Source organism: Blastococcus sp. SYSU DS0616 (genome assembly GCF_054051015.1).
Genome location: NZ_JBJHAJ010000027.1, coordinates 1 through 57,671, shown reverse-complemented (window position 1 = coordinate 57,671; position 57,671 = coordinate 1). Strand labels below are relative to the sequence as shown.

The 57,671-nt window shown below is 74.3% G+C and carries 49 protein-coding genes; 35 read left to right on the top strand and 14 right to left on the bottom strand.

All coding sequences use genetic code 11. From position 1 onward, the window contains the following. Positions 1–76: 76 nt before the first annotated feature. Genes purN through ACI79K_RS17370 form a run of 3 tightly spaced genes read left to right on the top strand, consistent with a single transcriptional unit; the run spans position 77 to position 2,732 of the window. A complete protein-coding gene (purN, locus tag ACI79K_RS17380) occupies positions 77–550 on the top strand; it encodes a phosphoribosylglycinamide formyltransferase (protein ID WP_456600315.1) in 474 nt (157 codons plus the stop codon). After that, on the top strand, positions 547–2,097 hold the full coding sequence (gene purH / locus ACI79K_RS17375; RefSeq protein ID WP_456600313.1) for a bifunctional phosphoribosylaminoimidazolecarboxamide formyltransferase/IMP cyclohydrolase: 1,551 nt from the start codon (positions 547–549) through the stop codon (positions 2,095–2,097). Before purN ends, purH begins: the two co-directional genes overlap by 4 nt. Continuing rightward, the gene (locus ACI79K_RS17370; RefSeq protein ID WP_456590684.1) at positions 2,097–2,732 is read left to right on the top strand and encodes a pentapeptide repeat-containing protein; all 636 of its coding nucleotides are present in this window, start codon (positions 2,097–2,099) and stop codon (positions 2,730–2,732) included. The genes purH and ACI79K_RS17370 overlap by 1 nt, the downstream gene beginning before the upstream one ends. 3 nt (positions 2,733–2,735) lie before the next feature. Here the strand turns inward: ACI79K_RS17370 and ACI79K_RS17365 are convergent, their stop codons facing one another. Then, positions 2,736–3,263, bottom strand: coding sequence for a hypothetical protein (locus ACI79K_RS17365; protein ID WP_456590683.1), 528 nt, complete (start codon positions 3,261–3,263; stop codon positions 2,736–2,738). Between the two features lie 98 nt (positions 3,264–3,361). Between ACI79K_RS17365 and ACI79K_RS17360 the strand changes: the two genes are divergently transcribed. The 4 genes from ACI79K_RS17360 to ACI79K_RS17345 all read left to right on the top strand — a co-directional run bounded on the left by ACI79K_RS17360 (position 3,362) and on the right by ACI79K_RS17345 (position 6,836). Continuing rightward, on the top strand, positions 3,362–4,231 hold the full coding sequence (locus tag ACI79K_RS17360; protein WP_456600312.1) for a bifunctional methylenetetrahydrofolate dehydrogenase/methenyltetrahydrofolate cyclohydrolase: 870 nt from the start codon (positions 3,362–3,364) through the stop codon (positions 4,229–4,231). Between the two features lie 3 nt (positions 4,232–4,234). Continuing rightward, positions 4,235–4,534, top strand: a complete 300-nt coding sequence (locus tag ACI79K_RS17355) for a DUF3017 domain-containing protein (RefSeq protein WP_456590681.1) — start codon at positions 4,235–4,237, stop codon at positions 4,532–4,534. A 48-nt stretch (positions 4,535–4,582) separates the two neighbouring features. Next, positions 4,583–5,536 carry a malate dehydrogenase gene (gene mdh / locus ACI79K_RS17350; RefSeq protein ID WP_456600311.1) on the top strand — a complete coding sequence of 318 codons (954 nt, stop codon included), beginning with the start codon at positions 4,583–4,585 and terminating at the stop codon, positions 5,534–5,536. An 85-nt stretch (positions 5,537–5,621) separates the two neighbouring features. Further along, entirely contained in the window at positions 5,622–6,836 is a 1,215-nt protein-coding gene (locus tag ACI79K_RS17345) for an NADP-dependent isocitrate dehydrogenase (RefSeq protein WP_456590679.1), read from the top strand. Between the two features lie 206 nt (positions 6,837–7,042). On the opposite strand, the gene ACI79K_RS17340 is transcribed toward ACI79K_RS17345, so the two are convergent. Further along, complete coding sequence (locus tag ACI79K_RS17340; protein WP_456600310.1) at positions 7,043–7,795, bottom strand: CAP domain-containing protein; 753 nt, start codon at positions 7,793–7,795, stop codon at positions 7,043–7,045. Positions 7,796–8,044: 249 nt separating this feature from the next. Between ACI79K_RS17340 and ACI79K_RS17335 the strand changes: the two genes are divergently transcribed. Further along, positions 8,045–9,379, top strand: coding sequence for a hemolysin family protein (locus ACI79K_RS17335; protein WP_456590677.1), 1,335 nt, complete (start codon positions 8,045–8,047; stop codon positions 9,377–9,379). 22 nt (positions 9,380–9,401) lie between these two features. On the opposite strand, the gene galE is transcribed toward ACI79K_RS17335, so the two are convergent. Continuing rightward, entirely contained in the window at positions 9,402–10,355 is a 954-nt protein-coding gene (gene galE / locus ACI79K_RS17330) for a UDP-glucose 4-epimerase GalE (RefSeq protein WP_456590676.1), read from the bottom strand. Positions 10,356–10,398: 43 nt separating this feature from the next. Here galE and hisC point away from each other — a divergent pair, with 43 nt between their 5' ends. The 4 genes from hisC to ACI79K_RS17310 all read left to right on the top strand — a co-directional run bounded on the left by hisC (position 10,399) and on the right by ACI79K_RS17310 (position 14,198). After that, positions 10,399–11,508, top strand: coding sequence for a histidinol-phosphate transaminase (hisC, locus tag ACI79K_RS17325; protein WP_456600309.1), 1,110 nt, complete (start codon positions 10,399–10,401; stop codon positions 11,506–11,508). An 83-nt stretch (positions 11,509–11,591) separates the two neighbouring features. Continuing rightward, positions 11,592–12,617, top strand: coding sequence for a tryptophan--tRNA ligase (gene trpS / locus ACI79K_RS17320; RefSeq protein WP_456600308.1), 1,026 nt, complete (start codon positions 11,592–11,594; stop codon positions 12,615–12,617). Then, positions 12,614–13,180 (top strand): 2'-5' RNA ligase family protein, encoded by a 567-nt coding sequence (locus ACI79K_RS17315; protein WP_456600307.1) that lies wholly within the window; start codon positions 12,614–12,616, stop codon positions 13,178–13,180. Before trpS ends, ACI79K_RS17315 begins: the two co-directional genes overlap by 4 nt. Before the next feature lie 37 nt (positions 13,181–13,217). Continuing rightward, on the top strand, positions 13,218–14,198 hold the full coding sequence (locus tag ACI79K_RS17310) for a YihY/virulence factor BrkB family protein (RefSeq protein WP_456600306.1): 981 nt from the start codon (positions 13,218–13,220) through the stop codon (positions 14,196–14,198). On the opposite strand, the gene ACI79K_RS17305 is transcribed toward ACI79K_RS17310, so the two are convergent. Continuing rightward, positions 14,101–15,408: a D-alanyl-D-alanine carboxypeptidase family protein gene (locus ACI79K_RS17305; RefSeq protein WP_456600305.1), complete on the bottom strand. Its 1,308-nt coding sequence runs from the start codon at positions 15,406–15,408 to the stop codon at positions 14,101–14,103. The genes ACI79K_RS17310 and ACI79K_RS17305 overlap by 98 nt on opposite strands. 247 nt (positions 15,409–15,655) lie before the next feature. Here ACI79K_RS17305 and ACI79K_RS17300 point away from each other — a divergent pair, with 247 nt between their 5' ends. The 11 genes from ACI79K_RS17300 (at position 15,656) to ACI79K_RS17250 (ending at position 28,097) form a co-directional block, all read left to right on the top strand. Next, positions 15,656–16,720 carry a BMP family lipoprotein gene (locus ACI79K_RS17300; protein ID WP_456590670.1) on the top strand — a complete coding sequence of 355 codons (1,065 nt, stop codon included), beginning with the start codon at positions 15,656–15,658 and terminating at the stop codon, positions 16,718–16,720. 296 nt (positions 16,721–17,016) lie between these two features. Further along, on the top strand, positions 17,017–18,591 hold the full coding sequence (locus ACI79K_RS17295) for an ABC transporter ATP-binding protein (protein WP_456600304.1): 1,575 nt from the start codon (positions 17,017–17,019) through the stop codon (positions 18,589–18,591). Then, positions 18,588–19,808, top strand: a complete 1,221-nt coding sequence (locus tag ACI79K_RS17290; protein WP_456590668.1) for an ABC transporter permease — start codon at positions 18,588–18,590, stop codon at positions 19,806–19,808. Before ACI79K_RS17295 ends, ACI79K_RS17290 begins: the two co-directional genes overlap by 4 nt. After that, positions 19,805–21,091 carry an ABC transporter permease gene (locus ACI79K_RS17285; protein ID WP_456598292.1) on the top strand — a complete coding sequence of 429 codons (1,287 nt, stop codon included), beginning with the start codon at positions 19,805–19,807 and terminating at the stop codon, positions 21,089–21,091. Before ACI79K_RS17290 ends, ACI79K_RS17285 begins: the two co-directional genes overlap by 4 nt. Continuing rightward, a complete protein-coding gene (locus ACI79K_RS17280) occupies positions 21,091–21,516 on the top strand; it encodes a cytidine deaminase (RefSeq protein ID WP_456590666.1) in 426 nt (141 codons plus the stop codon). The genes ACI79K_RS17285 and ACI79K_RS17280 overlap by 1 nt, the downstream gene beginning before the upstream one ends. Next, positions 21,516–22,802 carry a thymidine phosphorylase gene (locus ACI79K_RS17275; RefSeq protein WP_456600303.1) on the top strand — a complete coding sequence of 429 codons (1,287 nt, stop codon included), beginning with the start codon at positions 21,516–21,518 and terminating at the stop codon, positions 22,800–22,802. The genes ACI79K_RS17280 and ACI79K_RS17275 overlap by 1 nt, the downstream gene beginning before the upstream one ends. 16 nt (positions 22,803–22,818) lie before the next feature. Further along, positions 22,819–23,730 carry an ABC transporter ATP-binding protein gene (locus ACI79K_RS17270; RefSeq protein WP_456590664.1) on the top strand — a complete coding sequence of 304 codons (912 nt, stop codon included), beginning with the start codon at positions 22,819–22,821 and terminating at the stop codon, positions 23,728–23,730. Further along, positions 23,727–24,548, top strand: coding sequence for an ABC transporter permease (locus ACI79K_RS17265; RefSeq protein ID WP_456590663.1), 822 nt, complete (start codon positions 23,727–23,729; stop codon positions 24,546–24,548). Before ACI79K_RS17270 ends, ACI79K_RS17265 begins: the two co-directional genes overlap by 4 nt. 13 nt (positions 24,549–24,561) lie before the next feature. Continuing rightward, complete coding sequence (locus ACI79K_RS17260) at positions 24,562–25,635, top strand: adenosine deaminase (RefSeq protein ID WP_456600302.1); 1,074 nt, start codon at positions 24,562–24,564, stop codon at positions 25,633–25,635. Positions 25,636–25,640: 5 nt separating this feature from the next. Then, complete coding sequence (locus ACI79K_RS17255) at positions 25,641–26,336, top strand: MgtC/SapB family protein (RefSeq protein WP_456590661.1); 696 nt, start codon at positions 25,641–25,643, stop codon at positions 26,334–26,336. 264 nt (positions 26,337–26,600) lie between these two features. After that, the gene (locus ACI79K_RS17250) at positions 26,601–28,097 is read left to right on the top strand and encodes a DEAD/DEAH box helicase (protein ID WP_456590660.1); all 1,497 of its coding nucleotides are present in this window, start codon (positions 26,601–26,603) and stop codon (positions 28,095–28,097) included. A 96-nt stretch (positions 28,098–28,193) separates the two neighbouring features. On the opposite strand, the gene ACI79K_RS17245 is transcribed toward ACI79K_RS17250, so the two are convergent. From ACI79K_RS17245 to deoC, 4 genes are all read right to left on the bottom strand, one after another. Continuing rightward, positions 28,194–29,558, bottom strand: coding sequence for a hypothetical protein (locus tag ACI79K_RS17245; protein WP_456600301.1), 1,365 nt, complete (start codon positions 29,556–29,558; stop codon positions 28,194–28,196). A 108-nt stretch (positions 29,559–29,666) separates the two neighbouring features. Further along, complete coding sequence (locus tag ACI79K_RS17240) at positions 29,667–30,536, bottom strand: aldehyde dehydrogenase family protein (RefSeq protein ID WP_456600300.1); 870 nt, start codon at positions 30,534–30,536, stop codon at positions 29,667–29,669. Next, a complete protein-coding gene (locus tag ACI79K_RS17235; protein WP_456600299.1) occupies positions 30,533–31,978 on the bottom strand; it encodes an aldehyde dehydrogenase family protein in 1,446 nt (481 codons plus the stop codon). Before ACI79K_RS17235 ends, ACI79K_RS17240 begins: the two co-directional genes overlap by 4 nt. A gap of 5 nt (positions 31,979–31,983) precedes the next feature. Continuing rightward, a complete protein-coding gene (gene deoC, locus ACI79K_RS17230) occupies positions 31,984–32,979 on the bottom strand; it encodes a deoxyribose-phosphate aldolase (RefSeq protein ID WP_456590656.1) in 996 nt (331 codons plus the stop codon). A 336-nt stretch (positions 32,980–33,315) separates the two neighbouring features. Between deoC and ACI79K_RS17225 the strand changes: the two genes are divergently transcribed. The 4 genes from ACI79K_RS17225 (at position 33,316) to ACI79K_RS17210 (ending at position 36,834) form a co-directional block, all read left to right on the top strand. Continuing rightward, the gene (locus ACI79K_RS17225) at positions 33,316–34,827 is read left to right on the top strand and encodes a DUF222 domain-containing protein (protein ID WP_456600298.1); all 1,512 of its coding nucleotides are present in this window, start codon (positions 33,316–33,318) and stop codon (positions 34,825–34,827) included. A gap of 68 nt (positions 34,828–34,895) precedes the next feature. Then, on the top strand, positions 34,896–35,519 hold the full coding sequence (gene upp, locus ACI79K_RS17220; RefSeq protein ID WP_456590654.1) for a uracil phosphoribosyltransferase: 624 nt from the start codon (positions 34,896–34,898) through the stop codon (positions 35,517–35,519). Positions 35,520–35,521: 2 nt separating this feature from the next. Then, entirely contained in the window at positions 35,522–36,412 is an 891-nt protein-coding gene (locus ACI79K_RS17215) for a Gfo/Idh/MocA family protein (protein ID WP_456600297.1), read from the top strand. Further along, the gene (locus ACI79K_RS17210; protein ID WP_456600296.1) at positions 36,409–36,834 is read left to right on the top strand and encodes a DUF805 domain-containing protein; all 426 of its coding nucleotides are present in this window, start codon (positions 36,409–36,411) and stop codon (positions 36,832–36,834) included. Before ACI79K_RS17215 ends, ACI79K_RS17210 begins: the two co-directional genes overlap by 4 nt. 13 nt (positions 36,835–36,847) lie before the next feature. Here the strand turns inward: ACI79K_RS17210 and ACI79K_RS17205 are convergent, their stop codons facing one another. The 6 genes from ACI79K_RS17205 to ACI79K_RS17180 form a co-directional block, all read right to left on the bottom strand. Continuing rightward, positions 36,848–38,920, bottom strand: a complete 2,073-nt coding sequence (locus ACI79K_RS17205; RefSeq protein WP_456590651.1) for an acyltransferase family protein — start codon at positions 38,918–38,920, stop codon at positions 36,848–36,850. A 248-nt stretch (positions 38,921–39,168) separates the two neighbouring features. Next, positions 39,169–40,011, bottom strand: a complete 843-nt coding sequence (gene tatC / locus ACI79K_RS17200) for a twin-arginine translocase subunit TatC (RefSeq protein WP_456590650.1) — start codon at positions 40,009–40,011, stop codon at positions 39,169–39,171. 190 nt (positions 40,012–40,201) lie between these two features. Then, positions 40,202–40,729 carry a DedA family protein gene (locus tag ACI79K_RS17195; RefSeq protein ID WP_456600314.1) on the bottom strand — a complete coding sequence of 176 codons (528 nt, stop codon included), beginning with the start codon at positions 40,727–40,729 and terminating at the stop codon, positions 40,202–40,204. 76 nt (positions 40,730–40,805) lie between these two features. Further along, a complete protein-coding gene (locus tag ACI79K_RS17190; protein ID WP_456600295.1) occupies positions 40,806–42,440 on the bottom strand; it encodes a phospho-sugar mutase in 1,635 nt (544 codons plus the stop codon). After that, a complete protein-coding gene (locus tag ACI79K_RS17185) occupies positions 42,437–43,255 on the bottom strand; it encodes an NAD-dependent epimerase/dehydratase family protein (protein WP_456600294.1) in 819 nt (272 codons plus the stop codon). Before ACI79K_RS17185 ends, ACI79K_RS17190 begins: the two co-directional genes overlap by 4 nt. Further along, on the bottom strand, positions 43,252–44,061 hold the full coding sequence (locus ACI79K_RS17180; protein WP_456590647.1) for a purine-nucleoside phosphorylase: 810 nt from the start codon (positions 44,059–44,061) through the stop codon (positions 43,252–43,254). Before ACI79K_RS17180 ends, ACI79K_RS17185 begins: the two co-directional genes overlap by 4 nt. 134 nt (positions 44,062–44,195) lie before the next feature. On the opposite strand from ACI79K_RS17180, the gene ACI79K_RS17175 reads away from it, so the two are divergent. The 8 genes from ACI79K_RS17175 to ACI79K_RS17140 all read left to right on the top strand — a co-directional run. After that, the gene (locus ACI79K_RS17175) at positions 44,196–45,401 is read left to right on the top strand and encodes a glutamate--cysteine ligase (RefSeq protein ID WP_456590646.1); all 1,206 of its coding nucleotides are present in this window, start codon (positions 44,196–44,198) and stop codon (positions 45,399–45,401) included. After that, positions 45,398–46,741 carry an amidohydrolase gene (locus ACI79K_RS17170; RefSeq protein WP_456590645.1) on the top strand — a complete coding sequence of 448 codons (1,344 nt, stop codon included), beginning with the start codon at positions 45,398–45,400 and terminating at the stop codon, positions 46,739–46,741. Before ACI79K_RS17175 ends, ACI79K_RS17170 begins: the two co-directional genes overlap by 4 nt. Beyond that, positions 46,689–48,638 carry a methylmalonyl-CoA mutase subunit beta gene (locus ACI79K_RS17165; RefSeq protein WP_456600293.1) on the top strand — a complete coding sequence of 650 codons (1,950 nt, stop codon included), beginning with the start codon at positions 46,689–46,691 and terminating at the stop codon, positions 48,636–48,638. The genes ACI79K_RS17170 and ACI79K_RS17165 overlap by 53 nt, the downstream gene beginning before the upstream one ends. Further along, a complete protein-coding gene (gene scpA / locus ACI79K_RS17160; protein WP_456600292.1) occupies positions 48,635–50,842 on the top strand; it encodes a methylmalonyl-CoA mutase in 2,208 nt (735 codons plus the stop codon). Before ACI79K_RS17165 ends, scpA begins: the two co-directional genes overlap by 4 nt. Continuing rightward, the gene (gene meaB, locus ACI79K_RS17155) at positions 50,842–51,828 is read left to right on the top strand and encodes a methylmalonyl Co-A mutase-associated GTPase MeaB (protein WP_456590642.1); all 987 of its coding nucleotides are present in this window, start codon (positions 50,842–50,844) and stop codon (positions 51,826–51,828) included. Before scpA ends, meaB begins: the two co-directional genes overlap by 1 nt. A 592-nt stretch (positions 51,829–52,420) precedes the next feature. After that, a complete protein-coding gene (locus ACI79K_RS17150) occupies positions 52,421–53,824 on the top strand; it encodes an NAD(P)H-quinone dehydrogenase (protein WP_456600291.1) in 1,404 nt (467 codons plus the stop codon). A 108-nt stretch (positions 53,825–53,932) separates the two neighbouring features. Then, positions 53,933–55,681 carry a reprolysin-like metallopeptidase gene (locus ACI79K_RS17145; RefSeq protein ID WP_456590640.1) on the top strand — a complete coding sequence of 583 codons (1,749 nt, stop codon included), beginning with the start codon at positions 53,933–53,935 and terminating at the stop codon, positions 55,679–55,681. Between the two features lie 129 nt (positions 55,682–55,810). Then, the coding region (locus tag ACI79K_RS17140) for a reprolysin-like metallopeptidase (RefSeq protein ID WP_456600290.1) at positions 55,811–57,671 on the top strand (1,861 nt) is incomplete at its 3' end.

The following is a 57,671-nucleotide window of genomic DNA, read 5'->3' as shown; positions in this document are numbered from 1 at the left end:
CCCCCCCCCCCCCCCCCCCCCCCCCCCCCCCCCCCCCCCCCCCCCCCCCCCCCCCCCCCCCCCCCCCGCCCCCGGTCTGGAGCACGCCCGCCGGCGCGGGCTGCCCACGTTCGTCTGCGCGCTCGGCGACCATCCCGACCGCGCCGCCTGGGACCGCGTGCTGGCCGACCGGATCGCCGCGTTCGCGCCCGACCTGGTCGTGTCGGCCGGGTTCATGAAGATCGTCGGCCCAGCCGTGCTCGCCGGGTTCGAGGGCCGGCTGATCAACACCCATCCGGCGCTGCTGCCGGCCTTCCCCGGCGCCCACGCGGTGCGCGACGCCCTGGCGGCAGGGGTGGCCACGACGGGGTCGACCGTGCACCTGGTCGACGCCGGCGTCGACACCGGGCCGGTGCTGGCCCAGCGCGCGGTGCCGGTGCTGCCCGGGGACGACGAGGCGACGCTGCACGAACGCATCAAGCACGTGGAGCGCGAGCTCCTGGTGGAGACGGTGGCGGAGTTCGTCACGCCACAGACCAGCCCGAGCCAGACGAGGAAGAGCCCCAGATGAGCGACCGCACCCCGATCCGCCGTGCCCTGCTGGGCGTCTACGACAAGACCGGTGTCGAGGAGCTGGCCCGTGGGCTGGCCGCCGCCGGCGTGGAGCTGGTGAGCACCGGCGCGACCGCGCGGCGGATCGCCGACGCCGGCGTGCCGGTCACCCCCGTCGAGCAGGTCACCGGCTTCCCCGAGTGCCTCGACGGCCGGGTCAAGACGTTGCACCCCGCCGTGCACGCCGGGATCCTCGCCGACCGGCGCAGGCCCGAGCACGTCGCGCAGCTGGAGGAGCTCGGCGTCGCGGCGTTCGACCTCGTCGTCGTGAACCTCTACCCGTTCACCGAGACCGTCGCCTCGGGCGCCGCCCCGGACGAGTGCGTCGAGCAGATCGACATCGGCGGCCCGGCGATGGTGCGCGCCGCGGCCAAGAACCACCCGTCGGTGGCCGTCGTCGTCGACCCGGCGCGCTACGCCGACGTGCTCGCCGCGGTGTCCGCCGGCGGCTTCACCCTGGCCGAGCGGCGGCGGCTCGCCGCCGCCGCGTTCCGGCACACCGCCTCCTACGACGTCGCCGTCGCCTCGTGGATGGGCAGCGTGCTCGCCCCGGACGACGAGACGGGCTTCCCGGCGTGGGTCGGCGGGAACTGGGAGCGCGCCGACGTGCTCCGCTACGGCGAGAACCCGCACCAGGCCGCCGCGCTCTACCGCTCCGACCGGCCGGGGCTGGCGCACGCCGAGCAGCTGCACGGCAAGCAGATGTCGTACAACAACTACGTCGACACCGACGCCGCCTGGCGGGCCGCCCACGACCACGACGAGCCGTGCGTGGCGATCATCAAGCACGCCAACCCCTGCGGCATCGCCGTCGGCGCCGACATCGCCGCCGCGCACCGCAAGGCGCACGCCTGCGACCCGGTGTCGGCCTTCGGCGGGGTCATCGCGGCCAACCGCGAGGTCGACCTCACGATGGCCGAGCAGGTGGCCGAGGTGTTCACCGAGGTGGTCGTCGCGCCCTCCTTCACCGACGACGCCGTCGCGGTGCTGACGGGGAAGAAGAACATCCGGCTGCTGCGGCTGCCGCACCTGCCCGAGACCGGCGTGGAGTCGCGTCCGATCAGCGGCGGGCTGCTGCTGCAGACGCGGGACCGCGTCGACGCCACCGGCGACGACCCGACCACCTGGACGCTGGCGACCGGCGAGCCGCTGGACGCCGCGGGCCTCGACGACCTCGTGTTCGCCTGGCGGGCGGTGCGCGCGGTGAAGAGCAACGCCATCCTGCTGGCCCACGACCGGGCCACCGTCGGCGTGGGCATGGGCCAGGTCAACCGGGTCGACTCGGCGCGCCTCGCGGTCGCCCGGGCGGGGGAGCGGGCCACCGGCGCGGTCGCCGCCTCCGACGCGTTCTTCCCGTTCGCCGATGGGTTGCAGGTGCTGCTGGACGCCGGCGTGCGGGCCGTCGTCCAGCCCGGTGGGTCGGTGCGCGACGAGGAGGTCGTCGCGGCCGCCGCGGCCGCGGGCGTGCCCCTCTACCTGACCGGCACCCGGCACTTCGCGCACTGATGCGTCACTCCGCCCGCCCGCACGTCCGGCCGCCGGAGGCAGGTGCGCACGTCGAGGAGGAGGACTTCGCGCGCGTCGACTGGTGGGGGGTCGAGCTCGACGGCGTCACGTTCACCCGGTGCCGGTTCGACGACGCGGGCCTCGAGGAGCTGGTCACGCGCCGGTGCGTCTTCGAGGAGTGCGTCCTGACCGGGGTCCGCATGGGCGGCTCGCGGCACCTGGGGACGGCCTTCCTCTCCTGCCGGTTCGACCGGGCACGGCTGTTCGACGCGACGTTCGACGGCTGCAAGCTCACCGGTTCCCAGTTCCTCGGAGCCCAGCTGCGGCCGCTGGTGGCGACCGACTGCGACTGGTCGTGGACCTCGCTGCGCGGGGTCGACCTGTCGGCGCTCGAGCTGTCCGGCCAGCGCTTCCGGGAGGCCGACCTCACCGACGCCGACCTGCGCGGCACCGATCTCAGCCGCGCCGACCTGGACCGGGCGCGGCTGCAGAACGCGAAGCTGCGCGGCGCCGACCTGCGGGGCGCCTCCACCGACGAGGTGAACTGGCGTTCCTTCGAGCTGACCGACGTGCGGCTCGACGCCGTCCAGGCGGTGCAGTTCGCCCGCGCCCACGGCGCCCGCGTCGAGACCTGAGCGCTACCTCGACGGGTACCGGGGCCCGGTCAGCACCGCCTTGAGCGAGCCGAGCAGGCCCAGGACGGCGACGGCGATCCCGCACCAGAAGCCCGGGCCGAAGGAGCCGACGTCCCAGCCGGCGTCGGCCAGCGGGACGAGCACGGCGGCCGTGACGACGCCGCTGACCAGCAACGCCACCGCGCCGACGAACCGGTGGCTGCGGGCCGGCAGCCACAGGGCGATGCCCAGGAGGAGCAGCAGGCCGCCGCCGAGCACGATGGCCAGGGGCTGCCAGCTGCCGTCGTCGAAGATCCCCCCGAGGTCGTCGAACGCATCGCGCACCAGCGCCCAGCCGCTGGCGTCGCGGTCGCGCAGCCAGTCCAGCGGCAGGCTGATGGCGGCGGCGATCCCCGCGAGGATCAGCAGCAGCCCGCCCAGGCTCTCCGGCCCGCGGAACGCCACGGGGCGGTCCGAGTACGCCGGCGTGGTGGCCGGTCCGGCCCCCGACGACGCGGACGCGCCGGTGGGGGTCTGGTAGCGCTCGGTCATCGGGCTCCTCCGCAGGTCGCCGGGGCACCGACGCCCCGCCGCTGCCGACCCTAGGCCCGCACCCACGTGGGCGGCACCCTCTCCGGCAGACTGTCGGCGTGCCCGCGACGATCCTGGACGGCAAGGCCACCGCGGCGGCGATCCGCGCCGAGCTCACCGAGCGGGTGGCCGCTCTCACCGCGGCCGGTCATCGACCCGGCCTCGGCACGTTGCTGGTGGGGGACGACCCCGGCAGCCGCTGGTACGTGAACGCCAAGCACTCCGACTGCGCCCAGGTCGGCATCGCCAGCATCCAGCGCGAGCTGCCGGCGACCGCCACCGAGGCCGACGTGCTGGCCGTGGTGGAGGAGCTCAACGCCGACCCCGCCTGCACCGGGTACATCGTCCAGCTGCCGCTGCCCACGGGCATCGAGGAGAGCGCCATCCTCGAGGCGATGGACCCGGCCAAGGACGCCGACGGCCTCCACCCGGTGAACCTGGGCCGGCTGGTCCTGAACGTCGCCGGGCCGCTGCCCTGCACGCCAGTGGGCATCGTCGAGCTGCTGCGGCGCTACGACGTGCCGATCGCCGGAGCGGAGGTCGTCGTCATCGGCCGCGGCATCACCGTGGGGCGGCCGCTCGGGCTCCTGCTCACCCGGCGGACGGAGAACGCGACGGTGACCCTCTGCCACACCGGCACCCGGGACCTCGCCGCGCACGTGCGCTCCGCCGACGTCGTGGTCGCCGCCGCCGGGGTGCCGGGCCTGATCACCGGCGACATGGTCAAGCCGGGGGCCGCCGTCCTGGACGTGGGCGTCAGCCGCGTGGACGGCAAGATCGCCGGCGACGTGGCCCGGGACGTCGTCGAGGTCGCCGGGCACGTCGCGCCCAACCCGGGGGGAGTGGGGCCGATGACCCGGGCGATGCTGCTGCAGAACGTGGTGCTCGCCGCCGAGCAGGCCGCGGCAGCCGAGGCGCTGTCGGCCTGATCCGTGAGCCGCCCGCCGCTCTACGTCCGCCGGCCCTTCCTCGCCGGGCTGCTGCGGCAGCTGCCGCTGCTCGCGGTGCTGGTCGGGGTGGGGATCGGGCTGCTGCTGGTCACCGTCGAGCACTGGCGCTGGGGGCTGGTGGTGGTCGGGACCTCCCTGGTGGGCGCGGCGCTGCTGCGGCTGCTCCTGCCGGTCCGGCGGGTGGGCTTCCTCGCGGTCCGCAGCCGGGCGGTCGACGTCGTCCTCCTGGCCGGGACGGGGATCGCGCTCGCCGCCGTCGCCCTGGCCATCCCCGGCACGTGAGCGCCCCCGGGGCGGCGCGGGGCGCCGGGCAGGGCTAGGTTGGCGACCATGGCGAAGCAGCCCAGGAACGGCAAGGTCACCGTGGTCGGTGCCGGTTTCTACGGCTCCACCACCGCACTGCGACTGGCCGAGTACGACGTCTTCGAGACCGTCGTCCTCACCGACATCGTGGAAGGCAAGCCCGAGGGGCTCGCGCTGGACATGAACCAGTCGCGCCCGATCGAGGGGTTCGAGACCCAGGTGGTGGGCGTCGGCGGAGGCTCCTACGAGGGCACCGAGGGCTCCGACGTCGTCGTCGTCACCGCCGGTCTGCCGCGCAAGCCCGGCATGAGCCGGATGGACCTGATCGAGACCAACGCGGGCATCGTCCGCCAGGTCTCGGAGAACATCGCGCGGACCTCGCCCGACGCCGTCGTCATCGTCGTCTCGAACCCGCTGGACGAGATGACTGCGCTGGCGCAGCTGGCGACCGGCTTCCCGAAGCAGCGGGTCATGGGGCAGGCCGGCATGCTCGACACGGCCCGCTTCACCAACAACGTCGCCGAGGAGCTCGGTGTCCCGGTCTCCTCGGTGCGGACCCTGACCCTGGGCTCGCACGGCGACACCATGGTCCCGGTGCCGTCCCGGTGCACCGTCGACGGCAAGCCGCTGGCCGAGGCGATGGCGCCGGACCGCATCGAGCACCTCGTCCAGCGCACCCGCAACGGTGGCGCGGAGGTGGTGGCCCTGCTCAAGACGGGGTCGGCCTACTACGCTCCCTCCGCCGCTGCCGCCCGCATGGCCCGGGCGGTCATGGAGGACTCCGGCGCCGTCATGCCGGTGTGCGCATGGGTCGACGGCGAGTACGGCATCTCCGGGGTGTACCTCGGGGTGGAGGCCGAGATCGGCCGGGAAGGCGTCCGGCGGGTCGTCGAGAGCGACCTGGCGGAGAGCGAAGTGGCGGGCCTGCGTGAGGCCGCCGAAGCAGTGCGCGCGAAGCAGGCCGACGTAGCCGACCTCTGAAGAAGTAGAAGGACCCCGTCCTCCTCACCCCTCGCACGCTCGGGGCGAGCCTCGGGACGGGGCCGTGACCGCACAAGGAGAACGCGTGAGCAAGATCAAGGTCGAGGGCACCGTCGTCGAGCTCGACGGCGACGAGATGACCCGGATCATCTGGCAGTTCATCAAGGACCAGCTGATCCTCCCGTACCTCGACGTCAACCTGGAGTACTACGACCTGGGGATCGAGGCGCGGGACGCGACCGACGACCAGATCACCGTCGACTCCGCGAACGCCATCAAGAAGCACGGCGTCGGCGTCAAGTGCGCGACGATCACGCCGGACGAGGCGCGCGTCGAGGAGTTCGGGCTCAAGCGGATGTACCGCTCGCCCAACGGGACGATCCGCAACATCCTCGGCGGCGTCATCTTCCGCGAGCCGATCATCATGGAGAACGTGCCGCGGCTGGTGCCGGGCTGGACCAAGCCGATCGTCGTCGGCCGCCACGCCTTCGGTGACCAGTACCGCGCCACCGACTTCAAGTTCCCCGGCGAGGGCACGCTGACGATCAGCTTCCAGCCGGCCGACGGGTCCGCGCCGATCGAGCACGAGGTCTTCCAGTCGCCCGGCGGCGGCGTCGCCATGGCGATGTACAACCTGGACGACTCGATCCGCGACTTCGCGCGGGCCTCGATGAACTACGGCCTGCAGCGCGGCTACCCGGTCTACCTGTCGACCAAGAACACGATCCTCAAGGCCTACGACGGCCGCTTCAAGGACCTGTTCGAGGAGGTCTTCCAGGCCGAGTTCAAGGAGAAGTTCGACGCCGCCGGCATCACGTACGAGCACCGGCTGATCGACGACATGGTCGCCGCGTCCCTCAAGTGGGAGGGCGGCTACGTCTGGGCCTGCAAGAACTACGACGGCGACGTGCAGTCCGACACCGTGGCCCAGGGCTTCGGCTCGCTCGGCCTCATGACCTCGGTGCTCATGAGCCCCGACGGCCGCACGGTGGAGGCCGAGGCCGCTCACGGCACGGTGACCCGGCACTTCCGCCAGCACCAGCAGGGCAAGGAGACCTCGACCAACCCGATCGCGTCGATCTTCGCCTGGACCCGGGGCCTGGCCCACCGCGGCAAGCTGGACGGCACGCCCGAGGTGACCCGCTTCGCGGAGACCCTGGAGAAGGTCTGCATCGACACCGTCGAGAGCGGTCAGATGACCAAGGACCTGGCGCTGCTGATCAGCAAGGACCAGCCGTGGCTGACCACCCAGGAGTTCCTGGCGGCCATCGACACCAACCTGCAGAAGGCCATGGCCTGAAGGAGGACCCCGTCCTCCTCACCCCTCGCACGCTCGGGGTGAGCCTCTGGACGGGGCCGCTGCGCGTCCGGGGTCGGGTCGGCGGCGAGATGCGTCGAACCGGGCTCCCGAAGGGCTCGGGGAGCCCGATCTGCCGCATCTCGCGCCGCCTGTGGACGGCGCTCGCCGGGGTGCGCAGCCAAGGCGGGTAGGCGAGACCGGGCGAGTCAGCCGAACAGCTGGGTCCACCAGGGCCCGCCGGAGCCGGTCGCCACACCGACGCCCAACCGGGTCAGCCCGCAGTTCAGGATGTTGGCCCGGTGGCCGGGGCTGTTCAGCCACGAGGCCATGACGGCGGCCGGGTCGGCCTGGCCGCGCGCGATGTTCTCCGCCCGGGCGGAGACGCCCGCCCGGTCGGCCCGGTCGAACGGGTCGAGCCCGTCGGGGTCGACGTGGTCGAAGAACCCGCGGTCGCGCATGCCGGCGCTGTGCGCCCGGGCGACCGCGGCGAGCCCGGCGTCGGCCGCCACCGGACCGCAGCCGGCCTGAGAGCGCTGGGCGTTCACCAGGGCCACGACCTCGCCCTCGGCGCCCCGGGCCGCCGGCGCGCTCGCGGCGCCGGGGGGCGGTGCCGCCGCGGCGGCCGTGGGGGCAGGGGCCCGGCTGGTCGACGCGGAAGGGCCGGCGGGCGCGGACGGCGGCGCAGCCCCGTGACCGGGCGCGGGCGCAGGTTCGGGCGCCGGCTCGGGGACGGCCGCCGCAGGATGCCCGGAACCGGTTTCCGGCGCCGCGGCGGTGTCGCCGGACGGCCCGGGCGCTGCCGGGGCGGTGCCGGGCACCACCGACGTGGAGGAGTGGGGAGCGGATCCGGCCGAGGACGACGGGTCGAACGGGCGGGGCGCCTCCTCCGGCCCGGAGACCACGGGGGCGGTGAGCACGACGGCGGTGGCGCCGAACGCCATCGCGACGGCGAGACCCACCCTCGGGGACCGTCGGGTGGGCAGCAGGGGGCCGGACGGCCGGTGGCGCATGCGGCTCCTCAGAAAGATCACGATCCGTTATCGATCAGAGACTATCCGTACGCACCCTGCGGCGAAAGCGCCTGGGAGTGCGCACACTCACGCACCCGACCGGGGTTCCCGGGCGTGCGGGCGCGGTCGCCGGGCAGCATGGACCCGGCACCATGGAACGGTCCGTCCCATCCCGAACCCCTGAGGAGCACGCCGCCGGTGAGCGACGTATGGCTCAACATCGTCATGGTCGTCGTCTTCATCCTGATCGGCGGCGCGTTCGCCGGCGCGGAGATCGCGCTGGTCTCGCTGCGGGAGTCGCAGGTCCGGGCCATGGCCGAGCAGGGTGGCCGCCGCGGCAAGGCGGTGCAGAAGCTCCTCGGGGACCCGAACCAGTTCCTCGCCGCCGTGCAGGTGGGGGTCACCCTCGCCGGGTTCTTCTCCGCCGCGTTCGGTGCGAGCACCCTTTCGGCGCCCCTGGCCGACTGGCTGCAGGACCAGGGCGTGAGCCAGAGGCTCTCCGGCACCCTGGCGCTGGTCCTGGTCACCGTCGCGATCAGCTACGTGTCCCTCGTCGTGGGTGAGCTCACCCCCAAGCGGCTGGCCCTCCAGCGGGCCGAGGGCTTCTCCCTCATGGTCGCCGCACCGCTGAACGCCATCGCCAAGCTGTCCCGGCCGGTCATCTGGCTGCTGTCGAAGTCGACCAACGGGCTCGTCCGGCTGGTCGGCGGTGACCCCAAGGCCAGCGGTGAGTCGATCAGCCAGGAGGAGCTGCGCGACCTGGTGGCCGCGCACGAGTCGCTCAGCAGCGACGAGCGCCGGCTCATCGACGAGGTGTTCCGCGCCGGCGAGCGCGAGGTGCGCGAGGTGATGACGCCGCGCACCGAGGTGCAGTTCCTCGAGGCGTCGATGACCGCCAGTCGCGCGGCCAAGCTGGTGGCGGAGTCGAACTGGTCGCGGTTCCCCGTCGTCGGCCAAGACGAGGACGACGTCGTCGGCTTCGTGCACGTGCGCGACCTGTTCCTGCCCAACCACCCGGCGGGGCGGGCGGCGACCGTGGGGGACCTGGCCCGCGAGGTCACCAGGCTGCCCGGCACCGCCGCGGTCCTGACGGTGCTCAGCGAGATGCGCCGGGACAACCAGCACCTGGCGATCGTCGTCGACGAGTACGGCGGCACCGACGGCATCGTCACGCTCGAGGACCTCATCGAGGAGGTCATCGGGGAGATCTACGACGAGTACGACGAGGAGGTCGAGCCCGAGGCCCGGCAGTCGCCCGACGCGCCGCGGGAGGTCGACGGCCTCCTCAACCTCGACGACTTCGCCGAGGCCACCGGGCTGCGGCTGCCCGAGGGGCCGTACGAGACGGCCGCCGGCTACGTCCTGGCCGAGCTCGGCCGGCTGCCCCGGGTCGGGGACACCGCCGAGGCCGAGGGGCGCAGCATCGAGGTGCTGGAGCTCGACGGCCGGCGGATCGCCCGCCTGCGCGTCGGCCCGCCCCCGGCCCCCGACGTCCCGGAGGACGACGAGCGCAGCGAGGCCCCGACCGCCTAGGGGCGCCCCGCTGCGTCGGGCGTCAGCGGGACCGGGCGACCGCCCAGGCGTCGCGCACGATGCCGACCAGGTCGGTGTGCTTCGGCGCCCAGCCGAGGTCGGCGCGGATGCGGTCGCTGGAGGCCACCAGCTGCGCCGGGTCGCCGGCCCGCCGTTCGCCGATGGTGACCGGGATGGGGTGGCCGGTGACCGTGCGGGCGGCCTCGACGACCTCCTGCACGGAGAAGCCGGTGCCGTTGCCCAGGTTGTAGATGCGGTGCTCGCCGGCCGCCGGTGCGGGCAGCGCGAGCAGGTGGGCGTCCGACAGGTCCTCGACGTGCACGTAGTCGCGGATGCAGGTGCCGTCGGGGGTCGGGTAGTCCTGGCCGTAGACGGTCAGCGACTCACGCTGCCCCGCCGCCACCTGGAGGGCGATGGGGATGAGGTGGGTCTCGGTGGCGTGCCGTTCGCCGAGCCCGTAGGCGGCGCCGGCGACGTTGAAGTACCGCAGGCTCACCGCGGCGAACCCGTGGGCGACGGCGTACGAGGTGAGCATGTGGTCGACGGCGAGCTTCGAGGCGCCGTAGGTGTTGGTCGGCCGGGTGGGTGCGTCCTCGCGGATGGGCACCTGGTCCGGCTCCCCGTAGGTCGCGGCGGTGGAGGAGAAGACGATCCGCCGGCAGTCGACCGCGCGCATTGCCTCCAGCAGCGCGAACGAGCCGCCGACGTTGGTGTGCCAGTAGTCCTCCGGCTGCTGCTGGGAGACCCCGACCAGCGACTTGGCCGCGAAGTGCAGCACCGCCTCGGGCCGGACCTCGGCGAGCACCGGCGCGGAATCGTGCAGCGACACCTCGGCCAGCGTCGCGCCCTCGGGCACCGCGTCGGCGTGCCCCGTCGAGAGGTCGTCGAGGACGGTGACGTCGTGACCGCGGTCGAGCAGGGCGGCGGTCACTACGCTGCCGATGTAGCCGGCGCCGCCGGCGACGAGTACGCGCATGGGCACACCTTAGAAGGACGGCCCGTGGGAAGCGGAGGATCTGGTGGTCAGTGCCCGACCGGCGGTGCAGTCGCTGCCCGCGTACCGGCCCGGCCGGAACCCGGCGGACCTGGCCCGCGAGATCGGCGTCGAGCGCGCTGTGAAGCTCGCCAGCAACGAGGTCGCGTTCCCGCCGCTGCCCGCCGTCGTCGAGGCGGTCACCGCCGCGGTCGCCGAGACCAACCGGTACCCGGACAACGGCGCCGTCGTCCTCACCGGCGCGCTGGCCGAGCGCTACGGGGTCGACCCCGCGCAGGTCGCCACCGGCTGCGGGGCCGTGGCGATCTGCCAGGAGCTCGCCCAGGCGTACAACGACCCCGGGACGAGCATCGCCTTCGCCTGGCGGTCGTTCGAGATGTACCCGCTGCTCGCCCGGGTCGCCGACGCCCGCGCGATCCAGGTGCCGCTGGTCCCCGGCCGGCCCGGCGGGTCTCCCGACACCCACGACCTCGAGGCGCTGGCCGCCGCACTGGACGACGCCACGCGGCTGGTGTTCGTCTGCAACCCCAACAACCCCACCGGGACGGCGGTGCGCCGAGCCGAGCTGGAGCGCTTCCTCGACGCGGTGCCCGCGGAGACGCTGGTCGTCCTCGACGAGGCCTATCGCGAGTTCGTCACCGACCCCCGGGTCCCCGACGGCGTGGAGCTGATGCACGGGAGGCCCAACGTGGCGGTCCTCCGCACCTTCTCCAAGGCCTGGGGGCTGGCCGGGCTGCGCGTCGGCTACCTGCTCGCCGAGGACCCGGCGGTCGCCGAGGCGGTGCGCAAGACCCACCTGCCGTTCAGCGTCGGCATGGTGGCCCAGGCGGCGGCGGTCGCGGCGCTGGCCAGCGAGGACGAGGTGCGGGCGCGGTGCGCCGCGGTCGTCACCGAGCGCGAGCGGCTCACCGCCGCGCTGCGCGACCGGGGGCTGGAGGTCGCCGACAGCCAGGCCAACTTCGTGTGGCTGCCGACGGGGGAGCGCACGGCCGAGCTCGCGGCTGCCCTGGAGGCCCGGGCGGTGATCACCCGGCCGTTCGCGGGGGAGGGCATCCGGGTCACCGTGGGCACGCCGGAGGAGGACGACGTCTTCCTCGCCGCGCTCGACGACGCCCTCCCGGTCGCGGCACGCTGACCAGCACCGACCCCGCCCCTGCGGCGGCCGGTGTCCCGGCGGTGCGGGGGAGCCCGGAACGGGCGCCGGCCCCGGCTGGTTTGATGGCCGACGTGGCTCTTCCCCGAGTGCTCTCCGGCATCCAGCCGACGGCGGACTCCTTCCACCTCGGCAACTACGTCGGCGCCCTCCGGCAGTGGGTGAGCATGCAGGAGGACCACGACGCCTTCTACTGCGTCGTCGACCTGCACGCGATCACCCTCGAGCCGCCGGACCCGGCCGTGCTCCGCCGGCGCACGCTGGTGTCGGCGGCACAGCTGCTCGCCCTGGGCGTGGACCCCGCCCGCAGCACCCTGTTCGTGCAGAGCCAGGTGCCCGAGCACGCCCAGCTGGCCTGGGTGCTGCAGTGCCTCACCGGCTTCGGGGAGGCCGGCCGGATGACCCAGTTCAAGGACAAGAGCTCCCGCGAGGGGGTCGGTCCGACGTCGGTGGGGCTGTTCACCTACCCGGTGCTGCAGGCCGCGGACATCCTGCTGTACCAGGCGCACCGGGTGCCGGTGGGAGAGGACCAGCGGCAGCACCTGGAGCTCACCCGCGACCTGGCCGGCCGGTTCAACGGGCGGTACGGCGAGACGTTCACGATGCCCGAGGCCTACATCCCGGCGGGCGCGGCCAAGGTGCTGGACCTGCAGACGCCCGAGAAGAAGATGAGCAAGAGCCTTCCCCCGGCCGGCTGCATCAACCTGCTGGACGACCCGAAGGTGACGGCGAAGAAGATCCGTTCCGCGGTCACCGACACCGGGCGGGAGATCGTCGCCGACCCCGAGAACAAGCCGGGCGTGACGAACCTCCTCACCATCCACTCCGCCTTCTCCGGACGGAGCACCGCGGAGCTGGAGGAGCACTTCGCCGGCCGCGGGTACGGCGACCTGAAGAAGGAGCTCGCCGAGGTCGTCACCGACGCCCTCGCCCCGGTGCAGCGGCGCACGGCGGAGCTGATGGCCGACCCCGCCGAGCTCGAGCGCCTGCTCGCCGCGGGAGCGGCACGCGCCCGGGAAGTGGCCGGCCGCACGCTGGCCACGGTCTACGAGCGGGTCGGCTTCCTGCCACCCGCGGGGCCGGTGGCATGAACGACGACACCTTCGTCGGCCGGCTGGGGACGCCGCCGGAGACGGCGGTGCTCGGGGTGATCGTGCCGATCCCCGAGCCCTGGGCGTCCCTGCTCGTCGACTGGCGCGCCAAGGTCGGCGACCCGCAGGCGACGCTGGTCCCGCCGCACGTGACCCTGCTCCCGCCGACGGAGGTGCCGGTCGCCGACCGCGCCACCATCACCGAGCACCTCGCCGACGTCGCCGCCGCGCACCCGCCGTTCGACATGCACCTGGCCGGTACCGGCACGTTCACGCCGGTCTCCGACGTCGTGTTCGTGGCCGTCGCTCGGGGGATCGGCAACTGCGAGCTGCTGGCCAACGACGTCCGCCGCGGTCCGCTCGCCCGTTCGCTCTCCTTCCCGTACCACCCGCACGTCACCGTCGCCCACGACGTGCCGGCCGACATGCTCGAGCTGGCCTACTGCGGGCTGCAGGACCTCTCCGCCGAGTTCCGGGTGGACCACTTCACCGAGTTCGAGCAGACGGCGGCCGGCGCCTGGGAGATCGCCCGCGAGTACCCCCTGACCGGCCGGGAGCGCTGAGGGCGCGCACCCGGCGGCCAGCCGCCAGACTCGGGCGGTGAGCTCCGCCCCTCCCCGCGACGCCCCCGCCCGGAAGGGGTTGCCGGCGCGGACGTGGGACCGCGTCGAGGGGACGGTCGACGCCGCTCGGCGGCGGTCCCCCTGGTTCGACCACCTGGCCCGTGCCGGTGGGCGGTACCGGCGGACGCAGGGGGACCTCATGGCCGCGGGCGTCACCTACTTCGTGTTCCTCGGGTTGTTCCCCGTGCTGCTGCTGGTGGCCTCGGTGATCGGGCTGGTGCTGGCCGGGAACGAGCTGCTGCAGCGGGAGCTCTACGAGGCGATCCGGGAGGCGTTCCCCGGCAGCACCGGGCGGGACATCGTCGCGGACCTGCGCGGGGCGGTCGGCTCGGCCGAGGTGGTCGGCGTGATCGGCCTCGTGGGGTTCGTCTACGCCGGGCTGCGGGCGATGGACAAGCTGCGCATCGGCATGGAGCGCATCTGGAAGGGGCGCGCCGATGAGCCGGAGTTCCTCCGCGACAACGTCCAGGACCTCTTGGCGCTGGTGCTGCTGGGCGCGGTCGGGCTGGCGAGCCTCGTGCTGACCGGGGTCGCCACGGGGGCGACGTCGTGGTTCCTCGACGTGCTCGGGCTGACGGACGCGACGGGGCTCGCGGTGTTCACGACCGTGGTGGGGCTGGCGCTGGCCTTCCTCGGCGACACCGTCGTCTTCCTCTGGCTGCTGAAGGTGGTCCCGGCCACGCCGCACCCCGTGCGGCGGCTGCTGCCCGGGGCGCTGTTCGGCGCCGTGGGCTTCGAGGCCATGAAGCTGATCGGGAACCTCTACCTGTCGCTCATCTCCGGGAGCGTGACCGCGTCGGCCTTCGGCGGCGCCGTCGGCATCCTGGTCTGGATCAACATCGTGTTCCGGTTCGCGTTCTTCACCGCCGCCTGGACCGCCACCCTCCCCGCGGTGGAGGGCGCCGGCCGGCAGCCGGAGGAGCGGGCGCCTGTCGCCGCCGCCGCGCCGTCGCGCTGACCGCGCCCAGCGCGCCGAGCCCCAGCCCGGCGAGGGCGGCCACGGCCCAGGGCGACGCGGCCGCGTGCGGCGCGGGCGCGGCGAGCATCGGGCGACGCGGCGCCGGGGAGGTCGGGGCGGAGGGTGCGGGCGGGGTGGCGGGCGCCGCCGGCGTGGCGGGGGCCAGGTCGGCGGGGCGGACCAGCGTCCCCACCCCCGGGACGGTGGTGGGGACGGCGAACCCCCAGTCGAGCAGCAGCGCCGCCTGGTCGGCCGCCCGCAGCGGTCGGTTCTCCGTGTCCAGGACGCTCACCACGAGCCGGCGGCCGTCGCGCTCGGCTGCGGTGACGAACGTGTGCCGGGCGGCGTCGGTGAACCCCGTCTTCCCGCCGAGGTTGCCGGGGTAGCCGGTCAGCAGCGGGTTCTGGTTCTGGATCTGGAAGCCCGGGAACCGGTCCCCGACCGCCGGCATGTCCGCCGTCGGCGTGCGTAGCACCGCCGCGGTGACCGGATCCTCTACGAGCGCGCGGAAGATCAGCGCCAGGTCGTAGGGGGAGGAGGACTGGCCGGCGACGTCCAGCCCGGACGGGGTGCCGGCGACCGTGTCGTAGGCACCCAGCTCCACGGCCGTCCGGTTCATCGCGGCGACCGTGGCCGCCTCGCCGCCGGCCGCCCGCGCCAGCGCCGATGCGACGTCGTTCCCCGACTGCAGCATCAGCGCCGTGAAGAGCAGCGGGACGGGGTAGCGCCCGCCGGCCACGAGCCCGACGCGGCTGCCCTCGATCTGCTCGTCCTCGACCGTGCCCACCACCACCTCGGCCGGGTCGAGCCGGTGCGCCAGCGTCAGGAGGGTCAGGGTCTTGAGGGTGCTCGCCGGGTAGTACCGCCCGTGCGGGTCGCGGGCGGCCAGCACCGCCCCCGTGCCCGCGTCGGCGACCAGCCAGCCGGACGCGACCACGCCGTCGGGGAGCGGGGGAGCGCCGTCGGCGACGACGAGGCCGCGGGTGCGCAGCCGCTCGCCGCCCACCGTGCTGCCGTCCGGGGCGGTGCCCCGCGGGGGCAGGCCCGTGCGGGGCGCGGTCGGCGTCGGCGCGGTGAGGTCGACCGTGGGGCGAGGCGGGGTCGCCGTCGTGCTCGGCGGCGGCGGGGTCGCTCCGGCCTGGCCGGCCGGGCCCGCCACGAGAGCGAGTGTCACGGCGCCCGCCAGACAGGCCGCACGTCGTCGTCCCATGCCCGGAGGCTATGCGGAGGTGAGGTGGGACACGGCTTCCGGGGAGAAGACGGCCCGATCGGATGAGGGTTCGCAACGATCGGGTTTCAGTCCGCCGCAGAGTTTGGGGCGTGCCGGGTCCGCGCGGTTAGCGTCCTGGGTCGTGGCCCACGACGGCCCGCTCCACGCGGGCCCGCGAGCCACCGCAGTCCACACCCCCGGGAGAACCCCGCCACGCGTGGGACCTCCCCCCAGAGAGGAGATCGTCTTGCGCCGAGCGCGGATGACGAAGGCCGCGGCGCTGCTGCTGGCCGGCAGCCTGGCCCTGGCGGCCTGTGCCAGCGACGAGGAGCCCACGGCCGGCGGCGACAGCGGCGGCGGCAGCGGTTCGGGTGACCTCCAGGTCGGCCTCGCGTACGACGTCGGTGGCCGCGGCGACCAGTCGTTCAACGACTCGGCCTACGCCGGTGTCGAGGCGGCCATCGGGGCGCTGGACGGCGAGGTCCAGGAGTTCAGCCCCAACGACGACGGCTCCGACCGCGTCGAGGGCCTGGCCAACCTGGCCGAGGCGGGCTACGACCCGGTCATCGCCGTCGGCTTCGCCTACAGCGACTCGATCGGCGAGGTCGCCGAGGACTTCCCCGACACCACGTTCGCCGTCGTGGACGTCCGCACGGAAGAGGAGGGGATCGAGACCGAGAACCTGACCGGCCTCGTCTTCGCCGAGGAGGAGGGCAGCTTCCTCGCCGGCGTCGCGGCGGCGCTGAAGAGCGAGACCGGGCACGTCGGCTTCGTCGGCGGCGTCGAGATGCCGCTGATCCAGAAGTTCGAGGCCGGGTACGTGGCCGGTGCCAAGGCCGTCAACCCGGACATCCAGGTCGACGTCGAGTACATCTCGCCGGCCGGCGACTTCTCCGGGTTCGGTGACCCGGCCCGCGGTCAGATCCTGGCCCGCAGCATGTACGACGCCGGCGCGGACATCGTGTTCCACGCGGCGGGCGGCTCGGGCACCGGCGTCTTCCAGGCGGCGGCCCAGACCGGCAACCGGGCGATCGGCGTCGACTCCGACCAGTACCAGACGGTCGACGACCCCGCGCTGCAGGCGGTGATCATGACCTCGATGCTCAAGCGGGTCGACAACGCCGTCGAGAGTTTCATCACCGATTACGCCGAGGGCAACGTCCAGGGCGGCATCGACCTGGTCTACGACCTGGAGAGCGACGGCGTCGGCCTGGCCACCTCGGGTGGGCAGATCGACGACATCCAGGGCCAGCTCGAGGAGTGGCGCCAGCGCATCGTCTCCGGCGAGATCGAGGTCCCCACGACCCCGTGAGGCCGGGTGCGCCGGCCGGACAGCTCCGGCCGGCGCACCGGAGCGACCCTCCGACGGCGGGTCCGGGCATCCCGCCCGGGCCCGCCGTCGTGGCGAGCGGGCCCCGACCCCGCGGGGGGCACGGTCCCGGTCGCCGCGAGGGTGCGACATCATGCGCAGGGCGGGTGCCCGCACCCCGGTCACCCCGCCCGACCACCGGTCATCCGGGGGACGACGACCCGACCGGCGTCGTCACCGGTGCGCCGGATCGAGACCAGCGCCGCCCGCGCGGCGCACCGTCAGAGAGAGGCCCACCCATGGCCCAGGCTCCAGCCGCCGGCGCCACGTCCGGCGACGAGGCGGCCCGATCGCCCTATGCGGTCCAGCTGCGCGGCATCACCAAGCGCTTCCCCGGCGTCGTGGCGAACAAGGACATCGAGCTGGCGGTCCGCCGCGGCGAGGTGCACGCCATCGTCGGGGAGAACGGGGCCGGCAAGTCCACGCTGATGAAGACGCTGTACGGCGAGCACCGGCCGGACGAGGGCACGATCCTCGTCGACGGACGCCCCGTGCAGTTCCGCAGCCCGGCCGACGCCATCGCGGCGGGGATCGGCATGGTCCACCAGCACTTCATGCTGGCGGACAACTTCACGGTCCTGGAGAACGTGGTGCTGGGCAGCGAGCCCACGAAGGGCGGCCGGCTGGACCGGGACGGTGCCCGCCGCCGGATCGAGGAGATCTCCGACCGCTACGGCCTCGGGCTGCGCCCCGACGCGCTGGTGGAGGAGCTCGGCGTCGGTGACCGCCAGCGGGTCGAGATCGCGAAGGTGCTCTACCGCAACGCCCGCACTCTCATCCTCGACGAGCCGACCGCCGTCCTGGTGCCCCAGGAGGTCGACGAGCTCTTCGGCAACCTCGCGGAGCTCAAGCGCGAGGGCCTCACCGTCATCTTCATCTCGCACAAGCTCGACGAGGTACGCAAGGTCGCCGACACGATCACCGTGATCCGCCGGGGCACCACGGTGGGGGAAACTGATCCGCGCACGACCACGGCCAAGCAGCTCGCCGAGATGATGGTCGGCGCCGAGCTGCCCACGCCGGAGCTCCGCAGCTCCACCGTGCGCGAGGTCCCGGTGCTCCGGCTGTCGGGCGTCACCGTGGCCTCGGACATGGGGCGGCCGCTGGTCGACTCCGTCGACCTGACCGTCCGCGAGGGCGAGGTCGTGGGCATCGCCGGGGTCGAGGGCAACGGCCAGGCCGAGCTGGTCGACGCGATCATGGGCCTGCGCCCGCTCGCCGCCGGCAGGGTCCGGCTCGGCGAGGACGACGTCACCGGGTGGAGCACGCGGGCCCGCCGCGAGGCCGGCATCGGCTTCATCCCGGAGGACCGCCACCGGCAGGGGATGCTGCTCGACGCCCCGCTCTGGGAGAACCGGATCCTGGGCCACCAGACCCGGCCGCCGGCGGCCCGGGGCCCGTTCATCGACCGGAAGGCGGCCCGCGCCGACACCGAGCGGATCATGCGCGAGTACGACGTCCGCGCGCCCGGCCCCGAGACGCTGGCCGCCGCGCTCTCCGGCGGCAACCAGCAGAAGCTCATCGTCGGCCGCGAGATGAGCGCCGGCCCGCGGCTGCTGATCGCCGCCCATCCCACCCGAGGGGTCGACGTCGGCGCCCAATCGGTCATCTGGGAGCTGCTCAAGGACGCCCGCGGCGAAGGGATGGGGATCGTGCTGGTCTCTGCCGACCTCGACGAGCTGATCGGGCTCTCCGACACCCTCCACGTCATGTTCCGCGGCCGCCTCGTGGCCACCGTGGACCCCCGCCAGGTCACCCCCGAGGAGCTCGGCGGGTACATGACCGGCGCCCGGACCGCGGCGGGTGCCGCGTGAACCGCCTGCGCCGCACCGGCCTGACGCTGCTGGGCCCGGTGCTCGCCGTCCTCGTGGCGCTGGTGATCTCCGCCCTCGTCATCGCCCTCATCGGGGAGAACCCGTTGCGGGCGCTGCAGGTCATGGTCGACCTGGGCGAGCGGCCCTCGCAGCAGGTGCAGTCGATCGTGGTGATCCTCAACCGCGCCGTCCCGCTGTTCCTGGCCGGGCTCGCCGTCTCCATCGCCTTCCGCATGGGGCTGTTCAACATCGGCGTCGAGGGCCAGTACCGGCTGGCCACCGTCGTCGCCGCCGCCGTCGGTGCGGCCGTGGCGCTGCCCGGCCCGCTGCACGTCCTGCTGGTCATCGTCGTGGCCATGGTGGTCGGCGCCTTCTGGGCCGGCATCGTGGGCGTGCTCAAGGTGACCCGCGGTGTCAGCGAGGTCATCAGCTCCATCATGCTGAACTTCATCGCGCTCGGGCTGGCGTCCTTCCTGCTCACCGGCCCGTTCCGGGGCAGCCCGGAGGGCGCGTCGATCATCACCACGACGCCGCTGCCGGAGTCGGCGTGGTTCCCGGGGCTGGGCGGGGTGCTCGGCGCCTTCGGGCTGGCCGAGCCGCGCACGGAGCTGTTCGGCTTCCTCGTCGTGGCCGTCGTGGTGGGGATCGTGATCGCGGTGCTCGTCCAGCGCACCCGGTTCGGCTTCGACCTGCGGGCCACCGGCATCTCGGCGTCCGCCGCCACCGCCAGCGGTGTCGACGCCCGCCGCATGGTCGTCACGACCATGCTGCTCTCCGGTGCCGTCGCGGGGCTCATCGGGTTGCCCGACCTGCTCGGCGAGACGCGCGCCTTCGGCACCGAGTTCACCGCCGGGCTCGGTTTCCTGGGCATCGCCGTGGCCCTGCTCGGGAGGAACAACGTCCTCGGCATCGCGTTGGCGGCGCTGCTGTTCGCGTTCCTCGACCGTGCGGCGCTGCCGCTGCAGTTCGCCGACATCCCCGCGTCGGTGGTGACGATCATCCAGGGGACGATCGTGCTCGCCGTCGTGATCGCCAACGAGGTCGCCCGCCGGCTGGCCCTGCGCTCGGCCGAGCGGTCCGCTGCCGAGGCGACCGGCGCACCGCCGGACCCGGGTGGCGGTGCGGGCCCCGGTGGTCCCGGCCCCGGCGCCGGTCCGGACGGCGGGCACCGGGTCCGCACCGGAGTCCCGGGCTCTTCCGAGGAGGCGCGCGCATGACCACCGCGACCCCGGCCGGCGGCAGCACCGCGACCCGGCCCAGCCGTGGCCCGCTCACCGACCGGCTCACCGGCGGCAGCCGGGGCAGCAGGATCCTGTGGCTGGTCGTCGGCCTGCTGTTCGTCTTCTCCGTCACCCGGGCGGTCTCCGGCGAGGAGGCGCTGACCTCGTCGTCGACGATGCGGGCTGCGCTGCTGCTGGCGGTGCCGATCGGGCTCGCGGCGCTGGGTGGCCTCTACTCCGAGCGCGCCGGCGTGGTCAACATCGGCCTCGAGGGGATGCTGATCCTCGGCACCTGGGGCGCCGGCTGGGCCGGCTGGCAGTGGGGCTGGGTCGGCGCGATCATCGGCGGCACCGTGCTCGGGGCCATCGGCGGCCTGCTGCACGCCATCGCGACGGTGACCTTCGGCGTCGACCACGTCATCTCCGGGGTGGCGATCAACATCCTCGCCGCGGGTGTCGTCCGCTTCCTGTCGGAACTGGTCTACGTCCAGGGCACCGGGGGCGGCCCGACGCAGTCGCCGTCGGTGGGCGGCGACCCGCCGAGCTTCTCGATCCCGGTGCTCTCCTCCGGGCCCGACCTGCTGGGCGACCTGGAGGACACCGGCTGGTTCCTGCTGAGCGACCTCGCCGGGGTGCTCCGCGGGCTCACCAGCGGGCTCGGTGTGGTCACCCTGCTGGCGATCCTGCTCATCCCGATCTCGTACGTGATCCTCTGGCGGACGGCGTTCGGGCTGCGGCTGCGGTCGTGCGGCGAGAACCCCGCGGCGGCGGACTCGCTCGGCGTCCCGGTCTACCGGATGAAGTACATCGCGGTGATCATCTCCGGCGCGCTGGCCGGGCTCGGCGGCGTCTTCCTCGTGTTCGTGGCCGGCATCTACCGCGAAGGGCAGACCGGTGGCCGCGGCTTCATCGGCCTGGCCGCGCTGATCTTCGGCAACTGGCGGCCGGGAGGCCTGGCCGCCGGCGCCGGGCTGTTCGGCTTCTCCGACGCCCTGCAGCTGCGCAGCCGGACGGCGGTCGTCGCGCTGCTGCTCCTGGTCGCCCTGCTGCTCGTCGGCGTGGCCGTGTACCAGGCGCTGCGCCGCCGCTGGGTGCCCGCGGGCCTCGCCGTGGTGTTCGCCGCCGTCGCGCTGGTCGGCTTCCTGACCATCGACGAGCTGCCCGACGGCATCGTCTTCTTCACCCCGCACCTGACCACGCTGCTGGTCCTCTCGCTGGCCTCCCAACGGCTGCGGATGCCCAAGGCGGACGGCCTGGTGTACCGACGAGGGGAGCACTAGTGCCCGACCTGCCCGAGCCCGACTGGGATGCCCTTCGGACCGCGGCCCGCGAGGCCATGACCCACGCCTACGCCCCCTACTCGAGGTTCCCGGTCGGGGTCGCCGGGCTGGTCGACGACGGCCGCGTCGTCACCGGGTGCAACGTGGAGAACGCCTCGTACGGGCTGGGCCTGTGCGCCGAGTGCGGGATGGTCAGCGACCTGGCCCGCACCGGAGGCGGCCGGCTGGTCGCGGTGGCCTGCGTCGGCGGGGACGGTCAGCCGCTCATGCCGTGCGGCCGCTGCCGGCAGCTGCTCTGGGAGCACGGCGGCGCCGACATGCTGATCGAGACGGTGTCCCTCGGCATCGTGCCGATGCGCGAGGTGCTGCCCGACGCCTTCGGTCCCGAGGACCTGACGGCTGCCGCCGAGCGGGGCCAGGGCTGATGGCCGGTCACGACGCCATCGACGTCATCCGCGCCAAGCGGGACGGCGTGCCGCTCACCACGGAGCAGATCCGCTGGGTGATCGGGGCCTACACCGCCGGTCAGGTCCCCGACGAGCAGATGAGCGCGCTGCTCATGGCGGTGTTCTTCCGCGGGATGACCGCCGACGAGCTCGCGTCCTGGACCCAGGCGATGATCGACTCCGGCGAGCGCAAGGACCTGTCGTCCCTCGGCCGGCCGACCGCCGACAAGCACTCCACCGGTGGCGTCGGCGACAAGATCACCCTTCCTCTGGCGCCCCTCGTCGCCGCCTGCGGGGTGGCCGTGCCGCAGCTCTCCGGCCGGGGCCTCGGCCACACCGGCGGCACGCTGGACAAGCTCGAGGCGATCCCCGGGTGGCGGGCCGACGTGCACGAGGAGGCCTACCTGGCGCAGCTGCGCGACGTGGGCGCGGTCATCTGCGCCGCCGGCCACGACCTGGCGCCGGCCGACAAGCTGCTCTACGCGCTGCGCGACGTCACGGGCACCGTCGAGTCGATCCCGCTGATCGCCAGCTCCATCATGAGCAAGAAGATCGCCGAGGGCGCCGACGCGCTGGTCCTGGACGTCAAGACGGGCTCCGGGGCGTTCATGAAGGACCCCGCCGCGTCGCGCGAGCTGGCCCGCACGATGGTCGGGCTCGGGGAGGCGGCCGGGGTGCGCACCGTCGCCCTGGTGACGGCGATGGACCGGCCACTGGGCCGCGCCGCGGGCAATGCCGTGGAGGTCGCGGAGTCGGTGGAGGTGCTCGCCGGTGGCGGCCCGGCCGACGTCGTCGAGCTGACCCTGGCGCTGGCGCGGGAGATGCTGGTCGGTGCCGGGCGCGACGACGTCGACCCCGCCGAGGCGCTGGCCGACGGGCGGGCCATGGACGTGTGGCGGCGGATGATCGCCGCGCAGGGCGGCGACCCCGACGCCCCGCTGCCGCGCCCGGCCGAGACGCACGTGGTGACCGCGCCGGCCACCGGCATGCTGACCCGCCTGGACGCCTACGCGCTCGGCGTCGCCGCCTGGCGGCTGGGCGCCGGCCGAGCCCGCAAGGAGGACCCGGTGTCGGCCGCCGCGGGGATCACCTGGACGGCCGGCGTGGGGGAGCAGGTGACCGCCGGCCGGCCGCTGCTGGAGCTGCACACCGACGACGCCGCGCGCATCCCGCGGGCGCTCGAGGCGCTCGAGGGGGCCATCGGCGTCGACACCGGTGACGAGCCGCTCCCGCTGGTCCTCGACCGCATCACCGCAGGCTCGTAGGGGACACTGGTCTCTCGTGCAGAAGGACTCCCTCCTCCCCACCACTCGCACGCTCGCGGCGGGCCCCGAGAGGGAGCCGTTGAACCCGGACGCAGCCATCTCCATCCGCGGCCTGGTCAAGCGGTACGGCGACCGCGCGGCCGTTGACGGCCTGGACCTCGACATCCACCGTGGGGAGATCTTCGCCCTGCTGGGTCCCAACGGCGCGGGGAAGACGACGACCGTCGAGATCTGCGAGGGCTACCGCGATCGCGACGGTGGTGAGGTGCGCGTGCTCGGGGTCGACCCGGCGCGCGGCGGGCGCCGCTGGAAGGCCGAGCTCGGAATCGTGCTGCAGTCCGGTGCGGGGGACAGCCAGCTCTCGGTGCGCGAGCTGCTGTCGGCGCAGGCGTCCTACTACGCCGATCCCCGCGACCCCGACGAGGTGCTGGAGCTCGTCGGTCTCACGGAGAAGGCGGGCGCCCGCGGCCGCACGCTCTCGGGTGGGCAGCGGCGCCGGCTGGACGTGGCGCTGGGCATCGTGGGCCGGCCCCGGCTGCTGTTCCTGGACGAGCCCACCACCGGGTTCGACCCCGAGGCCCGCCGCCAGTTCTGGGCGCTGATCCGGTCGCTGCGCGAGCTGGGCACCACCATGCTCCTGACCACCCACTACCTCGACGAGGCCGAGGAGCTGGCCGACCGGGTCGGGGTCATCGCTCACGGGCAGCTGGCCGAGGTCGCCGTCCCCACCGCGCTCGGCGGCCGCGGCACCGCGCCGGCCGTCGTCAGCTGGACCGAGGCCGGCGCCCGGCGCACCGCCGAGACCGCCACGCCGACCGCCTTCGTCTCCGAGCTCGCCGCGCGCTTCCCGGGCGAGGTGCCCGACCTCGCCGTCAGCCGGCCGACGCTCGAGGACGTGTACCTGAAGATGATCGGGGACCGCTCGTGACCACCACCGCCCCAGGGCGCGCCGCGCTGCCCTCGGTCGCCCGGGTCTCCCGCACCCGGGCGGGGGTCGAGCTCAAGGAGTTCTTCCGCCAGCGTGAGTCGGTGGTCTTCACGCTGCTGTTCCCGGTCATCCTGCTGCTGGGGCTCGGCGCGGTCCTGGACTACGACCTCGGCTCCGGCGTGGACTTCCCGCAGTACTTCATGGCGGGCGTCATCGCCGCGGGGATCGTCGGGGCGAGCCTGCAGAACATGGCGATCCACATCGCCGGCGAGCGCTCCGACGGCACCCTCAAGGCGCTGGCCGGCAGCCCCATGCCGAAGACCGCCTACTTCGTCGGCAAGGTCGCGCAGGTCGTCGCCGTGACGATCGCGACGATCCTCGCGCTGCTGGTCGTCGGCGTGCTCGTGTTCGGCATCGACCTGCCGACCGGGGCGGACTGGCTGACCTTCGCCTGGGTGACAGTGCTGGGCGCGGCGGCCTGCACGCTGCTCGGCATCGCCGTCTCCTCCCTCGCCCGCAACGCGCGGTCGGCCTCGGCGACGGTCACCCCGATCGCGCTGGTGCTGGAGTTCGTCTCCGGCGTCTTCATGCCGTTCGACCAGGTGCCCGGCTGGCTGCAGGACGTCGCCTCGGTCTTCCCGGTGAAGTGGCTGGCCCAGGGACTGCGGTCGGTGTTCCTGCCCGACTCCCTCGCCGCCCGGGAGCCGGCGGGCTCCTGGGAGCTCGGCACCGTCGCGCTGGTGCTCGGGATCTGGTGCGTCCTGGGCCTGCTGCTGTGCGTGCGCACCTTCCGCTGGCAGGACCGGGACGGCCGGTAGGTAGCGTTCTCCCGTGCCCGCTCCGCTCACCGCCGAGAACGTCCGCCGCGCCCCGAAGGTCCTGCTGCACGACCACCTCGACGGCGGGCTGCGGCCGCAGACGGTGCTCGGCCTGGCCGCCGAGCTCGGCTACCGCGACCTGCCCGCGGGCGATGCCGAATCCCTCGGCCGGTGGTTCCGCGAGGCCGCGGACTCCGGCTCCCTCGTGCAGTACCTGGAGACGTTCGCGCACACCGTCGCCGTGATGCAGACGCCGGACGCCGTGGCGCGGGTCGCCCGGGAGTGCGCGCTCGACCTCGCCGCGGACGGCGTGGTGTACGCCGAGGTCCGGATGGCGCCCGAGCTGCTCACCGCCGGGATGCCGATGGAGGCGGCCGTCGAGGCGATGCTCGACGGGTATGCGCAGGGGAGCCGGGAGGCCGCCGCCGCGGGCACGCCGATCCGGATCGGCACGCTGCTGTGCGGGATGCGGCAGAACGACCGCTGGGAGGAGGTCGCCGACCTCGTCGTCCGCTACCGGGACGCCGGTGTCGTCGGCTTCGACCTCGCCGGCCCGGAGATCGGCTTCCCGCCGGACCGCATCCCCGCCGCCATCGCCCTGCTGGACCGCGCGGGGGCGCACCGGACGGTGCACGCGGGGGAGGCCGCCGGCATCGCCAGCATCGAGGCAGCGCTGGACGGCGCCGGTGCCGAACGGCTCGGCCACGGCGTGCGGATCGCCGACGAGGTCGCCGCGGACGGCGCCCTCGGCCCCGTGGCCCGGCGGGTGCGCGACGCGCAGGTGACGCTGGAGGTGGCGGCCTCCTCGAACGTGCAGACCGGCGCCTACCCCTCGCTGGCCGAGCACCCGGTGGACCGGCTGCACCGGCTCGGCTTCGCCGTCACGCTCAACACCGACAACCGGCTGATGAGCGGCGTCTCGGTCACCAGCGAGGTCACAGCGGTGGCGACGACGTTCGGCTGGACGTGGGACGACGTGCAGACGGTGACCGAGCGCGCGCTGGCCGGTGCCTTCCTGCCCGCGGAGGAACGGCAGCGGCTTCTCGACGACGTGGTCCGCCCGGGCTACGCCGCGCTGCGGGGCTGACGGCGGTGGACGTCCTGCTCGCCGAGGCGGCCGGGCAGTCCTGGGACCGGTTGGGCGACCTGGGGGTGGCCTTCCTCCTCTCGGCGCTCATCGGGTTCGAGCGGGAGCTGCGGCAGAAGGCGGCCGGGCTGCGGACGCTGACCATCGTCGGGTTCGCCGCGGCGCTGTTCATGGTGATCAGCCGGGCTGAGTTCGGCGACTCGCGCGTCGCCGCGCAGGTGGTCTCCGGGCTGGGGTTCATCGGCGGCGGCCTGATCTTCGTCCGGCGCGACGCCGTCCGCGGGCTCACCACCGCGGCCGTCGTCTGGCTGACCGCGGCCGTCGGCATGGCCGCCGGCGCGGGGCTGTGGCTGTACGCCGTCGTCGCGACCGCCGGCCACCTCCTGGTGGCCTACGCCTTCACCCCGCTGGCCCGCCGCTTGTCGGGGCGGGCAGCGCACTCCTACTCCCTGGTGCTGACCTACCGGGACGGCGAGGGCGTGCTGCGCCGGGCCCTGGCCGAGTGCACGCAGCAGGGCTTCACCGTGCGTCACCTCGACACGGCGGTCGAGGCCGAGCGGCGGGGCGGCGCCGGCCCGCAGGCCACGGTGCGGATGACGATGGAGGGGGCGGGGTCGGTCACCGCGCTCGCCGCCCGGCTGGCCGACCTCGAGGGGGTGCTGGCGGTGTCGGCCGGGCACCAGGACGAGGACCGCGACTGACCGCCGGCGCGCACGGGCCGGCCGCGGGTGGGGGGCGTCACTCCGGCCTGCGGGAATCGCGTCGTGATCTCCGCTGCTACGGTAAGTGCACCGGCACAAGGCCGGTCATCCTCCCGGACGGTTTGTCCGGGCACGAGCGCATCCGTGCAGATCCAGCGTTCCATCCCTGGGCGCAGACGATCGCCAAGTGAGGACGCCGGTACGTCACGGTGCTCCTCCTCTTTCACGGGACGCGCTCCGAGCAGTATCGGAGCCCCACCCCGCATGACTTTGGTCCACCCTGCCGCGTTCGAGTCGTCCACGACCGAGAACGCTGTCGAGAACACCACCGAGAACACCATCGTGAACACCACCGGCAACACGGCCGAGGACGCCGCGGCGGAGACCGTCGCCGAGACCCCGGCCGGCCCCACCTTCGGTCAGCTGGGTCTGCCCCAGCAGCTGGTGACCGCGCTCGAGCGGCGCGGCATCCACCGCCCGTTCGCCATCCAGACCTCGGCCCTGCCGGACGCCCTCGCCGGGCGTGACGTGCTGGGCAAGGCCGCCACCGGCTCGGGCAAGACGCTCGCGTTCGGGCTGCCGCTGCTCGCCCGCATCGGCGCCGAGGTCAAGAACGGTCGTCGGGCCCCGCGCGGGCTGGTCCTCGTGCCCACCCGCGAGCTCGCCCAGCAGGTGCACGACAACCTGGCGCCGCTGGGCCAGGCGACCGGCGTGCAGCTGGCCACCGTCTACGGCGGCGCACCCATGTACCGCCAGATCCAGCAGCTGCGCCGCGGCGTGGACGTCATCATCGCCACGCCGGGCCGGCTGCAGGACCTGATCAGCCAGGGCGAGGCCACCCTCGCCGAGGTGGTCGTCACGGTGCTGGACGAGGCCGACTTCATGGCCGACCTGGGCTTCCTCCCGGTCGTCAAGGAGCTGCTCGACCAGACCGACCGGAACGCCCAGCGGCTGCTGTTCTCGGCCACGCTGGACGGCGAGGTCGACTCCCTGGTCCGCCGCTACCTCAAGGACCCGGCCCGGCACGAGGTCAAGCGGGCCGGCGACGACGCCCCGCCGGCGGAGCACCTCGCCTTCAGCCTCGCCTTCCGCGACAAGCTGCAGGTGGCCACGGAGCTGGCTGCTCGCCCCGGCCGCACGATCATCTTCGCCCGCACCCAGCTGGGCGTGGACCGGCTGGCCGAGAACCTGAAGGCCGCCGGGATCAAGGCCGAGGCCATCCACGGCGGGCTGCCGCAGTCGGCGCGCAAGCGTGCGCTCGAGGAGTTCACCGACGCCCGCTCGCCGGTGCTGGTGGCCACGGACGTCGCCGCGCGCGGCATCCACGTCGACGATGTCTCGCTGGTCCTGCACTACGACCCGCCGACGGACGCGAAGACCTACCTGCACCGCTCGGGCCGGACGGCCCGCGCCGGCGCCGCGGGTGTGGTCGTCTCGCTGCTCCTCCCCGACCAGGTGGGACAGGCCAAGCGCCGGTTCCGCACCGCGAAGGTGGACCCGCCCCTGGACCGCACGCGGCCCGGTGACCGGCCGATCCTCGAGCTGGTCGCCTCCGGCATCCCCGTGGAGCCCAAGGAGCGCACCCAGCGCGACATGCGCCGCGGTGGCGGTGGCCCCGGCGGCCGTCCGCGTCGCGAGGGTGACCGCCCCGGCGGTTCCCGTGGTGGCCCCCGTCGCTCGTACGGCGACCGCAACCGCTCCGGTGGCGGCGACCGCCGCTTCGGCGGCGAGCGCTCGGGCCGTCCTCCGCGCCAGGGCTGAACGAGGACCCCGTCCCCCTCACCGCTCGCGGTGAGCCTCCGGACGGGGGCGACGACGGCGGCCCGTCCCGGTTTCCCGGGGCGGGCCGCCGTCGTCTCAGTCGCGGAAGACCAGGGCGCCGCTCACGGCGGTGACGACCTCGTCCCAGGCGGGGCGCAGCTGCCCGGCCTCGGCCGCGTCCAGGGGCTCGTCGGGCTGCCGGTCGGCGCGGGCCACCGCCCGGCCCAGCGGGGAGGTGGGGGCGAGCAGTTCGTCGACCCGGGTGAGCCGGGCGTACTCGGCGAGGTCCCGCACCCCTTCGGCCGGCTGCACGAGCGCCCGGTGGGGGACCAGGCCGGCGGCGCCGTCGGCGACCTCGGCCAGCACCTCCGAGACCTCGGTGAGGTCGTAGCGGTCCTGCTCGGCGGGCAGCGGCAGCGTGTCCGTGTCGGCGACCTCGGGCCAGGTGGCGATCTCGACGAGGTCGTGCTGCTCGTTGCCGGCGCAGAAGCGGGCCAGGTCGGCCGGGGTGTCGAAGACGAACACCTCTCCGTCGCGGCCGAGGAAGCGGGCGACGTCCTCGACGTAGCAACGCAGGGTCACCCCGGCGCCCTCGGGGACCACGATCTCGACCGGCAGGATGCCGACCGCCTCCCAGAACTCGGCGGCGGCGGCGACCGCGGCGGGGGAGGCGGTGACCCGGCTCCCGCGTGCGATGGTGCTCACGCCCGGCCGGCCGGCCACCGAGGTGGCGGTCGCACCGGCGGGCGCGCCGGCGGCCGTCTCCGCCTGCTCGGGCAGGTCCTCGTCGGCGAGGGCGCCGAGCTGGTCGTCCGCGGACTCGGCGGCCGAGGGGTACTCCTCGATCGTGGCGGTGCCCCCGCCGGTCCAGTCGAAGTGGTCCGAGAGCTCCTCGACGACGTCCTCCCACAGCTCGTCGAAGACCGTGCCGACGCCGATCCACGCGTCTTCGCCGGAACGCCCGGCGAAGGCCTCCACGCCGAGCCCGAGAGAGCCGATCTCCGGCTTGGCGGCGAGCTCGGCGACGGCCTCGAACTGCTCCTCGTCGTCGTCCTCGGTGGTGTCCAGGCACTCGGCGAGCCGGCTGACGATGTCGACGGTCGCGGCGAGCTCCTCCACCGCCCACCGGTCGGGGTCCTCGGCGGCGACGTCGTACACCCCGTCGAGGTCGTACCGGTGGTCCTCGTCCGGGGTGAGGTCCGCTGCGTCCAGACCGGCGACGACCGGCCACACCGGGTGGTCGGCCAGGTCGTGGTCGGTGCGGGTGCGGCAGAAGGCGGCGAGCTTCTCCGGCGACGGGAAGAGGTGCACCGTGGCGCGCCCGCCCGCGCCGTCACCCTCGGTCGTGCCGAGGAACGCCTGCCACTCCTCGCCGTCCTCCTCCCACGGCGGAGCCCACAGGGTGTATCCGGTGCGGTCGTCGAGGGTCAGTGCGATGGGGACGATGCTGGGCCTGGCCACCGCACCATCCTGCCTTGTCGGCTCGGAGTTGCACCTCCGGGCCGCGCGGCGGGACCCCGAGGTTGATCATGTGGCCGGCGCGGCCGTGGATCGCCTCCTGCGCCCTGCTCAGATCCCCATCGGGTGCCACACCGTCTTGGTCTCGAGGAACGGGGTGATCCGGGACAGCCCGGGGTCGACGGTCCAGTCCGGCTCGGTGGCCGGCGGGCGGACGACGCGCTTGATCGTGCCGGCGGCCTCGCGCTCGAGCTCCATCGCGCGGTCGGCCGGAGCGCCGGTGAGGTCGATGGCGTCGACGTCGGCGTGCTCGGCCAGCCACGGGCCCAGCTCCCCGGCGTCGCCGGTGAGCAGGTTGACCACCCCGCCGGGTACGTCGCTGGTGGCGAGCACCTCGCCCAGGGTGACGGCCGGGATCGGCCGCTCCTTGGAGGTGACGACGACGGCGGTGCTGCCGGTCGCGAGCACCGGGGCGAGAACGCTCACCAGTCCGAGCAGCGACGACTGCTGGGGCGCGAGGACGGCGACCACACCGGTGGGCTCGGGCAGGCTGAAGTCGAAGTACGGCCCGGCGACGGGGTTCGCGCCGCCGAGGACGGCGGCCAGCTTGTCGGTCCAGCCGGCGTACCAGACCCAGCGGTCGATGGCGGCGTCGACGGCGGCCCGCGCCTTGGACGCCGACAGGCCCTCGGCCGCGCCGACCTCCTCGCAGAACTGGACGTGCCGGCCCTCCATCACCTCGGCCACCCGGTAGAGGACCTGGCCGCGGTTGTAGGCGGTCGCGCCCGACCACTTCGCGAAGGCGCCGCGGGCGGCGACGACGGCGTCGCGGGCGTCCTTGCGGCTCGCCCACGCGACGTTGGCGAGGAAGAGGCCCCTGGCGTCGGTGACCTCGTAGGTGCGGCCGGACTCCGAGCGCGGGAAGGCGCCGCCCACGTACAGCTTGTAGGTCTTGCGGACGGCGAGACGATCGCTGCTCACTGCTCGGCACCCTTCAGGTATGCGGCCAGACCGTGCCGGCCGCCCTCTCGCCCGTAGCCCGACTGCTTGTAGCCGCCGAACGGCGACGTCGGGTCGAACTTGTTGAACGTGTTGGCCCACACCACGCCGGCGCGCAGCTGGTCGGCGATCTTCAGGATCCGTGACCCCTTCTCGCTCCAGATGCCGGCCGACAGCCCGTAGGTGGAGTTGTTGGCCTTGGCGACCGCCTCGTCCGGCGTCCGGAAGGTGAGCACCGACAGCACGGGGCCGAAGACCTCGTCGCGGGCGATGCGGTGCGCGGGGGAGACGTCGGTGAAGACCGTCGGGGGGAACCAGTAGCCGCGCTCGGGCAGCTCGCAGGCGGGCTGCCAGCGCTGCGCGCCCTCGGCCTCGCCGATGTCCGACAGCTCGCGGATGCGGGCGAGCTGCTCGGCGCTGTTGATCGCGCCGATGTCGGTGTTCTTGTCCAGCGGGTCACCCACCCGCAGCGTGCCGATCCGCCGTTGCAGGCTGGCGATGACCTCGTCGTGGATCGACTCCTGCACCAGCAGCCGGGAGCCCGCGCAGCAGACGTGGCCCTGGTTGAAGAAGATGCCCTGCACGATGCCCTCGACGGCCTGGTCGATCGGGGCGTCGTCGAAGACGATGTTCGCCGCCTTGCCGCCGAGCTCCAGCGTCAGCAACTTGGCCGTGCCGGCGACCGCGCGGGCGATCTGCCGGCCGACGTCGGTGGACCCGGTGAAAGCCACCTTGTCGACGTCGTCGTGCTCGACGACCGCGCGGCCGGTGTCGCCGGCGCCGGTCACGATGTTCACCACGCCCGGCGGCAGGTCGGCCTGGCGGCAGACCTCGGCGAACAGCAGCGCGGTGAGCGGGGTGGTCTCGGCGGGCTTGAGGACGACGGTGTTGCCGGTCGCGAGCGCCGGGGCGACCTTCCACGCGAGCATCAGCAGCGGGAAGTTCCACGGGATGACCTGGCCGGCGACGCCCAGCGGCTTCGGTCCCGGCCCGAGGCCCGCCCAGTCCAGCTTGTCGGCCCAGCCCGCGTGGTAGAAGAAGTGCGCCGCGGCCAGCGGGACGTCGACGTCGCGGGACTCCCGGATCGGCTTGCCGTTGTCCAGCGACTCGAGGACGGCGAACTCGCGGGCGCGCTCCTGCAGCAGCCGGGCGATGCGGAACAGGTACTTGCCGCGGTCGGCGGGGCGCATCGGACCCCAGGTCCTCTCGAACGCCTTCCGGGCGGCGCGCACCGCGCGGTCGACGTCGGCGGTGGTGCCGGTAGCGACCTCGGCGAGCACCTCCTCGGTGGCCGGGTTCACCGTCTTCAGCGGCTCGCCGGAGCCGTCGACGAACTCGCCGTCGACGAACAGGCCGTACGAGGGGGCGATGGTGACGATCGACCGCGACTCGGGCGCGGGGGCGTACTCGAAAACGCTGGTCATCGCTGTCAGTCCACCGTGACGTAGTCGGGGCCGGAGTAGTGGCCGGTGCGCAGCTTCTGCCGCTGCAGCAGGAGGTCGTTGAGCAGGCTGGAGGCGCCGAAGCGGAACCAGTCGGGGTCCAGCCAGTCGGGGCCCACGGTCTCGTTGATCAGCACGAGGTGCTTGATCGCGTCCTTTGTCGTCCGGATGCCGCCGGCGGGCTTGAAGCCGACCTGCCGGCCGGTGGCGAGGCGGAAGTCGCGGACCGCTTCCAGCATCACCAGGGCGACGGGCAGTGTGGCGGCAGGGCTCACCTTGCCGGTGGAGGTCTTGATGAAGTCGCCGCCGGCGAGCATGGCGATCCAGCTCGCGCGCCGGACGTTGTCCAGCGTCATCAGCTCGCCGGTCTCGAGGATGACCTTGAGGTGTGCGTCCCCGCAGGCCTCCTTCACCGCGACGATCTCCTCGTAGACGTCGAGGTAGCGGCCGGCCAGGAACGCGCCGCGGTCGATGACCATGTCGATCTCGTCGGCGCCGTTCGACACGGCGTCCCGGACGTCGGCCAGCTTCACCGCACGGCTCGCGCGGCCGCTGGGGAAGGCGGTGGCGACGGCGGCCACGTGGATCCCGGTGCCGGCCAGCACCTCCCGCGCGACGCCGGCGAGGTCGCCGTAGACGCAGACGGCGGCGACCTGCGGCGTCGTCGGGTCCGACGGGTCGGGCTGCTTGGCCTTGGCGGCCAGGCTGCGCACCTTGCCGGGGGTGTCGGCGCCCTCGAGCGTGGTCAGGTCGACCATCGAGATGGCGGTGTCGATCGCCCACGCCTTCGAGGTGGTCTTGATCGACCGGGTGCCCAGTTGCGCGACGCGCGCCTCGGCGCCCACCTGGTCGACGCCGGGCAGGCCGTGCAGGAAGGCGCGGAAGGCCGAGTCGGAGCGGGTCACGTCGTCGTACGGCGGCGACGGCGCGTGCACCGCGGGGGTCGCCCCGGGCAGCGCGTCGGGGTCGAGCACGTGGGTCATGCCGGCCATTCTCCCCTGCCGGGGGACCGGTCCCGAACGCGCTCACCCGCAGGGGCGGTCCTGACCCGCAGCCGAGCTCGTGACGTTCCCGCGGGAACGTGCTCGGGGCCTTCGGATCGCGAGTGACCGACCCGCCGGTGGGCGTTCCCGCGGGAACGCGCTCGGCCCCCTCGGACCCGGGTGGCGGACCCCCCGGTCGGGCGTTCCCGCGGGAACGTCCCCCTTGCTGGGGGTGGCGCCCCGTCCGTCGGGCGCTCCCGCGCGGGAACGTGCCTGCTGGGCCGGAGATGTCACCCCCCGCTCCTACGCTTCGATCACACGTTCGAAGGAGGCGTCGTGGTGGAGAAGTCCGTGCCGGAACTGGCACGCGAGATCGCGTCCGGCGCGGTGCGGCTGGCCGCCGCCACCGCCGCGTGGCTGCGGCTCGTGGCCGAGTTCGATCGGCGGGAGGGCTGGCGCGCGGTCGGGATCCTGTCGTGCGCCCACTGGCTGGCCTGGCAGTGCGGCATGGCCCCGGGCACGGCCCGGGAGCACGTCCGGGTCGCCCGGGGTCTCGGTGCGCTGCCGTTGATCTCCGCCGCCTTCGCCGAGGGGCGGTTGTCCTACTCCAAGGTCCGGGCGTTGACCCGCGTCGCGGAGCCCGACACCGAGCGGGAGCTGCTGGAGAGGGCGCTCGAGGCCACGGCCTCGCAGGTGGAACGCCTGGTCCGCTCGTGGCGGCGGGCGGACCGCGCCGACGAGGGGACCATCGCACTGAAGCGGCAGTTCCAGCACTGGTGGGACGACGACGGCATGCTCGTCGTACGGATGCGCCTTGCGCCCGAGGAAGGTGCGGACTTCCTCGCGGCGGTCGACTCGCTGGCCGAACGCGAAGCCCGTCGGGACCGCGCCGCGGCGAAGCGGGCAGCCGCGGAGCGGGAAGCGGGCGTGGCCGGAGGCCTGGAGCGGGACGAGGACCTGGAACGAGAGGAGATCGCGTGCGCCCGCGAGCGGACGGGGGCCCGGCGCTGCACGGCGGTCGCCCGGCTCGCCGGAGCCGCCCACCACGCCGACCGGCGGCCGGGTGACCCACCCCGGCGCGAGGTCGTGGTGCACGTCGACGCCGCCGTCCTCGCCGACGACGCTGCCGCCGGGCAGGCCTACCTCGATGGCGGCCCGGCGCTGCACGCGACCGAGGTCCGGCGGATGCTCTGCGAGGCGACCGTCGTGACCATGCTGGAGTGCGGGCGGGAGGTCCTCGGCGTGGGCCGCAAGCGCCGGCTGGCCACCCGCGCGCAGCGGCGTGCGCTGCTGCGCCGGGATGGGGGCTGCGCCCGGCCGGGGTGCACCGAGACGCGGATCGAACGGCTGCACGCCCACCACATGCGGCACTGGCTGTTCGGTGGTGGGACGGACCTCGACAACCTGGTGCTGCTCTGCGACGTCGACCACGGATCGGTGCACGAGCTGGACCTGGTGCTGACCCGGCGCGACGGCCGGTTGGTCGCGCTCGCCCCCGACGGGCGGCGGGTGTGGGGCGCCGCGGACGCCGCCTTCACCCATGGTCTGGCGGGTCTGGCCGGGAGCCCCGAGGTCCCCGCCGAGGCGGCCTTCGTCGGCGTGCAGCCGGTCGACGAGCTGGCCGCCCGCCGCCCGGAGCCTCGGCCGTCCCCGCGACCGGCGGCCGGTGCCCCCGGTGCGTCGGCGGACCCGTTGTTCCCGGACGGGAAGCCGCCGCTGCCCGACGCGATGCGCGCGGGGGGCGAGCGCATGGACATGGCCTGGGCCGTGGGTGTCCTGATGGGGAACCGGGACCTGCGGCGTCGCTTGGCCGCCGAGGCCCGTGGCAACCCGTTGGTGGCCGCCTGAGCGCCAGGTCGGAAGGCGCCCCCAGTGACCGGGCGAACGCAGCGCCGGGTGCCGATACGGTGTCCGGCGTGCAGCTCACCGTCGTCGACCACCCGCTCGCCCGTGCCCGCCTCTCCCGGATGCGGGACGAGCGCACGGACAACGCCATGTTCCGCGCCGCCCTGCGCGAGCTCACGCAGATGCTGGTCTACGAGGCCACCCGCGACCTCGCGGTGGCCGAGGAGCCGATCACCACCCCCGTCACCACGACGACCGGCTACCGGCTGGCCGCGCCGCCGCTCATCGTCCCGGTGCTGCGGGCGGGCCTCGGCATGGCCGACACCGCGCACGGGATGCTGCCGGAGTCGCAGATGGGCTTCGTCGGGCTCGCGCGCAACGAGGAGACCTTCCAGCCGGAGGCCTACATGGCCTCGCTGCCGGAGTCGCTCGTCGGCCGCGACGTCTTCGTCCTCGACCCGATGCTGGCCACCGGCGGATCCCTCGTGCACTGCTGCCAGCTGCTCACCGCGCGCGGCACGACCTCGATCACGGTGCTGTGCGCGCTCGCCGCTCCGGACGGCATCCGCCGGCTGGAGGAGAGCGGGCTGCCGCTGCGCGTCTTCACCGCCAGCATCGACGAGGGGCTCAACGACAAGGCCTACATCGTGCCCGGCCTGGGTGACGCCGGCGACCGCCAGTTCGGCGCGGTCTGACCGTGCGCTTCGGAATCCTCGGCACCGGTCACTGGGCGCGTGCCGTGCACGCGACCGCCCTCGCCGGCCACCCGTCGGCCGAGCTGGTGGGCGTGTGGGGCCGCGACTTCGCCAAGGCGAAGGCGCTCGGCGCGGAGTTCGAGGTCCCCGGCCACGGCGACGTCGAGGCGCTGCTGGCCGAGGTCGACGCCGTGGCGATCGCGCTGCCGCCGGACGTGCAGGCGTCGCTCGCGGTGCGCGCGGCGGAGGCGGGCAAGCACCTGCTGCTGGAGAAGCCGATCGCGCTCGACGTGGCAGCGGCCGACCGGGTGGTCGACGCGGTGCGCGCCGCCGGGGTCGCCTCCGTCGTCTTCTTCACCTTCCGCTTCCAGACGGCGACCTCCACCTGGCTCACCCAGGCCGCGCGCACCCGCCTGGCCGGCGGAGCCGGCTCCTGGCTCTCCTCGCTGGCCGGCACGCCCTTCGCGGCCTCGCCGTGGCGGCAGGAGCACGGGGCGCTGTGGGACATCGGCCCGCACGCGCTGTCGGTGCTGGTGCCGGCGCTGGGGCCGGTCGTCGCGGTGCAGGCCGGCCCGGGGCTCCGGGACACCGTCCACCTGGTGCTCACGCACGAGTCGGGGACGGCGTCGACCGTGACGCTCTCGCACACGGTGGCGTCCATGTCGACCGGCATCGAGTTCTTCGTGCACGGGGACGCCGGCCGGCTCGTCCTCCTGCCCGACGTCGAGGCCCCGGTGGAGGCGTTCTCCGTCGCCGTCGACGAGCTGACCTCCGCCGCGATCGCCGGCGGCACCCACCCCTGCGACGTGGGGTTCGGCCGGGACGTCGTCGCCGTGCTGGCGACGGCCGCCCGGGCGCTGGACTCCGGCTGCCGCCAAGCCGTCCGCGGATGACCAGCGCCCCGCCGGCGCGGCGCTCGTGGACCCCGTTGGACTGGTACCTGCCCACCGGGCGGATCCGGCGGCGGGACTGGTGGCAGCGCTACGTCCTGGTCTTCGCCGTGCTCGGGCTCGTCGCCACCTCGATCGACGCGACCTGGTTCCCGGACAGCTACCCGCGCATCAGCCGCGACGGGGGGTTCGACCTGCTCTGGCCGTTCCCGGACCAGGGCGGACCGGTGACGGCGATCTCGGCGCTGGTGCTGCTCGTGCCGAACATCGCCGCGATGGTCACGCGACTGCACGACCGGAACCACTCCGCCTGGTGGCTGCTGTGGCACCTGCTGCCCGGGATCGGCTGGCTGGTCCTGCTGGTGACCATCGGCTTCCTCGGCAGCGAGCCGCGCGTCAACCGCTACGGGCCGCCCCCCGGCTGAGCCGGCCCGCCGATCACCAGCCGACGAGCGCCAGGAGGTCGGTCTCGAACCGCGGTCTGACGGTGCGCATGTAGGTCGCCGTCACGTGCGCGGAGTCCATGTACACCCGCACATTGCCGATCAGCGCCGGGCACACGTCCTCGACGCAGAAGTAAGGGCTGGTGTCGAGCAGCCTGACGCCCCCGGGCAGCTCCGCCGGCGGTGAGTCGAACAGGTCGTCGTCGTACACCAGTGACCGCGGCGCCTGGCACCTCGGCGACGTATCGCCCCATTCGGCCATGCAGTCGGGGACGTCCACGGTGTGCCGCGGGCTGTCGCGCAGGCCGATGACCTGTATGCCCGACTCCAGAAGCGGCTGCCACGCGGCCACATGGCCCTCCGGCAGCCACTCCCTGTCCTCGCCGGCGGCGGTGCGGGTGCCGAGGGCGATCACCAGGTCCGGCTCCAGCGAGAGGATCTGGTCGGTGAGCCGGGAACGCCAGGCGGCGCACTCCTCGTAGTCCGTCCAGCCCTCCTGGATGAACTCCGACTCCGTCGAGAGGTTGCAGCCGCCGCGGAGCATCGAGATGACCTGCCACCCGTGGTCCTCGGCGATGGCGGTCAACGGGGTGACCCAGTGCGCGACGTGCGAATCGCCGACGGCGACCACCCTGCGCGAGGCGTCGTCGTCCCCGATCACGCACCTCTCCATCTCGGCGGGAACGGGTTCGCTCTCGAGGACGTCCGTGGTGCAGGAAGCGTGGTCGGGAGGGCCGGGCCAGTCGTCGCGGATCAGCGTCATCGGCGGCAACGGGTCGGCACCCCCGATGGGACCGGCTTCCCAGAAGTTGCTGCCCAGCGCCGCCGCCCCCGGGTACGCCGGGTCGTCCACCAGCGCCGCGACGCGGTCGGCCTCCCGGTCCATCCAGACGATGGTGGCCGCGCCGGCCAGCAGGAGCGGAGCGCTGACCGCGGCGACGGCGACCACCGCCGCGGCGGGCCGCCAGGACCGGAGCCGTGCGCCCGCCGGCCGCTCGACCAGCCGGTACGTCGCCTCGCTGAGCAGCAGGGACAGCGCGATCACCGCCGCGGCCCCCTTGATCGACGGCGCTTCGCGGCCGGTGTGCACCAGGTAGAGCACCAGGATGGGCCAGTGCCACAGGTACAGGACGTAGGACCGGGAGCCCAGCCAGCGCGCCACGGGGGAGGACAGGACCCGGTGCGCGCCCGCCCGTCCGGCGGCGTCGGCGGCGACGATCACCGCGACGGCCGACAGCACGGGCCACGCGGCCTGATACCCGGGGAACTCGTGGGCCCCGTCGAGCACCGCACCGCACGCCACGAGCGCCACGAGGCCACCCCAGCCGAGCGCGGTCGCCACGTGCCGGTGCGGGCGCCACCCGGCCAGCAGGAGCGCCACCAGCGCCCCCGCGCCCAGCTCCCACACCCGCGGCAGGGTGGAGAAGTACGCGGCCTGCTGGTCCGCGGCCGTCGCGACGACCGAGTACGCCAGCGAGGCGCCCGTGGCCACGACCACAGCGGCGACGGCGATGCGCCGGCCGTGCCGGGACCAAGGGGACCGGCGCAGGAGCAGCACCGCGCCCGCCGCGAGGAACGGCACCGCGACCAGGACCTGGACCTGGATGGACAGGGACCAGAACTGCTGCATCGGGCTGGCCAGCACGTTGCTGGCGGAGTAGTCGGCGGCCTCGGCGACCAGGCGGCGGTTCTCGGTGAACGTCGCGGAGGCGAGGAGGTGGCCGGCGATCTCTCGCCACCGGGTGCTGGGCATGACCACCGCGCTGGCCAGGAGCGTCCCGGCGAGCACGAGCGCCGCGGAGGGGACCAGGCGGCCGAGGGTGCGGCTGACCGCCCGCAGCGGGCGCACGGTCCCGGACCGTTCGAGCTGGCTCGTGAGGGTGTGCACGAGGAAGAAGCCGGTGAGCACCAGGAAGACGTCGACGCCACCGGACACCCGACCGCTGAACACGTGGTAGCCGACGACCAGCGAGACCGCCAGGGCGCGCAGGCCGTCGATCTCGGTCCGGTACCGCCGTGGCTCCGCGGACGTACCGCCCTGGGAGAGCGGGATGCTCGGTGCAGACATGTGGTGCGTCAGATCCCCGGTGTCGACAACTCTGTGAGCGGAGCGGAGCGGGTCCGGCTCGGTCTCGCCGCGGATGCCGCGGGCCGGTCGGCCCGGCCAGGCCAGGGACGACCGGCCCACGATAGGCCGCGGGCGCGGACCCGGTTCGGGACCGGTCACACACGTCCCACGCGCACCCAGCAGGGGTGGCAGCCGGCATCACGCGGCACACCGGGGGAGCACCGCCGCAGGCACCCGGACGGACGGGATCAGGGAACGCGGGTCGGCGGATCCAACCGGGACGGTTCGTCGTCCTCCACCGATTCCTGCGCGGCCCGGCGCGCGCGCCGCCGGTCCACGACCCGGGCGAACTGGATGGCGCCCTCGAACAGCACGCACATCGGCAGCGCGAGCACCACCATCGTGACCGGGTCGGGTGGCGTCGCGAGCGCCGCGAAGACCAGCGACAGGAAGAAGATCCACTGCCGCGCGCCGGCCATCGCACGGTGCGACAGCGCCCCCGCCAGGTTCAGGCACACCGCGAGCAGTGGTAGCTGCAGGGCGAGGCTGAAGGCCAGCAGCAGGGTGGTGACGTACCGCAGGTAGTCCTGGGCGGTCAGTGCGACGATGACGTCCGAACCGGCCATCGTGAGCAGGAATCGCAGCCCTGTCTCGAGCACCAGGTAGGCCAGCACCGTCCCGACGGCGAACAGCGTGGACGCCGCCACGACGAAACCGGCCGCCGCGCGCTTCTCGTTCCGGCGCATGCCCGGGGCGAGGAAACGCCACAGCTGGCCCAGCCACACCGGCGCGGCGAGGACGACCCCGGCGACGAGGCTGATCTTGAGGCGGACGAGCGCACCGCCGAAGACATCGGTCACCAACAGTCCGCACCCGCCCGATGCGTCCGTGTACCGCAGCTGCGGCGGGAGGTCGCAGTAGGGAGCGCGGACGAGCTCGCCGAGCCCGTGCTCGTACCACCAGAACGCCAGCGCGGTGGCGATGGCCACGGCCACCAGCGCCAGCGCCACGCGACGGCGCAGCTCCCGCAGGTGCGCGGTCAGGGGCATCGTCGCCGAGGCGTCCCGGCGTGGGGTGGTCGCGCTCCTCACCGGATGCACCCGGTGTCGTCCGCCATGTGCCGGTCCGTCCCCTCGTCGAGCCCGGCCGGCGGCTGCCGACGGGCGCTCACCGGATCCCGCCGGTCCGGGTCGCGGAGGCAGGACCGGCGGTTGCGTGACGCATCGATCCGATGCTGAACGGGACGGCCGGGCGACGGCCGCTCGGGGGCGGCGAGGTGAGTCACGGGCGCGCGTCCTCGGCGGCTGCCCTCCGGCGACGGACCACCAGCACCAGGGCGACGGCGAGGACGACGAGCAGGATCGCGCCACCCCACGCGAAGTCGCGCAGCAGGGCTTCGGCGGCCTCGCCCAGCAGGTAGACGACTGCGGTCGTGACTCCCGCCCAGACGAATGCGCCGGTCCAGTTCGCCAGGGCGAAGGTCCGGTAGGGCATGCCCAGGGAGCCCGCCAGCGGGCCCGACAGGATGCGCAGCAGGGCCATGAACCGGCCGAAGAAGACCGCCCATACGCCGTAGCGCTGCATCAGCCGCACGGCCGACTCCACCCGCTCGGGCCCCAGGTGCCTGGGGGAGCGGCGGGCGAGGAAGGCGAACAGACGGTGCCCGTGGCGACGTCCGACGAGGTAGCCGATCGAGTCACCGACGGCCGCTCCGAGGGCTGCGGACACGGCGACCAGGACCGGCGAGACGACGTCCTGCCCGGCCAGCAGCGCTGCTGCCACCAGCAGGGTCTCGCCGGGGAGCGGGATCCCGATGCTCTCGACCCCGACGACGAGGCCGAGCGTGAGGTAGACGGCGAGCGGGGGACGTCGAGGAGCCAGTCGATCATCCGATACCCAGGGCGGCCGACATCTCCGCGCGCAGCTGGTCCAGCTCGTCGGCGCCGCGGCCGCGGGCGGCGATCAGGCCGGCGTCGTCGTGCACGGGGACGACCGTCTCCAGGTAGGCCTTCAGCTTCGGCTCGGTGCCGCTGGGCCGCACGATCACCCGCACCCCGTCACCGAGCAGCCGGACCGCGTCCACCGGCGGCGACCCCTCGGCGAGATCGGCGAACTCCACCGGCCGGCCCAGCAGGGTGGCCGGTGGCGCCGAGCGCAGCCGCGCCATCGCCCCGGAGATGACCGAGAGGTCCTCCACCCGCACCGACAGCTGCCCGGTGACGAACAGGCCGTGCTCGGTGGCCAGCTCGTCCAGCCGGTCCAGGACGGTCCGCCCGTCGGCCTTGAGCTCCGCCGCCAGCAGAGCGACGGCGAGCGCGGCGGAGATGCCGTCCTTGTCCCGCACCACCGACGGCGCCACCGAGTAACCCAGCGCCTCCTCGTACCCGTACACCAGCGGCGCCGCCTCCGACCCGGCCCGCATGATCCACTTGAACCCGGTCGGCGTCTCCTCCGACGGGGCGCCGTGCGCCTCGGCGACGGCGTGCATCAGCGAGCCGCTCACCAGCGATGACGCGTACGTGCCGCGCACGCCGCGGCGCAGCAGCCAGTCGGCGAGCAGCGCACCCACCTCGTCACCGGTCAGCTGCCGCCCGCCGCACACCACCGAGCAGCGGTCGGCGTCGGGGTCCTCGGCGATCGCCACGTCGGCGCCCACCCGCTCGGCCAGCGCCAGCAGCAGGTCCACCGCCCCGGGCTCCTCCGGGTTGGGGAAGGAGACGGTCGGGAACGCGGGGTCGGGGGCGTCCTGCTCCGCCACGCTCACCGGCGCCGGCAGCCCCGCGGCGGCGAACACCGCACGCGTCGTCCCCGCACCCACGCCGTGCATCGCCGTGTAGGCCACGGTCAGTGCCGTGCGCAGTTCCGCCGGCACCCGGCCGGGGTCGACCGCCCGGGCGACGGCGTCGACGTAGTCGGTCTCGATGCCGTCGTCGAGGGTCACCCAGTCGTCGGACCGGGGCACGTCGCGGGCCGGTCCGACCGCGCCGATCGCGGCCTCGATCTCCCGGTCGGCCGGCGGCACCAGCTGCGCACCGTCACCGAGGTAGACCTTGTAGCCGTTGTCGTCGGGCGGGTTGTGGCTGGCGGTCACCATGATCCCGGCCGCGCACCCCAGGTGGCGGACGGCGAAGGCCAGCACCGGCGTCGGCAGCGGGCGGGGCATGACCTGCACGGCGAAGCCCGCCCCGGCCAGCACCTCGGCGGAGATGCGGGCGAACTCGTCGGACCGGCGGCGTGCGTCGAACCCGATCACCACGCCGCCGCCCGCGTGCCCGGACGCCGTCAGCCAGGAGGCCAGCCCCGCGGCAGCACGGGTGACGACGGCGGCGTTCATCCCGGCCGGCCCGGCGCGCAGCGGTCCGCGCAGCCCCGCCGTCCCGAAGGTCAGCGGACCGGCGAAGCGGCGGGCCAGCTCGGCGGTGTCGCCGGCGTCGACCAGCGCCGTGATCTCGGCGCGGTCGCCCTCGTGCGGGTCCGCCTCGGCCCAGGCGCGTGCGGTGTCGAGCAGGTCCTGCGTCATCCCGTGAAGTTCTCCGCGTCGAAGTCGGCGGTCGTGTACTCGCCCCCGACCCGGTGGTGCACCGGATCGGCGGGGTCGGGCTCGCCGTGGGCGCCGATCAGCGCCCCGGCGTACCGCTCGGCGTCGTCGGTGGACCGGTAGCCCAGGGCCTCCGCGGCGGAGAGGTCCCACCAGCGGCGGGTGTTGTCGGAGACCCCCCACACCACGCGGAACCCCGGCGACGGCGCGGTGAGCGCGGCCTCGACCAGGGCGACGGTGTCGGCGGGGGAGAGCCAGGTGGAGAGCTGGCGGGTCGTGGTCGGCTCGGCGAAGGCGCTGCCGATCCGCAGGCAGACGACGTCGAGGCCGTAGCGGTCCACGTACAGCGAGCCCAGGGCCTCCATCGCCACCTTCGAGACGCCGTAGTACGTGTCCGGACGCGGCGGCGCGTCCTCCTCGCGGAGCAGGCCGTCGGCCGGACGCTCGGTGTACCCGGACGCGTGGTTGCTGCTGGCCAGCACCACGCGCTGGACCCCGGCCTGCCGGGCCGCCTCGAGCGCGCAGTAGGTGCCCTCGATGTTGGCGTGCGCGATCGCCGCCCACGTCGACTCGCCCGAGATGCCTGCGAGGTGGACGACGGCCGACGCGCCGCGGGCGGCGTCGGTCGTCGCCGCCAGGTCGGTGACGTCGGCGACGAGGTGCTCCTCGCCCGGGCGCGGCTCGGGCACCGGCACGACGTCGAGGCTGCGCACCGCCCAGCCGCGCTCGGGCAGCCCGCCGCGCAGGACCGTGCCGATCCGGCCGGCGGCCCCCGTCACGAGGACCGGCCCGGTCACGGGAGCCGCTCGATGAGCTGCACCAGGAACTGCCCCAGCCGCCCGGCGGCGGCCTTGCCCGCCGCGAGGACCTCCTCGTGGTTCAGCGCCTCGCCGGTGATGCCGGCCGCGGCGTTGGTGACCATCGACAGGCCGAACACCTCGACCCCCGCGGCGCGGGCGGCGATGGCCTCCAGCGCGGTGGACATGCCGACCAGGTCCGCGCCGAGGGTGCGCAGCATGCGGATCTCGGCCGGCGTCTCGAAGTGCGGGCCGGGCAGCTGGGCGTAGACGCCCTCGACCAGTGACGGGTCCAGCTCCCGGGCCAGGGCGCGGAGCCGGCCGGAGTAGAGGTCGGTGAGGTCGACGAAGTTCGCGCCGACCAGCGGCGACCGGGCGGTCAGGTTCAGGTGGTCGGAGATGACCACCGCCTGGCCCACCCGGTGCTCGGGGGCCAGCCCGCCGGCGGCGTTGGTCAGGACGATCGTCCGCACGCCCGCGGCCGCGGCGGTGCGCACACCGTGGACGACCGGTTCCACCCCGCGCCCCTCGTAGTAGTGGGTGCGGCCCAGGAACAGCAGCACCCTGCGCTCGCCCACCCGGACCGAGCGGATCTCGCCGCCGTGCCCGACGACGGTCGGGGCCGCGAAACCGGGCAGGTCGCCGATGGCCACCGATCCGGCGGTCTCGCCGAACGCGTCGGCCGCCGGTGCCCAACCCGAGCCCATGACGACGGCGACGTCGTGCGGACCCCCGAGCGCGGTGGTCAGGGCGTCGGCTGCCTGCGCGGCCAGGGCGGTGGGATCGGTCGCGGGGTGCTCGCTCACGCAGGGACGCTAACGCAACCGGCGCAGGCGACGTGCTGGAGCGGCCTGCCTGCAGGGCCCCGGCCGGTCCGGGGGGAGGGGGTCGTCGCTCCGCCGCCGGGTGGGGAGGCGCGTGCGTCCTTAGACTTCCGGAGGTGGAGATCCCTTTCCGTAGCTCGGAACGCGCCAGCCTCGGGGTGGAGTGGGAGCTGCAGCTCGTCGACCGGGAGACCCGTGAGCTCTCCTCCGGCGCCAACGAGGTCCTGGAGGCGCTTCGTCCCGACGGGGCCGACGAGCACCCCAAGGCCAAGCACGAGCTGCTGCAGTCGACCGTCGAGATCATCACCGGCGTCTGCACCACGGTGAGCGAGGCGAAGGCCGACCTCGCCGGCACCCTCGCCGAGGTGGTCGCCCAGGCCGACCGGCGGGGGCTGGGCGTGCTGTGCGCCGGCACCCACCCCTTCACCGACTGGCAGTCCCAGGAGATCTCGCCCAAGGAGCGCTACCAGCAGCTGGTCGAGCGCATGCAGTGGCTGGCCCGCCGCATGCAGATCTTCGGCGTCCACGTGCACGTCGGCGTCCGCGCCCCGGAGAAGGTCATCCCGATCGTCAACGCGCTGTGCCAGTACGTGCCGCACTTCCTGGCGCTGTCGTCGTCCTCGCCGTTCTGGGTCGGCTGCGACACCGGCCTGGCCTCGGCCCGGACCAAGGTCTTCGAGGGCATGCCGACCGCGGGGCTGCCCTTCCAGCTCGACGGCTGGGGCGAGTTCGAGGAGTACATGGAGACGCTGATCTCCACGAAGAGCATCGAGAGCGTCCGCGAGGTGTGGTGGGACATCCGCCCGCACCCCGACTTCGGCACCGTCGAGCTGCGCATCTGCGACGGCCTCCCGACCCTCGACGAGGTCGGCGCCGTCGCCGCGCTCGCGCAGTGCCTGGTCGAGCAGTTCGACACCCAGCTCGACCGCGGCTACACCCTGCCCCGCCCCGAGGAGTGGGTGGTCCGCGAGAACAAGTGGCGGGCGTCCCGGTACGGCCTGGACGCCGAGATCGTCGTCGACGAGCAGTACGCGGTCCGGCCGGTGCGCGAGGCCATCGCCGAGCTGGTGGAGGAGCTGATGCCCACCGCGAGGCGCCTGGAGTGCGAGGCCGAGCTGGCCGACGTGCTGCGCATCCTGGAGGTCGGCGCCTCCTACCAGCGGCAGCGGGCCGTGGCCCTGGAGCACGACGGCGAGCTGGTCCCCGTCGTCGACAGCCTGCTCGCCGAACTGCGCGACGGCCTGCCGGCGAGCGGTCCGGTGGGGCGCCCCGACGGCCCGGTGCCCGGGCCGGCCGAGTGCGCGGACGGGCACGCGGCGTGACCCCCGTCGTGGAGAAGCTGGGTGCCGCGGTCGACGAGTGGACCACCGCCAACGCGCCCGCGCTGTCGGCCACCCGGCGACACCTGCACGCCCACCCCGAACTCGGCTACGCGGAGTTCGAGACCACCTCCTTCCTCGAGGAGCGGCTGCGCCACCACGGGCTCACCCCGCGCCGGCTGCCCACCGGCACGGGGCTCACCGTCGACGTCGGAACGGGCGAGGGCCCGGTCGTCGTGCTGCGCGCCGACATCGACGCGCTGCCCCTGAAGGACCTCAAGGACGTCCCGTACGCCTCCACCCGCGAGGGGCTGGCCCACGCCTGCGGCCACGACGTGCACACCACGGTGGTGCTCGGCGTGGCCATCGCGCTCGCGTCGCTGGACGGCATCCCCGGCACGGTCCGCTGCGTCTTCCAGCCCGCCGAGGAGACCGTGCCCGGCGGCGCCACGGAGGTCGTCGCCTCCGGCGTCCTCGACGGGGCGTCCCGCGCCTTCGCCCTGCACTGCGACCCGTCGATCCCGGCCGGGAAGGTCGGCCTGCGCACGGGTCCGATCACCGCCGCCTGCGACCGGATGGACATCACGCTCACCGGGCCCGGCGGGCACACCGCCCGCCCGCAGCTCACCGTCGACCTGGTCGACGCCCTCGGCCGGCTGATCACCGACCTGCCCTCGCTGCTCTCCCGGCAGGTCGATCCCCGGGCGGGGATGTCGCTGGTCTGGGGCGCGGTGAACGCCGGGGTCGCGGCCAACGCCATCCCGCAGCGCGGCACGCTCCGCGGCACGGTCCGGGTGCTCGACCGGGAGGCCTGGAAGGACGCGGAGGACCTGCTGCGCTCCCTGGTGGAGCGGGTCGTCGCCACGACCGGCGCGCAGGTCGACGTGGACTACATCCGCGGTGTGCCACCGGTGGTGAACGACCCGCGGGCGGTCGCCCTGCTGCGCACGGCGGCGCTGGGCACCGTGGGCGCCGACAGCCTGGTCCTGTCGCCGCAGAGCATGGGCGGGGAGGACTTCGGCTGGTTCGCCGACGTCATGCCGATCGCGCTGGCCCGGCTGGGCACCCACGGCGGCGGCGCCCCGCTCGACCTGCACCGGGGCACCTTCGACGTCGACGAGCGGGCCCTCGGCGTCGGCGTGCGGCTGCTCGCCCGCACGGCGCTGCTGGCACTGGAGGCCGACGCCGAGCCCGCGGCGACCGGCGTCCAGGCACCCCCTCGCACGCGCCGACCCGCGCCCGGAGACACTTCTGCCCGACGAGCCCTGGACGAGAGGCGGGAACCCGAGGATGAGTTCCACCGACCAGCAGACCAGCAGCGGTCCGGGAAGCGCACCGGCTGACGCCGACGTGCCGGCCGAGCACGCGGTCCCCGACGACCTGGTGCTCGCGGGCGACTTCGACGCGGTGACCCGCGAGCAGTGGCGCGAACTGGTCGCCGGCGTGCTGCGCAAGGCCGGCCGCGAGGACCTCCCCGACCCGGTCGAGGACGCGTTGCGCCGCCCGGTGGCCCCGGGTGTGACGGTGGCGCCGCTCTACACCGCCGAAGACGCCGGCGACCTCCCCGCGGGCGTCGGGGTGCCGGGCCTGCCGCCGTTCGTTCGCGGAGCCCGCCCCGCCGGCGGGCCGGCCGGGTCGACCGAGGTCACCGCGTCCGGCGGCGCCGAGGGTGGCGCGTCCGGCGGGTGGGACATCCGGCAGCGGCACGCCCACCCCGACGTCGCCGTCACCCGGGAGGCGATCGCCGCCGACCTGGAGAACGGCGTCACCTCGCTGTGGCTGGTCGTGGGCGAGGGCGCCGTTCCCGTCGACTCCCTCGGCGACGTCCTCTCCGACGTCTACCTGGACCTGGCACCGGTGAGCGTGCAGGGTGGACCGGCCGCTGCCGCGGCCTTCCTCGACCTCGTCGAGGGCCGCACGGACCTCGCGCCCGGCGGCTCACTGGGCCTCGACCCGCTCGGGGTGCACGCCGCCTCGGGCGAGGAGCAGGACCTCTCCGGGCTGGCCGACGTCGCCCGCCGCGCCGCGGCCCATCCCGGCCTGCGCGCGATCGTCGTCGACGGCACGGTCTTCCACGACGCCGGCGCCTCGGTGGTCGAGGAGCTCGGCTGCTCGCTGGCCGCCGGGGTGGCCTACCTCCGGGCGCTGACCGACGGCGGGCTGGGCGTCGACGACGCGATCGCCCAGCTCGAGTTCCGCTACGCCGCCTCGGCCGACCAGTTCACGACCATCGCCGCACTCCGCGCCGCCCGGCGGCTGTGGGACCGGGTCGGCGAGGTCAGCGGCGCCTCGCCCGCGGCGCGCGCACAGCGCCAGCACGCGGTCACCTCCTCGGTGATGACGACGAAGCGCGACCCGTGGGTCAACATGCTCCGCACCACCGTGGCCTGCTTCGCCGCCGGGGTCGGCGGCGCGGACGTCGTCACCGTGCAGCCGTTCGACGCCGCGCTCGGGCTGCCCGACGCCTTCTCCCGCCGGATCGCGCGGAACACGCAGAACCTGCTCGTGGAGGAGGGGCACCTCGGCCGGGTGCTCGACCCCGCCGGTGGGTCCTGGTACGTGGAGTCGCTCACCGACGAGCTGGCTCGGGCGGCCTGGGCCTGGTTCACCGAGATCGAGCGGGCCGGCGGGCTGGCGGCGGCGCTCTCCTCGGGGCTCGTCCGTGACCGGATCGCGCAGGCGTGGGACGCGCGCGCGAAGCGGCTGGCGACGCGGGCGGACGCGATCACCGGCGTCAGCGAGTTCCCCAACCTCACCGAGAAGCTGCCCGAGCGCCGGCCGGCCGCCGAGGTGCTGCCGGCCACCGGCGGGCTGCCCCGGGTGCGGGCCGCTCAGGAGTTCGAGGAGCTGCGCGACGCCGCCGACGCGGTGGCGTCGGCGGGTGGGGAGCGGCCCGCCGTCTACCTCGCCACGCTCGGCCCGATCGCCCGGCACACCGCGCGCGCCACGTTCGCGGCGAACCTGTTCCAGGCCGGTGGGCTCGCCACGCCGGCCGCCGACGGGGCATCGGGCCTGGCGGAGGCGGGCACCACCGTGGCCTGCATCTGCGGCACCGACAAGGACTACGCCGAGACCGCGGCCTCGCTGGCCGGGGAGCTCAAGCAGGCCGGCGCCACGCAGGTGTGGCTGGCCGGCAAGCCCGATCTGGCCGTCGACGGCGTCGACGGGTACGTCTTCGCCGGATGCGACGCCCTCGCGGCGCTCCGGACGGTCCACGAGCAGCTGGAGGTCCGAGCATGAGTGCGATCCCCGACTTCGGCGACGTCGAGCTGGGCACCCCGTCGGCGGGCACCTCGGCGGACGACTGGGCCAAGGCCTTCGAGGAGGCGACCGGGCGCGGCGTGGCGGAGGCGACCTGGGAGACCCCCGAGGGCATCGCCGTCCCGCCGCTGTACACCCCCGCCGACCTGGGGGGCCTGGACTTCCTGGAGACCCTGCCCGGGCTGCCGCCGTTCCTGCGCGGCCCCTACCCGACGATGTACACGACGCAGCCGTGGACGGTCCGCCAGTACGCGGGCTTCTCCACCGCGGCGGAGTCCAACGCGTTCTACCGGCGCAACCTCGCCGCCGGGCAGAAGGGCCTGTCGATCGCCTTCGACCTGCCCACCCACCGCGGCTACGACTCCGACCACCCGCGCGTGGTCGGTGACGTGGGCATGGCCGGCGTCGCGATCGACTCGATCCTGGACATGCGCCAGCTGTTCGACGGCATCCCGCTGGACAAGATGAGCGTCTCGATGACGATGAACGGCGCCGTGCTGCCGGTGCTCGCGCTCTACATCGTCGCGGCCGAGGAGCAGGGCGTGGCGCCGGGGCAGCTGACCGGCACCATCCAGAACGACATCCTCAAAGAGTTCATGGTGCGGAACACCTACATCTACCCGCCCAAGCCCTCGATGCAGATCATCAGCGACATCTTCTCCTTCACCTCGAAGGAGATGCCGCGGTTCAACTCCATCTCGATCTCCGGCTACCACATCCAGGAGGCCGGGGCGACGGCCGATCTGGAGCTGGCCTACACCCTCGCCGACGGCGTGGAGTACCTGAAGGCCGGCCAGGCCGCCGGGATGGACGTCGACGCGTTCGCGCCGCGGTTGAGCTTCTTCTGGGCCATCGGCATGAACTTCTTCATGGAGGTGGCGAAGCTCCGGGCCGGGCGCCTGCTGTGGGCGAAGCTGGTGAAGGAGGCCGGCGCGACGAACCCCAAGTCGCTCTCGCTGCGCACCCACTCGCAGACCTCGGGCTGGTCGCTCACCGCGCAGGACGTCTACAACAACGTCGTCCGCACCTGCCTGGAGGCGATGGCCGCGACCCAGGGCCACACCCAGTCGCTGCACACCAACGCCCTGGACGAGGCGCTCGCGCTGCCCACCGACTTTTCCGCGCGCATCGCGCGCAACACCCAGCTGATGCTGCAGCAGGAGTCGGGGACCACCCGCGTCGTCGACCCGTGGGGCGGCTCGGCCTACGTCGAGAAGCTCACCTACGACCTGGCCCGCCGCGCCTGGGCGCACATCCAGGAGGTCGCCGAGCACGGCGGCATGGCGCAGGCCATCGACGACGGCATCCCGAAGCTGCGCATCGAGGAGGCCGCCGCCCGCACCCAGGCGCGGATCGACTCCGGTCGCCAGCCGGTCATTGGCGTGAACAAGTACCGGGTCGACGCCGACGAGGCGATCGAGGTCCTCAAGGTCGACAACGCCGACGTGCTCGCCCAGCAGAAGGCCAAGCTCGAGCAGCTGCGTGCCGACCGCGACGGCCGCGCCGTGACCGAGGCGCTGGGCCGGCTCACCGATGCCGCCCGCGCCGCCGCCGAGGGGCGCCGGGGCAACGACCTCGGGACCAACCTGCTCAAGCTCGCCGTGGACGCCGCGCGGGCCAAGGCGACCGTCGGGGAGATCTCCGACGCGCTGGAGGCCGTCTACGGCCGGCACGCCGGCCAGGTGCGCACCATCTCCGGCGTCTACCGCGACGAGGCAGGAGCATCCGGGCCCATGGAGGAGACGCGCCGGCTGGCCGAGGAGTTCGCCGAGGCCGAGGGCCGCCGGCCGCGCATCCTGGTGGCGAAGATGGGCCAGGACGGGCACGACCGCGGGCAGAAGGTCATCGCGACCGCCTTCGCCGACCTCGGCTTCGACGTCGACGTCGGCCCGCTGTTCCAGACCCCCGACGAGGTCGCCCGGCAGGCGGTGGAGGCCGACGTCCACGTCGTCGGCGTCTCGTCGCTGGCCGCCGGTCACCTCACGCTGGTGCCCGCGCTGCGCGACGCGTTGGCCGCGCTCGGCGCGGACGACGTGCTGATCGTCGTGGGCGGGGTCATCCCGCCCGACGACGTGCCGGCGCTCCGGGAGATGGGCGCCGCCGCGGTCTTCCCGCCCGGCACGGTCATCGCCGAGGCGGCGCAGGAGCTGCTGCGGACGCTGTCCTCGCGTCTCGGCCACTGATGGCGAGAGAGGTCGACGTCCCGGCCCTCGTCGAGGGGGTGCTGGCCGGGGACCGCCGGGTGGTGGCGCGCGCCATCACCCTGGTCGAGAGCCGGCGGGCCGACCACCGGGAGAAGGCGCAGGAGCTGCTCGTCGAGCTGCTGCCGCACGCCGGGGGAGCGCGCCGCGTGGGCATCAGCGGCGTGCCCGGCGTGGGCAAGTCGACCTTCATCGACCAGCTCGGGGTGGACCTCACGGCCGGCGGGTCGAAGGTCGCCGTGCTCGCCGTCGACCCGTCGTCGGCCCGCTCGGGCGGCTCGATCCTGGGCGACAAGACCCGCATGGCCCGGCTGGCGGTGGACGAGCACGCGTTCATCCGGCCCTCGCCCACCTCCGGCACGCTCGGCGGGGTCGCGCAGGCCACCCGCGAGTCGATGGTCGTCGTCGAGGCGGCGGGCTACGACGTCGTCCTGGTGGAGACCGTCGGTGTCGGGCAGTCGGAGATCACCGTCGCCGAGATGGTCGACTCGTTCCTCTTCCTGACCATCGCGCGCACCGGCGACCAGTTGCAGGGCATCAAGCGGGGCATCCTCGAGATCGCCGACGTCATCGCCGTCAACAAGGCCGACGGACCGGCGGCGGCCGACGCCCGGAAGGCCGCGCGCGAGCTGTCGCAGGCCATCCGGCTGCTGCGCGGGCGCGGCTCCGGCTGGGACGTGCCGGTGCTCACCTGCGCCGGCCTCACCGGCGAGGGGCTCGACGAGGTGTGGGCCAAGCTGGTCGAGCACCAGGAGCGGGCCAAGGTCTCGGGGGAGTTCGACGCGCGCCGGCGGGCCCAGCAGGTCCGCTGGACCTGGCAGCTGGTGCGCGACGGGCTGGAGCACTCGCTCCGGGCCCACCCCGGCGTGCGCGCCGCCGTCCCCGACCTGGAGCGGGCGGTGCTCGCCGGCGAGCTCACCCCGGCCCTGGCCGCGCGGCGGATCCTGGACACCTTCCGCACCGCCTGAGCAGGCGGCCCGGCGGAGCGGGCGGGTCAGAAGATGGAACGGCACTCGCGGGCGCGCAGCTCGCGGACGTAGTCGTCGGGTGCGCCGGTGGCCTCCGCCGCGTCGGCGATCGCCCCAGGCGGCGCGCCGAAGGCAGCCCGCCCTCGAACGCGTCGAGCACGTAGACGTAGGCGACGACATCGCCATCGAGGTGTGCCCCCGGCGGTAGAGGCCCGAGTCGGCGCCCTCCCAGGCGTCGAGCGCCCTCTCGTCGGCCTCGGTCAGGTCGTAGAGGGCGACGAACACGCCGGCCGTCTCCTCGCCCGGGCCGTCGTCCGCGGGCACCAGGGTTCCCAGGGCACCCTCCCAGCCCAGCTCTTCGCCGCCGAACGTCAGCCGCCAGCCGCGGATCCAGCCGGTGCCGGTGTGCGGGGACGACGGTACCGGCGCAGCATCTGGGCCGGCTCCATGTTCGACCCGTAGGCGGCGTAGAGGTCCATCCGGACGCGCCTAACCAGCCGATCCGCCCGGCCGGGAGCGGGCGGTGACGCCGAGCCGGGCCGCACCGGGGACAATGGCGGCGACGGACCGACCGGCAACGGAAGATGGACCCATGACCCGCATCGTCATCATCGGTGGTGGCCCGGCCGGCTACGAGGCTGCGCTGGTTGCCGCGCAGCTCGGCGCGCAGGTCACCGTGATCGAGCGCGACGGCATCGGCGGGGCCAGCGTGCTCACCGACTGCGTGCCCTCCAAGGCCCTCATCGCGGCAGCCGGCGCCATGACGTCGGTGCGCGACTCCGCCGTCCTCGGCGTGCACGGCGCGGAGCTCGCCACCGTGAGCCTGGACCTGCCCGCGGCCAACCAGCGGGTGAAGAACCTGTCGATGGCCCAGTCGGCCGACATCCACGCCCGGCTCGAGGCCGAAGGCGTCCGGATCGTCGCCGGGCAGGGCCGGCTCGCCGATGACGAACCCGGTCTGGCCGCCCACGAGGTCGAGGTCCTCGACCGGAACGGCAGGGTCGTGGACACGGTCGAGGGCGACGTGGTCCTCATCGCCACCGGCGCCGACCCTCGGGTGCTGCCCGGTGCGGAGCCCGACGGCGAGCGGATCCTGGACTGGCGCGACGTCTACGACCTCCAGGAGCCGCCGGAGCACCTGGTCGTCGTCGGGTCGGGCGTCACCGGGGCCGAGTTCGCCTCTGGCTACCTGGAGGCCGGCGTGCCGGTGACCCTCGTCTCCTCCCGCGACCGGGTGCTCCCGGGGGAGGACTCCGACGCCGCCGAGGTGCTCGAGCAGGTCTTCCAGTCCCGCGGCGGCCGCCTCGAGCGCGGCCGGGCCGCCGGCGTGCGGCGCACCGAGAAGGGCATCGCCGTCGAGCTCACCGACGGGCGCTGCGTCGAGGCCTCGCACGCGCTCATGACCGTCGGCACCGTGCCCAACACCGCCGGCCTCGGGCTCGAGCGGGCCGGCGTGCAGGTGACCGAGGCCGGGCACGTCGTCGTCGACCGGGTCTCCCGCACCTCGGTACCGGGCATCTACGCCGCCGGTGACGTCACCGGCGTCTTCCAGCTGGCCTCCGTGGCCGCCATGCAGGGCCGGATCGCGATGTGGCACGCGCTGGGCGAGGCCGTGGCGCCGATCAAGCTCAAGACGGTGGCCGCCAACGTCTTCACCCACCCCGAGATCGCTACCGTCGGCGTGCAGGAGAAGTCGCTCGCCGAGAACGCCGACGTCGAGGCGGTGCGGCTGCCGCTGGCGACCAACGCGCGGGCCAAGATGAGCGACCTGCACGACGGCTTCGTGAAGCTGTTCGCCCGGCGTTCCACCGGGGTGATCGTCGGCGGGGTCGTCGTCTCGCCGGGGGCATCGGAGCTCGTCCTGCCGATCGCCCTGGCCGTGACCAAGGGGCTCACCGTCGACGACCTCGCGCAGACCTTCGCGATCTACCCGTCGCTGTCGGGTTCCATCACCGAGGCCGGGCGCCGTCTCATGGGGGCCGACGACCTGGCCTGAGCCGGTGCCCTGGGGGACCCGGGGCACCTGCGGCGGGTGTGGCGGGAGTTCGGCTCAACATCCGGCGATCCGTGCCGATCCGGCGCGCGGCCGCCGATTCAGGAGTCGATGTCTCCTGACCACGACCTCCGCCGCGGCCGCCGCTCCTCCCGCCTCCTCGGGCTGGCCGGCGCCCTGCTCGTCGCCGCCCTCGGCGCCGTGGCCGCGCCGGCCGTCGCCGCTGCCGACAGCGGCACGACCACCCTCGTCGGTGAGCTCGTGCACGTGTGGGCGGAGGGCCAGGAGGGCCACCACGGCGGGGGGGCCGACGACGGCACGCGGCTGAGCTGGGTCGCCACCGCCCAGGGCGCGGTCCGCGTCCCCGCCGACCAGGTCGCCGGGGTGCCGGCGGGCGCCACCGTGGCGCTCACCGTGGGGGGCGCGGTCGAGGACCAGGCCAGCGCGGACGGCCACGAGCCCGCCCGCACCGTGCTGGAGAGCGACGTCCTCGCCCCGCCCCCGGCGACGGCGCCCGAACCGCTGCCCGCGCCGCGGGGCGGCCTGACCAACGAGGTCACGGTCGTGCTGGTGGCGCCGGCCGGGACCACGCCCGACGGGACACGGCTCCGCGACGTCGTCACGACGGTCGACGGACCGGTGTCCCGCTTCTGGGCCGAGCAGACCGGTGGCGCCGTGACCCTCGGCGTCACCGCTCGGCACGACTGGCTGAGCACGACCGCCGGCTGCGCGAACCCGGAGGCGCTCTGGGACGAGGTCGCCCGGAAGGTCGGGTTCGTCGGTGGCCCCGGCAAGCACCTGCTGCTCCGGCTCAGCGGCGAGACCGCAACGCAGCCGGCATGCTCGTACGCCCTCGCCCAGGTCGGTGCGTCCCCCGCATCCGGCGGGCGGCTCTACGTGCGCGACAACGGGGCCGCGGTCATCGCCCACGAGCTCGGGCACAACTTCGGCCTCGGCCACTCCTCGGCGGCGCAGTGCGACGGCGCGGTGGAGGAGGGGGTCTGCCGCACCGCCGGGTACCGCGACTTCTACGACGTCATGGGCGCCTCCTGGGCCCAGCTCGGCTCGCTCAACGCCGTCCAGGCCGCCGCGCTGGGCGTCCTCCCGGCCGCGGCGCAGCGCACCGTCGCCGTGGGTGACGCGGCGACGTCCGTGACGCTCGCCCCGTGGGCCGGGGGAGCGGGGCCGCGTGCCCTCCGGCTGGTCGATGCCGAGGGCGTGAGCTACTGGGTGGAGTTCCGCGCCGCGACCGGCCGGGACCGCTGGCTGGCCGGCCGGGACAACGTGTACCGCCTGGACGCCGGGGTGCTGGTGCGGCGGGCCGGCCAGTTCCCCGACACGTCCCTGCTCCTGGACGGGACGCCCAGCCCGGCCGACCGTTGGGAGGGCGACCTGCAGTCCGCCCTCCCGGTGGGGACGGCCGTGGCCCTCTCCGGGGGAGACCTCACGATCACGGTGCGGCAGGTGGGCGACGACGGCGCGGTGCTGGACGTCGTGCCGGGTCCCCGCCCCGCTGGCGGCGCCGCCGGGCCGGCGGCGGACCTGCCCCAGGGGACGACGATGCCGGCGGAGGCCGCGGATGCCGCGGACGCCGCGGACGCGGTCGCCACCACGCCGCGGGCGGGCACGCCCCCGGTGGCCGCGCCGCAGCCCGCCGTCGCACCGGCCCCGGAGGCCTTCTGGGCGCCCGAGGTCCGGATCCCCTCGTCGACCCGGCCGACCGCCCTGGACCCGGTGGCCGACGCCTCCGATTCGCCCGCCGCGCTGTCGCTGCCCCTCGTCGCCGCTGTCGCCGCCGTGCTGCTGGCCGCGACGCTGCTGCTCGTGCGCACCCTCCGGCGCGCCCCGCGGCGTCGCTGACCCGCGTCGCGGGGCGCGCCGGCGGTCCGGGACCCGGTCACCTGGACGGGGACGGGAGCGCGACCCCGCTTCAGAACGGGGGGTGGGCTGCCGATGACAGCTCGACTGCCCCTCGACGAGGAGAGAGCCTTGTCCTCCGCTGCCCGCTCGTGGTTCCCACGGCTGCTCGCCCCGGCCGCTGCGGCCGTCGTCCTCGGTCCGCTGCTGGTGGCCCTCCCCGCCGTCGCGGCGGAGGGGTCCACCGACACCGTCGTGGGCGAGCTCGTCCGCGCCTGGGCGGACCCCGAGCACGTCGAGCCGGCGTCGGGGCTGACCGATCCGCACGCCGAGTACGGCGAGGACGGGCTGCTGAGCTGGATCGAGGTGCCGGACGGCGGATCGGTCCGCGTCCCCACCGGGGACCTGGCCCACCTCGACGTGGGGACGACCGTCGCGGTCACGGTGGGGGAGCACATCGCCGACGAGGCGACCGTGGAGCACGGGCTGGAACCCGCTCGCGAGGTCGTCGGGACCGAGGTGCTGGCCGCCGCCACCGCCCCTGCGGAGACGGTCGTGCCCACCCATGCGGTCACCGTCGTGATGGTCCAGCCGGCGGGCGCGCCGCGGGACAGCCGGCAGCTGGCCGACGTCGTCGCCGCCGTCGACGGACCGGTGCGGCAGTTCTGGCACGAGCAGAGCAACGGCGCCGTCACCGTCGCGGTGACCGGCAGCCGCGACTGGATCAGCACGACGGCGGGCTGCAGCGCGCCGCTGGACATGTGGAGGCAGGCGGCCGCAGCGATCGGCTGGACCACCGGTGCCGGGAAGCACCTCCTGCTCTACGTCCCACGCGGCACGGCGAACTGCTCCTACGGTCTCGGCACGGTGGGCTCGGGCCTGGGCTCGGGTGGATACGCGTACGTGCAGGACACGGCGACGTCGGTGATGGCCCACGAGCTCGGGCACAACTTCGGCCTCGGCCACGCGTCGGCGCGCCAGTGCGACGCGACCCCCGAGGCAGCCCCCTGCCGCACGGTCGCCTACCACGACCTGTACGACGTCATGGGCGCCTCGTGGCACCAGGTGGGCAGCCTCAACGCCCCGCACGCCGCACGGTTGAGGTTCCTGCCGTCGTCGGCCGCGCAGGTGGTGCCCGCCTCCGGCAGCGGCGGCACGTTCACGCTCACCCCGATGGGCGGCCGCAGCGGACTCCGGGTGCTGGCGCTGGACACCGGGAGCGGCCGCTACTGGGTCGAGTACCGCGCCGCGGTCGGGCGGGACGCCTGGCTCGCCGACCCCGCGGCGAACTTCGACCTCCGCCCCGGGGTCCTGGTCCGCGTCGACGGACCAGGGCCGACCAGCGACACCTCGCTGTTGCTGGACGCCACGCCGACGGCGCAGTCCTCGTGGGACCAGGACCAGCAGACGGTGCTGACGCCCGGCGGATCGATCACGCTGGGCGGCGGCTTCACTGTCGGCCTGACGGAGGCCACGGACTCGGGCGCGACGGTCACCGTCTGGACGGCCGCCGACGGACCGGTCGGCGAGGGGCCCATCACGACCAAGCACCAGTCGCTCGGCGGGTCGGCCGGCCGGCTCGGCGAGCCGACCAGCGCCGTGCGCTGCGGGCTGCGCGACGGCGGCTGTCTGCAGCACTTCCAGGGTGGGTCGATCTACTGGACGCCGTTCGCCGGTGCCCGGGCGATCGACGGTGACATCCGTACGCGGTGGGGGCAGCTGGGCTGGGAGCTGGGGCGCTACGGCTATCCGGTGGCCGATGCCCGCTGTGGGCTGCGCGACGGTGGGTGTCTGCAGCACTTCCAGGGTGGGTCGATCTACTGGACGCCGTTCGCCGGTGCCCGGGCGATCGACGGTGACATCCGTACGCGGTGGGGGCAGCTGGGCTGGGAGCTGGGGTACTACGGCTATCCGGTGGCCGATGCCCGCTGTGGGCTGCGCGACGGTGGGTGTCTGCAGCACTTCCAGGGTGGGTCGATCTACTGGACGCCGT

Coding starts and splice junctions, on each gene's coding strand:
- ACI79K_RS17295 (WP_456600304.1), top strand. CDS start 17,017: ATGGCCCAGGCTCCAGCCGCCGGCGCCACGTCCGGCGACGAGGCGGCC.
- ACI79K_RS17145 (WP_456590640.1), top strand. CDS start 53,933: ATGTCTCCTGACCACGACCTCCGCCGCGGCCGCCGCTCCTCCCGCCTC.
- ACI79K_RS17150 (WP_456600291.1), top strand. CDS start 52,421: ATGACCCGCATCGTCATCATCGGTGGTGGCCCGGCCGGCTACGAGGCT.
- scpA (WP_456600292.1), top strand. CDS start 48,635: ATGAGTGCGATCCCCGACTTCGGCGACGTCGAGCTGGGCACCCCGTCG.
- deoC (WP_456590656.1), bottom strand. CDS start 32,979: ATGACCCACGTGCTCGACCCCGACGCGCTGCCCGGGGCGACCCCCGCG.
- purH (WP_456600313.1), top strand. CDS start 547: ATGAGCGACCGCACCCCGATCCGCCGTGCCCTGCTGGGCGTCTACGAC.
- ACI79K_RS17275 (WP_456600303.1), top strand. CDS start 21,516: ATGGCCGGTCACGACGCCATCGACGTCATCCGCGCCAAGCGGGACGGC.
- ACI79K_RS17370 (WP_456590684.1), top strand. CDS start 2,097: ATGCGTCACTCCGCCCGCCCGCACGTCCGGCCGCCGGAGGCAGGTGCG.
- ACI79K_RS17250 (WP_456590660.1), top strand. CDS start 26,601: ATGACTTTGGTCCACCCTGCCGCGTTCGAGTCGTCCACGACCGAGAAC.
- ACI79K_RS17365 (WP_456590683.1), bottom strand. CDS start 3,263: ATGACCGAGCGCTACCAGACCCCCACCGGCGCGTCCGCGTCGTCGGGG.
- mdh (WP_456600311.1), top strand. CDS start 4,583: ATGGCGAAGCAGCCCAGGAACGGCAAGGTCACCGTGGTCGGTGCCGGT.
- ACI79K_RS17205 (WP_456590651.1), bottom strand. CDS start 38,920: ATGTCTGCACCGAGCATCCCGCTCTCCCAGGGCGGTACGTCCGCGGAG.
- ACI79K_RS17305 (WP_456600305.1), bottom strand. CDS start 15,408: ATGGGACGACGACGTGCGGCCTGTCTGGCGGGCGCCGTGACACTCGCT.
- ACI79K_RS17315 (WP_456600307.1), top strand. CDS start 12,614: ATGAACGACGACACCTTCGTCGGCCGGCTGGGGACGCCGCCGGAGACG.
- ACI79K_RS17210 (WP_456600296.1), top strand. CDS start 36,409: ATGACCAGCGCCCCGCCGGCGCGGCGCTCGTGGACCCCGTTGGACTGG.
- ACI79K_RS17190 (WP_456600295.1), bottom strand. CDS start 42,440: ATGACGCAGGACCTGCTCGACACCGCACGCGCCTGGGCCGAGGCGGAC.
- trpS (WP_456600308.1), top strand. CDS start 11,592: ATGGCCGACGTGGCTCTTCCCCGAGTGCTCTCCGGCATCCAGCCGACG.
- ACI79K_RS17165 (WP_456600293.1), top strand. CDS start 46,689: ATGAGTTCCACCGACCAGCAGACCAGCAGCGGTCCGGGAAGCGCACCG.
- meaB (WP_456590642.1), top strand. CDS start 50,842: ATGGCGAGAGAGGTCGACGTCCCGGCCCTCGTCGAGGGGGTGCTGGCC.
- ACI79K_RS17285 (WP_456598292.1), top strand. CDS start 19,805: ATGACCACCGCGACCCCGGCCGGCGGCAGCACCGCGACCCGGCCCAGC.
- ACI79K_RS17235 (WP_456600299.1), bottom strand. CDS start 31,978: ATGACCAGCGTTTTCGAGTACGCCCCCGCGCCCGAGTCGCGGTCGATC.
- galE (WP_456590676.1), bottom strand. CDS start 10,355: ATGCGCGTACTCGTCGCCGGCGGCGCCGGCTACATCGGCAGCGTAGTG.